The sequence below is a fragment of the Paenibacillus sp. NPDC057886 genome (assembly GCF_042796655.1).
Taxonomy (GTDB): domain Bacteria; phylum Bacillota; class Bacilli; order Paenibacillales; family Paenibacillaceae; genus Paenibacillus.
The window spans coordinates 57,672-115,342 of sequence record NZ_JBHVMZ010000013.1 but is presented as its reverse complement, the minus strand read 5'-3'; the positions used below and the strand labels follow the sequence as shown (position 1 = coordinate 115,342).

The 57,671-nt window shown below is 46.0% G+C and carries 46 protein-coding genes and 1 other RNA gene (2 of these 47 cut by a window edge); 40 read left to right on the top strand and 7 right to left on the bottom strand.

Features of this window, described 5'->3' with window-relative positions; translation table 11 throughout:
- The 14 genes from ACFVQB_RS31320 to ACFVQB_RS31255 form a co-directional block, all read left to right on the top strand.
- Window positions 1–1,164, top strand: the 3' portion of a protein-coding gene (locus tag ACFVQB_RS31320; RefSeq protein ID WP_024629502.1) for a phosphoglycerate kinase. 18 nt of this gene lie to the left of the window's left edge; only the last 1,164 of its 1,182 coding nucleotides appear in the window; the start codon falls outside the window, past its left edge; the stop codon is at window positions 1,162–1,164.
- Between the two features lie 33 nt (window positions 1,165–1,197).
- On the top strand, window positions 1,198–1,950 hold the full coding sequence (tpiA, locus tag ACFVQB_RS31315; RefSeq protein ID WP_379448703.1) for a triose-phosphate isomerase: 753 nt from the start codon (window positions 1,198–1,200) through the stop codon (window positions 1,948–1,950).
- On the top strand, window positions 1,950–3,494 hold the full coding sequence (gene gpmI, locus ACFVQB_RS31310) for a 2,3-bisphosphoglycerate-independent phosphoglycerate mutase (protein ID WP_379448701.1): 1,545 nt from the start codon (window positions 1,950–1,952) through the stop codon (window positions 3,492–3,494). The genes tpiA and gpmI overlap by 1 nt, the downstream gene beginning before the upstream one ends.
- 240 nt (window positions 3,495–3,734) lie before the next feature.
- Window positions 3,735–5,021, top strand: coding sequence for a phosphopyruvate hydratase (eno, locus tag ACFVQB_RS31305; protein ID WP_076291983.1), 1,287 nt, complete (start codon window positions 3,735–3,737; stop codon window positions 5,019–5,021).
- A gap of 217 nt (window positions 5,022–5,238) precedes the next feature.
- Entirely contained in the window at window positions 5,239–5,472 is a 234-nt protein-coding gene (gene secG / locus ACFVQB_RS31300) for a preprotein translocase subunit SecG (RefSeq protein WP_024629498.1), read from the top strand.
- 452 nt (window positions 5,473–5,924) lie between these two features.
- Window positions 5,925–8,705 carry a ribonuclease R gene (gene rnr / locus ACFVQB_RS31295; RefSeq protein WP_379448699.1) on the top strand — a complete coding sequence of 927 codons (2,781 nt, stop codon included), beginning with the start codon at window positions 5,925–5,927 and terminating at the stop codon, window positions 8,703–8,705.
- 180 nt (window positions 8,706–8,885) lie between these two features.
- Window positions 8,886–9,368: an SsrA-binding protein SmpB gene (smpB, locus tag ACFVQB_RS31290; RefSeq protein WP_024629496.1), complete on the top strand. Its 483-nt coding sequence runs from the start codon at window positions 8,886–8,888 to the stop codon at window positions 9,366–9,368.
- Between the two features lie 488 nt (window positions 9,369–9,856).
- Window positions 9,857–10,221, top strand: a transfer-messenger RNA (tmRNA) gene (gene ssrA, locus ACFVQB_RS31285).
- An 89-nt stretch (window positions 10,222–10,310) separates the two neighbouring features.
- Window positions 10,311–10,508, top strand: a complete 198-nt coding sequence (locus ACFVQB_RS31280; RefSeq protein ID WP_099859441.1) for a hypothetical protein — start codon at window positions 10,311–10,313, stop codon at window positions 10,506–10,508.
- Complete coding sequence (locus ACFVQB_RS31275; protein ID WP_379448696.1) at window positions 10,501–11,076, top strand: ATPase; 576 nt, start codon at window positions 10,501–10,503, stop codon at window positions 11,074–11,076. Before ACFVQB_RS31280 ends, ACFVQB_RS31275 begins: the two co-directional genes overlap by 8 nt.
- Before the next feature lie 481 nt (window positions 11,077–11,557).
- Complete coding sequence (locus ACFVQB_RS31270) at window positions 11,558–12,877, top strand: hypothetical protein (protein WP_379448694.1); 1,320 nt, start codon at window positions 11,558–11,560, stop codon at window positions 12,875–12,877.
- 36 nt (window positions 12,878–12,913) lie between these two features.
- On the top strand, window positions 12,914–13,558 hold the full coding sequence (locus ACFVQB_RS31265) for a hypothetical protein (protein WP_379448692.1): 645 nt from the start codon (window positions 12,914–12,916) through the stop codon (window positions 13,556–13,558).
- The gene (locus ACFVQB_RS31260; RefSeq protein ID WP_379448690.1) at window positions 13,551–14,621 is read left to right on the top strand and encodes a hypothetical protein; all 1,071 of its coding nucleotides are present in this window, start codon (window positions 13,551–13,553) and stop codon (window positions 14,619–14,621) included. The genes ACFVQB_RS31265 and ACFVQB_RS31260 overlap by 8 nt, the downstream gene beginning before the upstream one ends.
- Before the next feature lie 200 nt (window positions 14,622–14,821).
- On the top strand, window positions 14,822–15,442 hold the full coding sequence (locus tag ACFVQB_RS31255) for a polysaccharide deacetylase family protein (protein ID WP_379448688.1): 621 nt from the start codon (window positions 14,822–14,824) through the stop codon (window positions 15,440–15,442).
- Between the two features lie 89 nt (window positions 15,443–15,531).
- On the opposite strand, the gene ACFVQB_RS31250 is transcribed toward ACFVQB_RS31255, so the two are convergent.
- Window positions 15,532–16,254 (bottom strand): hypothetical protein, encoded by a 723-nt coding sequence (locus ACFVQB_RS31250; protein WP_379448686.1) that lies wholly within the window; start codon window positions 16,252–16,254, stop codon window positions 15,532–15,534.
- A gap of 199 nt (window positions 16,255–16,453) precedes the next feature.
- On the opposite strand from ACFVQB_RS31250, the gene ACFVQB_RS31245 reads away from it, so the two are divergent.
- The 3 genes from ACFVQB_RS31245 (at window position 16,454) to ACFVQB_RS31235 (ending at window position 20,197) form a co-directional block, all read left to right on the top strand.
- Window positions 16,454–17,707, top strand: coding sequence for a mechanosensitive ion channel family protein (locus ACFVQB_RS31245; protein WP_379448679.1), 1,254 nt, complete (start codon window positions 16,454–16,456; stop codon window positions 17,705–17,707).
- A 223-nt stretch (window positions 17,708–17,930) separates the two neighbouring features.
- Entirely contained in the window at window positions 17,931–19,175 is a 1,245-nt protein-coding gene (locus ACFVQB_RS31240) for a macrolide family glycosyltransferase (protein WP_379448675.1), read from the top strand.
- 167 nt (window positions 19,176–19,342) lie between these two features.
- Window positions 19,343–20,197: an aldo/keto reductase gene (locus tag ACFVQB_RS31235; protein ID WP_379448673.1), complete on the top strand. Its 855-nt coding sequence runs from the start codon at window positions 19,343–19,345 to the stop codon at window positions 20,195–20,197.
- A 119-nt stretch (window positions 20,198–20,316) separates the two neighbouring features.
- Here the strand turns inward: ACFVQB_RS31235 and ACFVQB_RS31230 are convergent, their stop codons facing one another.
- Complete coding sequence (locus ACFVQB_RS31230) at window positions 20,317–21,468, bottom strand: glycosyltransferase family 2 protein (RefSeq protein WP_379448793.1); 1,152 nt, start codon at window positions 21,466–21,468, stop codon at window positions 20,317–20,319.
- A 240-nt stretch (window positions 21,469–21,708) separates the two neighbouring features.
- Here ACFVQB_RS31230 and ACFVQB_RS31225 point away from each other — a divergent pair, with 240 nt between their 5' ends.
- The 5 genes from ACFVQB_RS31225 to ACFVQB_RS31205 all read left to right on the top strand — a co-directional run bounded on the left by ACFVQB_RS31225 (window position 21,709) and on the right by ACFVQB_RS31205 (window position 28,866).
- Window positions 21,709–23,397 carry an extracellular solute-binding protein gene (locus ACFVQB_RS31225; protein ID WP_379448790.1) on the top strand — a complete coding sequence of 563 codons (1,689 nt, stop codon included), beginning with the start codon at window positions 21,709–21,711 and terminating at the stop codon, window positions 23,395–23,397.
- An 81-nt stretch (window positions 23,398–23,478) separates the two neighbouring features.
- A complete protein-coding gene (locus ACFVQB_RS31220; protein WP_379448670.1) occupies window positions 23,479–24,405 on the top strand; it encodes an ABC transporter permease in 927 nt (308 codons plus the stop codon).
- A gap of 29 nt (window positions 24,406–24,434) precedes the next feature.
- Window positions 24,435–25,319 (top strand): carbohydrate ABC transporter permease, encoded by an 885-nt coding sequence (locus ACFVQB_RS31215; RefSeq protein WP_379448667.1) that lies wholly within the window; start codon window positions 24,435–24,437, stop codon window positions 25,317–25,319.
- 52 nt (window positions 25,320–25,371) lie between these two features.
- A complete protein-coding gene (locus tag ACFVQB_RS31210) occupies window positions 25,372–27,705 on the top strand; it encodes a helix-turn-helix domain-containing protein (RefSeq protein ID WP_379448665.1) in 2,334 nt (777 codons plus the stop codon).
- A gap of 33 nt (window positions 27,706–27,738) precedes the next feature.
- Entirely contained in the window at window positions 27,739–28,866 is a 1,128-nt protein-coding gene (locus tag ACFVQB_RS31205) for a glycoside hydrolase family 88 protein (RefSeq protein ID WP_379448663.1), read from the top strand.
- A 197-nt stretch (window positions 28,867–29,063) separates the two neighbouring features.
- On the opposite strand, the gene ACFVQB_RS31200 is transcribed toward ACFVQB_RS31205, so the two are convergent.
- The 5 genes from ACFVQB_RS31200 to ACFVQB_RS31180 form a co-directional block, all read right to left on the bottom strand.
- On the bottom strand, window positions 29,064–30,707 hold the full coding sequence (locus ACFVQB_RS31200) for a sulfatase family protein (protein WP_379448787.1): 1,644 nt from the start codon (window positions 30,705–30,707) through the stop codon (window positions 29,064–29,066).
- Between the two features lie 183 nt (window positions 30,708–30,890).
- Window positions 30,891–31,892 (bottom strand): 4-hydroxythreonine-4-phosphate dehydrogenase PdxA, encoded by a 1,002-nt coding sequence (gene pdxA / locus ACFVQB_RS31195; protein ID WP_379448660.1) that lies wholly within the window; start codon window positions 31,890–31,892, stop codon window positions 30,891–30,893.
- Window positions 31,889–33,184: a four-carbon acid sugar kinase family protein gene (locus ACFVQB_RS31190; protein WP_379448657.1), complete on the bottom strand. Its 1,296-nt coding sequence runs from the start codon at window positions 33,182–33,184 to the stop codon at window positions 31,889–31,891. The genes pdxA and ACFVQB_RS31190 overlap by 4 nt, the downstream gene beginning before the upstream one ends.
- 62 nt (window positions 33,185–33,246) lie before the next feature.
- Window positions 33,247–34,233, bottom strand: a complete 987-nt coding sequence (locus ACFVQB_RS31185) for a 2-keto-3-deoxygluconate permease (protein WP_062326625.1) — start codon at window positions 34,231–34,233, stop codon at window positions 33,247–33,249.
- Between the two features lie 168 nt (window positions 34,234–34,401).
- Window positions 34,402–36,084 (bottom strand): sigma-54-dependent transcriptional regulator, encoded by a 1,683-nt coding sequence (locus ACFVQB_RS31180; RefSeq protein ID WP_379448654.1) that lies wholly within the window; start codon window positions 36,082–36,084, stop codon window positions 34,402–34,404.
- A 366-nt stretch (window positions 36,085–36,450) separates the two neighbouring features.
- Between ACFVQB_RS31180 and ACFVQB_RS31175 the strand changes: the two genes are divergently transcribed.
- From ACFVQB_RS31175 to ACFVQB_RS31090, 18 genes are all read left to right on the top strand, one after another.
- On the top strand, window positions 36,451–37,404 hold the full coding sequence (locus tag ACFVQB_RS31175; protein ID WP_379448652.1) for an alpha/beta fold hydrolase: 954 nt from the start codon (window positions 36,451–36,453) through the stop codon (window positions 37,402–37,404).
- Between the two features lie 192 nt (window positions 37,405–37,596).
- Window positions 37,597–38,301 (top strand): PspA/IM30 family protein, encoded by a 705-nt coding sequence (locus ACFVQB_RS31170; RefSeq protein ID WP_379448784.1) that lies wholly within the window; start codon window positions 37,597–37,599, stop codon window positions 38,299–38,301.
- A gap of 46 nt (window positions 38,302–38,347) precedes the next feature.
- Window positions 38,348–39,379 carry a TFIIB-type zinc ribbon-containing protein gene (locus tag ACFVQB_RS31165; protein WP_379448649.1) on the top strand — a complete coding sequence of 344 codons (1,032 nt, stop codon included), beginning with the start codon at window positions 38,348–38,350 and terminating at the stop codon, window positions 39,377–39,379.
- Between the two features lie 23 nt (window positions 39,380–39,402).
- A complete protein-coding gene (locus ACFVQB_RS31160) occupies window positions 39,403–40,179 on the top strand; it encodes a TPM domain-containing protein (protein ID WP_379448781.1) in 777 nt (258 codons plus the stop codon).
- Between the two features lie 71 nt (window positions 40,180–40,250).
- Complete coding sequence (locus tag ACFVQB_RS31155) at window positions 40,251–41,267, top strand: SPFH domain-containing protein (RefSeq protein WP_379448647.1); 1,017 nt, start codon at window positions 40,251–40,253, stop codon at window positions 41,265–41,267.
- A gap of 202 nt (window positions 41,268–41,469) precedes the next feature.
- Window positions 41,470–41,697, top strand: coding sequence for a DUF896 domain-containing protein (locus ACFVQB_RS31150; RefSeq protein WP_379448776.1), 228 nt, complete (start codon window positions 41,470–41,472; stop codon window positions 41,695–41,697).
- Window positions 41,698–41,825: 128 nt separating this feature from the next.
- Window positions 41,826–42,788, top strand: a complete 963-nt coding sequence (locus ACFVQB_RS31145; RefSeq protein ID WP_379448645.1) for a ring-cleaving dioxygenase — start codon at window positions 41,826–41,828, stop codon at window positions 42,786–42,788.
- Window positions 42,789–42,902: 114 nt separating this feature from the next.
- Window positions 42,903–43,991, top strand: a complete 1,089-nt coding sequence (locus tag ACFVQB_RS31140; protein WP_379448643.1) for a low temperature requirement protein A — start codon at window positions 42,903–42,905, stop codon at window positions 43,989–43,991.
- A 222-nt stretch (window positions 43,992–44,213) separates the two neighbouring features.
- Complete coding sequence (locus ACFVQB_RS31135; RefSeq protein ID WP_379448641.1) at window positions 44,214–47,000, top strand: glycoside hydrolase family 3 C-terminal domain-containing protein; 2,787 nt, start codon at window positions 44,214–44,216, stop codon at window positions 46,998–47,000.
- 102 nt (window positions 47,001–47,102) lie between these two features.
- Window positions 47,103–47,291 (top strand): hypothetical protein, encoded by a 189-nt coding sequence (locus tag ACFVQB_RS31130; protein WP_024629467.1) that lies wholly within the window; start codon window positions 47,103–47,105, stop codon window positions 47,289–47,291.
- Between the two features lie 182 nt (window positions 47,292–47,473).
- The gene (locus ACFVQB_RS31125; RefSeq protein ID WP_379448639.1) at window positions 47,474–48,487 is read left to right on the top strand and encodes a sialidase family protein; all 1,014 of its coding nucleotides are present in this window, start codon (window positions 47,474–47,476) and stop codon (window positions 48,485–48,487) included.
- 168 nt (window positions 48,488–48,655) lie between these two features.
- Complete coding sequence (locus ACFVQB_RS31120) at window positions 48,656–50,053, top strand: alpha-L-fucosidase (RefSeq protein ID WP_379448774.1); 1,398 nt, start codon at window positions 48,656–48,658, stop codon at window positions 50,051–50,053.
- Window positions 50,034–51,803, top strand: a complete 1,770-nt coding sequence (locus tag ACFVQB_RS31115; protein ID WP_379448636.1) for a glycoside hydrolase family 35 protein — start codon at window positions 50,034–50,036, stop codon at window positions 51,801–51,803. The genes ACFVQB_RS31120 and ACFVQB_RS31115 overlap by 20 nt, the downstream gene beginning before the upstream one ends.
- Window positions 51,804–51,894: 91 nt before the next feature.
- Window positions 51,895–52,761 (top strand): sugar phosphate isomerase/epimerase family protein, encoded by an 867-nt coding sequence (locus tag ACFVQB_RS31110; RefSeq protein WP_379448633.1) that lies wholly within the window; start codon window positions 51,895–51,897, stop codon window positions 52,759–52,761.
- Between the two features lie 260 nt (window positions 52,762–53,021).
- Window positions 53,022–54,080 (top strand): Gfo/Idh/MocA family protein, encoded by a 1,059-nt coding sequence (locus ACFVQB_RS31105; protein ID WP_379448630.1) that lies wholly within the window; start codon window positions 53,022–53,024, stop codon window positions 54,078–54,080.
- Between the two features lie 224 nt (window positions 54,081–54,304).
- Window positions 54,305–55,717: an alpha-L-fucosidase gene (locus ACFVQB_RS31100; RefSeq protein ID WP_379448627.1), complete on the top strand. Its 1,413-nt coding sequence runs from the start codon at window positions 54,305–54,307 to the stop codon at window positions 55,715–55,717.
- 314 nt (window positions 55,718–56,031) lie between these two features.
- On the top strand, window positions 56,032–57,012 hold the full coding sequence (locus tag ACFVQB_RS31095; protein WP_379448625.1) for an ABC transporter permease: 981 nt from the start codon (window positions 56,032–56,034) through the stop codon (window positions 57,010–57,012).
- A 24-nt stretch (window positions 57,013–57,036) separates the two neighbouring features.
- Window positions 57,037–57,671: the 5' portion of a carbohydrate ABC transporter permease gene (locus ACFVQB_RS31090; RefSeq protein WP_379448772.1), read on the top strand. Its footprint extends 265 nt past the window's final position; only the first 635 of its 900 coding nucleotides appear in the window; its start codon is at window positions 57,037–57,039; the stop codon falls past the right edge of the window.

Genomic DNA, 57,671 nt, shown 5'->3' with positions numbered 1-57,671 from the left:
CGCGATATCGAATTGACAGGAAAACGGGCTTTTGTCCGTGTAGATTTTAATGTGCCGCTCGAAGATGGTAAAATTACTGATGACAAACGTATTCGTGCCACGCTTCCTACGATCAACTACTTGATCGAAAAAGGCGCTAAAGTTATTTTGGCAAGCCACATGGGTCGTCCAAAAGGCGAAGTAGTTGAATCCATGCGTTTGACTCCAGCTGCTGAGCGTTTGTCCGAATTGCTCGGTAAAAAAGTCGTCAAAGCGGATGATTCCGTTGGCGAAACAGTAAAAGCTCAAATCGCTGAACTGAACAATGGCGACGTATTGTTGCTTGAGAACGTTCGTTTCCACGCAGGCGAAGAGAAAAACGATCCGGAACTAGCAAAACAATTTGCTGAACTGGCTGACGTATTCGTTAACGATGCATTCGGCGCAGCTCACAGAGCACACGCTTCGACAGAAGGTATCGCTCACCTGTTGCCAGCAGTATCCGGTCTGTTGATGGAGAAAGAACTTGAAGTGTTGGGCAAAGCAATCTCCAACCCTGAGCGTCCTTTCACAGCAATCATCGGTGGTTCCAAAGTTAAAGACAAAATCGATGTGATCGACAACCTGTTGAACATTGCAGACAACGTAATCATCGGTGGCGGCCTGACTTACACGTTCTTCAAAGCACAAGGACATGAAATCGGACAATCCCTGTTGGATGATTCCAAACTGGACGTTGCTCTTGGTTTCATTGAAAAAGCGAAAAAATTGGGCAAAAACTTCTACCTGCCGGTAGATATCGTTGTATCTGACGATTTCAGTGCAAGTGCAAACACACAAATCGTTGGCATCGACGGCATCCCTGCAGACTGGGAAGGCGTGGACATCGGACCGAAAACGCGTGCAATCTATGCTGAAGTGATCAAAAACTCCAAGCTGGTTGTATGGAACGGACCAATGGGCGTATTCGAAATTGAACCTTTCTCTAACGGTACACGTGAGGTTGCTGAAGCTTGTGCAGAGACAGAAGCATACACCATCATTGGTGGTGGTGACTCCGCAGCAGCAGCAGAGAAGTTCAAATTGGCTGACAAAATGGACCACATCTCTACAGGTGGCGGTGCATCGCTCGAGTTCATGGAAGGCAAAGTGCTTCCTGGCGTAGTTGCATTGAACGACAAGTAAGCTTTAAGCTATAGCATGAAGGAGTTGAAAACCATGAGAACACCGATTATCGCAGGTAACTGGAAAATGTTCAAAACGGTTTCCGAATCCAATGACTTCATTCAGGAAGTTAAAGGAAAAGCGGAAGTTGAAGGCGTAGAGACCGTTATTTGCGCACCGTTTACGAATCTGCCATCCCTGGTAGAAGCCGTTAAAGGCACAAATATCAAAATTGGTGCACAAAATCTTCATTTTGAAGACAACGGTGCATTCACAGGTGAAATCAGCGGCGTTATGCTGAAAGACCTGGGTGTAGATTATGTCATTATTGGTCACTCGGAGCGCCGTCAATATTTTGCGGAAACCGATGAGACTGTTAATAAAAAGACGCATGCAGCATTCCGTCATGGATTGACTCCAATCGTTTGTGTAGGCGAGAAGCTCGAAGAGCGTGAAGCTGATCAAACGAAAGACGTGTGCAAAGTGCAAACGGAAGCTGCTTTTGCAGGTCTGTCCGCAGATCAGGCAGCACAAGTGGTTATCGCTTACGAGCCAATCTGGGCGATTGGTACAGGCAAATCCTCCACTTCCCAAGACGCGAATGAAGTTATTGCTTACATTCGTACGCTGGTGAAGGATCTGTACGACCAGAAGGTAGCAGATGCAGTTCGTATTCAATACGGCGGCAGTGTTAAACCTGAGAACGTAACAGAATACCTCGGACAAAGCGACATCGACGGCGCGCTTGTTGGCGGTGCCAGCTTGCAGCCGGCTTCGTTCATCGCGCTTGTTGAGGGGGCGAAGTAATGACAGCTCCAAAACCTGTAGCACTGATCATCATGGACGGCTTTGGTCTTCGTAACACGGTGGAAGGCAACGCGGTAGCGCAAGCCAAGAAACCGAACTATGACCGTTTTATGAGCCAATTCCCACATACAACACTCACTGCTTGCGGTGAGGCTGTTGGTTTGCCAGAAGGGCAAATGGGGAACTCCGAGGTAGGTCACCTGAACATTGGTGCCGGCCGGATCGTATACCAGGATTTGACTCGAATCTCCAAATCGATTCGTGACGGTGAGTTCTATGACAATGAAACACTCGTCAAAGCCGTTCGTGAGGCGAAACAAAGCGGTAAAAAGCTTCATTTGTATGGTTTGTTGTCCGATGGCGGCGTACATAGTCACATCGACCACTTGTTCGCTATGCTGGATCTCGCCAAAAAAGAAGAAATGAATGACGTATACATTCATGCCTTCATGGATGGCCGTGATGTTATGCCGGATAGCGGTAAAGAGTTCATGCAGAAGCTGATTGCCAAAATCGAGGAAGTCGGTGTAGGACAAATCGCAACGGTTCAAGGTCGCTACTATGCGATGGACCGTGACAAACGTTGGGAACGTGTTGAGAAATCATATCGTGCCATCGTTTATGGTGATGGACCCAAATACACTGATCCACTTAAAGCGGTTGAAGAATCGTATGAAAAATCCGTATTTGACGAATTCGTTGAACCAACGGTTATCGTTAAAGCGGATGGCCAGCCGGTAGGTTTGGTGGAGAGCGGCGATTCCGTCATTTTCCTTAACTTCCGTCCTGACCGTGCAATCCAACTGTCGCAAGTATTCACGAACCAGGATTTCCGTGGTTTCGACCGTGGTCCGAAGTTCCCTGTGGGCTTGCATTTCGTGTGCCTGACCTTGTTCAGCGAGACCGTTGAGGGTTATGTGGCTTACTCGCCTAAAAACCTCGACAACACGCTGGGTGAAGTTCTGGTACAGAACAACAAGAAACAGTTGCGTATTGCAGAAACTGAGAAATACCCGCACGTAACCTTCTTCTTCAGCGGCGGCCGTGATGTTGAGCTTCCGGGCGAAACACGCGTGCTGATCAACTCACCTAAAGTAGCAACGTACGACTTGCAACCGGAGATGAGCGCGTATGAAGTAGCTGACGCATGTGTTCGCGAGATTGAAGCAGACAAACATGATGCCATCATTCTGAACTTCGCTAACCCTGATATGGTTGGACACTCCGGCATGCTGGAGCCGACTATTAAGGCAGTAGAAGTAACAGACGAATGCATGGGTCGCGTTGTGGATGCAGTTCTCGCTAAAGGCGGCGTTGTGCTGATTACTGCGGATCATGGTAACGCGGATATGGTGTTCGATGAGCAAGGACGTCCGTTCACGGCTCACACAACGAACCCGGTTCCATTCATCGTTACAGATGCTAATGTTACCCTGCGTGAAGGCGGAATCCTCGCGGATATCGCTCCAACGATTCTTGACTTGATGCAATTGCCTAAACCGGCTGAAATGACAGGTACATCTGTCATTGCTACCCGTAAATAATATAATTTTAATAGGTTATTGAATAAGGCCTAAGTTGAACCTTAACGAAGCGGGCAGAACCGATCTGTAGAAGCGAAGCGTTCGCCTTTATCACATGATTTCAACTTATAAAAATAAGTTCAAAGAAATCAGGGGATAACAGCGATCGGAAGACGGTACTGCATGCGGAGTGGCCTGGTGAAACTCAACTATTCTGAACGTATTAAAATAAAATTCCAAATTAAAAGGAGATTATCACTCATGACTATTATTTCTGACGTGTACGCTCGCGAAGTCCTCGACTCCCGCGGTAACCCTACAGTTGAAGTTGAAGTATACCTGGAGTCCGGCGCAATCGGACGCGCTATCGTTCCATCCGGTGCATCTACTGGTGCCCACGAAGCTGTTGAGCTTCGTGATGGCGACAAATCCCGTTACCTGGGTAAAGGTGTTCTGCAAGCTGTTAAAAACGTAAACGAAACAATCGCTCCAGAAGTAATCGGTATGGATGCATTGGATCAACTGGGTATCGACAAATTGATGATTACTTTGGATGGTACGCCAAACAAAGGTAAACTGGGTGCTAACGCAATCCTGGCTGTATCCATGGCTGTAGCTCGCGCAGCTGCTGACGCTCTGGACCTGCCATTGTACGTTTACCTGGGCGGATTCAACGCTAAAGCACTGCCAGTACCAATGATGAACATCATCAACGGTGGTGAGCATGCTGACAACAACATCGACGTTCAAGAGTTCATGGTTCTTCCAGTTGGAGCACCAAGCTTCAAAGAAGCTCTTCGCGTAGGCGCAGAAATCTTCCACAACCTGAAATCCGTACTGAGCTCCAAAGGCCTGAACACAGCTGTAGGTGACGAAGGCGGCTTCGCACCGAACCTTGGTTCGAACGAAGAAGCAATCACTACAATTATCGAAGCGATTGAAAAAGCAGGTTACAAACCAGGCGTTGACGTATTCCTGGGTATGGACGTAGCTTCCACCGAGTTCTACAAAGATGGTAAGTACACACTTGCTGGCGAAGGTAAATCTTACACTTCCGCTGAGTATGTTGACCTTCTGGCTTCATGGGTTGAGAAATACCCAATCATCACAATTGAAGACGGTATGTCCGAAGACGACTGGGATGGTTGGAAATTGCTCACAGAAAAATTGGGAGACAAAGTACAACTCGTTGGTGATGACCTGTTCGTAACGAACACAGAGCGCCTGGGTAGAGGTATCGAAGAAGGTATCGGTAACTCCATTTTGATTAAAGTTAACCAAATCGGTACATTGACTGAAACATTCGATGCAATCGAAATGGCTAAACGTGCAGGATACACAGCTGTAATCTCCCACCGTTCCGGTGAGTCCGAAGACAGCACAATCGCTGACATCGCTGTTGCAACAAATGCGGGTCAAATCAAAACGGGTGCTCCTTCCCGTACAGACCGTATCGCGAAGTACAACCAATTGCTCCGCATCGAGGATCAACTGGGTGAACTGGCTCAATACAATGGTCTTAAAGGTTTCTACAACCTCAAAAAATAAGTTGTCTTACGACAACTCACGGGCAAGCCGGGTAACCGGCTTGTCTTTTTTATTAAGTTGATTTTAATTGCTTAAGATTAAAAGGGTTGAAAATGTTGGCAGTATCTCAGTAATTGAGGAAATGCCACTACTTGTATCACGTTAATAGCTGTGTTACAATTAAAGTAACTGTTTTTATGGTGAGATGTTATGCCCACATGGGTAGGAGGTGGAAAGAATGGATATTGCTTTGAAATTGCTGCTCGTGGTGTTTTCGATCGGTCTAATCACTGTAGTATTGCTGCAGCACGGGAAAAGCGCTGGTTTGGCGGGTGCCATCTCCGGTGGTGCGGAACATCTTTTCGGTAAAACGAAAGCGCGCGGACTGGATCTTTTCCTGCAACGTGCAACGGTTGTACTGGGTGCAGGATTCTTCATTTTGTCTATCATCGTTACGGTTGTCTCCAAGTAAGAGCTGGAGTGCCTTATGTAACGCGATAGTTTCGAGCATGAACGCTTGAATGATTAACCTTCGTTTCGAGAAGAAACGGAGGTTTTTTAATAAATTCATCCATGACCAGTCTTTTCCAATGAACCACACGATTCCGATCTTCGATTTCTTCTCACTTCCGTTCGGTTACCTTCCTACATATTCGCCCTGTTCTGGGCCGTTTCTTTTCTGTCTATTCGAGAGCAAAACACATGTAGCATAAATGCTGTTATGATACATGAAAGCGCCGTTATGCAATGGGCCCGTGCATGCTTGGTTTATTTTGCAGGGTACGGATGCGCCGGATTGAATTCGTGTATACTAGGGTATGAGATAGTGAGGCCTGTGTTAAACGGGTTTTCTATTTGTAAGGTTTCTGATACATAGAGAGATGAGACAAGATTACACTTTTATGTTTCCCGAGGTGAATATTAATGATAACAGAACAACAATTGCTCGACTTCATGCGGGAAACCGCTTATAAACCGATGACTTATCAGGAACTGGAACAGCACTTCGAGATTGAAGACGCGGCTGATTTCAAAGCCTTTTTAATTATGCTTAATACGCTGGAGGAATCCGGCAAAGTCCTGCTGACCCGCAATAACCGCTACGGTATGCCAGAACGTATGGATTTGGTGCGCGGACGTTTGCAGGCTCATGCGAAGGGGTTTGCTTTCCTCATTCCTGAAGATCGGGAACACCCGGATGTGTACATCCACGCCAATGATATGAAAAGCGCGATGAACGGAGATACGGTGTTTGTTAAAGTGACTTCTCAAGGTCCTTCCGGTGGGCGTTTGGAGGGTGAGATTGTCCGTATTGTTACCCGTGCGGTCACGCAGGTGGTCGGTGTATTCCAAAGTCACGAGGTATATGGCTTCGTCATTCCGGACGACAAGCGGATTAACCGGGATATCTTCATCCCGCGTACGAATTTTCATGGGGCTGTTGATGGACAAAAGGTTGTTGCAAAAATCGTCAGCTATCCAGAGGGCCGGGCAGCAGCAGAAGGTGAAGTGATCGAGATCCTCGGTCATAAGGATGAACCGGGTATTGATATTTTGTCCGTGATCCGTAAACATCAACTGCCTGAAGCCTTCCCGGATGAAGTGGTGGAAGAAGCCGAAAAAGCACCGGATGCCATTACGGAAGAAGAAATTATCCAGCAGGGTCGACGTGATCTGCGTGGGTTGAATATCGTTACGATTGATGGCGAAGATGCGAAGGATCTCGATGACGCTGTCAATGTGGAGAAGCTGCCAAACGGTAACTATCGTCTGGGCGTTCATATTGCCGATGTTGGCTATTATGTGCAGGAGAACTCCAAGCTCGACCAGGAAGCGTACAACCGCGGATGCAGCGTATATCTGGTGGACCGTGTTATTCCGATGCTGCCGCAACGTTTGTCCAACGGGATCTGTAGTTTGAACCCACAGGTAGACCGCTTGACGTTATCTTGTGAGATGGAGTTCAACGACCAAATGAAGGTTGTGAAACATGACATTTTCACAAGTGTTATCAAGACCAAAGAGCGGATGACGTATTCCAACGTTCGTAAAATTCTTGAAGGTGAAGAGCCTGAATTGTTGGAGCGTTACAAGGATCTGGTGGATGATTTCCACTTAATGAAAGAGATTGCCTTGAAGCTTCGTGCGATGCGTATGCGCCGCGGTGCGGTTGACTTTGATTTTGAAGAATCCAAAATCATCGTGGATGCAGAATGCAAACCAGTGGATATCGTGAAACGGGAGCGTTCGATTGCGGAGCAAATCATTGAGGAATTCATGCTGGCAGCCAATGAAACGGTAGCAGAGCATTTCCACTGGTTGAAGGTTCCGTTTATCTATCGTGTGCATGAAGATCCAGATCAGGAAAAACTGCAAAATTTTCTCGCCTTTGCGGCGAATTTCGGACACCATGTCAAAGGACGTGGCAACGCGATTCATCCACGGGCGCTTCAATCCCTTCTTGAGGATATTAACGGAACGAAGGAACAGACGGTTATCAGTACAATGATGCTGCGTTCCATGAAACAGGCGAAGTATGATTCTGAGATGTCAGGTCACTTTGGTCTGGCGGCAGAGTTCTACAGTCACTTCACGTCTCCGATCCGTCGTTATCCCGATCTCGTCATTCACCGTGTTATTCGGGAAGTAATTGAGAACAAGGGGGCTTTGCCTGAGAACCGTCAGGAGTATTTGGCTGGACGTATGGCCGATATTGCGCAACAGTCTTCGGAACGTGAGCGTGTGGCGGTTGAAGCTGAGCGGGATACGGAGAAAATGAAGAAAGCTGAGTACATGCTCGATAAGGTCGGCGAAGAGTTCGAAGGCATGATCAGCAGTGTAACCAGCTTCGGTATGTTCATTGAACTGGAGAATACGGTAGAAGGTCTGATTCGCCTGAGTGCGCTCACGGACGACTATTACCATTTTGACGATCAACATATGGCTCTGATTGGCGAACGTACCTCCAAAGTCTTCCGCATTGGTGATGAGGTGAAGATTCGTGTGGCGCGTGTGAGCATGGAAGAGTACACGATTGACTTTGAAATGGTCGACATGAAACCTCGCGGCGAACGTCCTGGTGGCTTCGGTGGCGGCCGTGGCGGTAAAGGTGGACGTCCTGCTGGTGGCGGTGGGCGCGGTGGCGCGAAGAGTGGTTCCGGTGGATTCAGTGGATCGCGTGGTGGTAAAGGCGGTCCTGCTGGTGCTGGAGGCAACCGTGGTGGCAGATCAGCCGATGAGAGCAGCAAAGGTGGTCGTAGCGGTCGTAGTGGTGCTTCGAACACAGCAGGAAGCGCAGATGGCAAAGGTGGCGGTAAACCGAGAGGTGAGCGTCGTGCTGGAGATGCTGGCGGATCAGCCGGTCGGAGCAAGGGAGCGGTAAGCTTTGGTTTTGGCTCTGGCAAAGGCGGCTACAGCTCTAACGCTGGTAACCAGGATGGCGGTTCCACTGTTGTTGGCCAAGGAAGTGGCTTAAATGGCGGCAGTGGCCGCGGCGAAGGAAGCTTCAAGTCCGGTAAGGGCGGCGGCAAAGGTGGTAAAGGCAGTGGTGGACGCAAAAACACGTCACCTAGTGGTGTGTTTATCGGAGAAGCTGCTACCCCGGGTGGTGCTCAGGAAGGCGGAGCGCCACGCCGCAAGCGCAAAAAGAATAAAGGTGCATCTGCCAACGGAACGGCGGCATTTGTGCGGAAGAAGAAAAAGTAATCGCGTTTCGCAGAGTGTGAAACGAGTGTAATGAAAAGGGGCGGCGCAAACCGCCTCTTTCTTGATTTTAACAGCGGTCCTTGCTACAATTAAGTTCTGGCATGTGGTGCCCCTGGTGCAACATGGGTGCGCTGCTGTAGAGCATGGTATCGGCTTATTTTACGGAGAAGGAGTGAGGACATGGGCAAGAATGATGGACAGAGTAAAGTGCTTGCACAGAACAAAAAAGCTTCCCATGACTACTTCATTGAAGATACGTATGAAGCGGGCATGGTGCTTACCGGAACGGAGATTAAATCTCTTCGTAACGGCCGTGCGAATATTGGCGATGCTTTTGCCACGATTCGGAACGGTGAGATTCATATTCACAATATGCATATTAGTCCTTTTGAACAAGGAAACCGTCATAATCCAATTGATCCAACCCGTACACGCAAACTGCTGATGCATAAAGTACAGATTCACAAACTGCTTGGGCTGTCGAAGCAGGACGGATACAGCATTGTACCGCTGAAGATCTATATTCGTAACGGGTACGCGAAGCTTTTGCTTGGACTGGGTAAAGGTAAGAAGCAGTATGATAAACGGGAGTCTGCTGCAAAACGCGATGCACAACGTGATATTCAACGGGTACTGCGCGAGAAGCAGAAGGTTGCTCGTTGATTGGGATTTGCCTTAGTGTCGTAGGATGAACATTAAGTTAGAAGTAATTGAGAAGTAAGATATGAGATCTCAAGTTTTACCCGTCATAGGGTGAAGCTTGGGATTTTTTTAGTAAGTTCTTTTGATTGCGTGGTGGTCTGTCACAATATTTTTATCGCTGTTGCTTAGTTCAGTCAGACAGTGGGTAAAATAGATGTACGATTGTTCGTTACCCCAAGTTGGTAAACTTTACTTCGCTTAAGGGACGCGGTATAATATGTAGACGATTGAGACATCTGTAATATTGGTTAAACTTGCACAGTTGCTCAGCCTGCTGGAACGTCTTCCAGCAATCTGTACTATATCGGTGATTGGTCCTGTGTTATGATGTTCTTGTAGCAAGTAGGAATGCCGAGTTTGAAAGAAGCATCTTTTTACCTTAGAGGAAAAAGATGTGCAGCACCTTTGCTCCGTATTCACGGATTAATCCTGGAGCCCTTCTTATATGAGGGGGCGTTTATGGATTCGACGGGGATAGTTCGAGCATGGGTAGCGGGTAGTGGGGACGCGTCCACTTCATCAACGCTAAAGCCTATTAAACGGCAAACAACAAACAAACTACGCTTTCGCAGCCTAAGAAACTGTGTGCGTGCTTCTAACCTGCATCGCCCATGTGACAGGATTAGGGGCTAACAAGTAGTGGGATACGCTGTCACATCTCCGCCTGGGGTGTGCTGAAGAAGACAATCAGGCTGACCCAACGTATAGCCGGTTACAGGGCGATACTCGGGTGACATCAAAACTGTGACTACACCCGTAGAAGCTTATGTGTCGTTATCTTCGGACAGGGGTTCGACTCCCCTCGCCTCCATTAGAGTAAGCAAAAGCCACCACCCAGTGATCTGGATGGTGGCTTTTTATTTTATGATATAATAAACATAAATTTAGATTGGGGGACTCAAGATGTTTGAAAATCGTGAACAGCTCCAAGAAATTTTAAAAAAAGCTAATCAATACGCACGGAAACAAGCCAAAGAATCAGGTGCTTCTATTTATTATATAAAGAATAACAAACGCGTTCGTGAGGATGCCAAAGGCAATAAATTTGAAATCATATATGATGCTGCTGGGAAACGCCAGGAGTTTGAGTATCATGAGTGATACAAAACCAACTATGACGGTCTTTGCTGGGACGAATGGGGCTGGAAAGAGCACGCTCAGTATGCAAATGAGAGAGTGGCTTGGTGAGTTGGTTGATCCAGATCAGATTGCAAGAGAGTTGAAACCAGAAGATCCGCGTAGTGCTGACCTGTCTGCTGGAAGGGAAGCTGTGAAAAGAATCCGATCACTGATAAAAAGTGGCGAAAACTTTGCTATTGAAACGACATTATCTGGATCATTTGTTCTGAAACATATGCAGATTGCTAAAGAATACGGCTATGAGATTGTGGTGTACTATATAGGTCTTAAAGATGTTCAAATGCATATAGACCGCGTAGCATCTCGTGTGGAACAGGGTGGACACTGGATTGCAGAAGAAGATATTCGTTACCGATATGGTCAGTCACTACAGAATCTTAAACCAGCTCTAGCCATCGCAGATCAGGTGATCATCATTGATAATACATACGAGCCTTTAATTGTTGCGGAAATTGTGCAGGGTCATTTAATTTTCACTGTTGAATCAATACCTACGTGGTCTAATCCTGTTCTTATTGGATATTTATGACTCTATGACATCAAAATTGTGGCTACACCCGTAGAAGCTTATGTGTCGTTATCTTTGGACAGGGGTTCGACTCTCCTCGCCTCATATCAAAAAAACTCGCTGAAATAGCGGTTTTTTTGCTTTTTACAAGCCTAGCCAAGCTAAGTACAGTTCAATCGAGGTAAGAGCCAAGTCGTCTCGTAGCTGACAGACAACAGTGGAGAGATCCTAAGGTTGAAGCCCTGCGATAAATTAGCCCTGAGAGGGGAGCGAGAAAACAGAAGGCCGTAACATGAAGTGAATCCTGCCGCACCGTCAAAAAGTCCCAGCGTTAGTTCATATTTACTATAACGCACTCATCAAGTATAATTAATGAGAAATTGTTTGATACTTATAAATTTGTATTTTAAACAAATATATAATCAGTTTAGCTCTTTACGATTTCTAACAAGCCCAATAAACATTGTGTTTATGCAGTTTTAATCCATTGAGGAGTGAAGATATGGTTAATTTAACAGGAGTCTTACTACGAGTCTTTAATAGGATTCCTAAACAAGACGCTTTGGCAATTATTGAAGAAAAAACAGGCTGGGTTCCTGAGAAAAAATTAAAGAAGAAAGAAGACATAAAGGATAAATTTCTTGAGTTAGAAAGAATAATAAAAGAAGAGGAAATTGAAGATTTCGTACAGATGGCAGTTATGAGGAAAAGCATTGGCTTACCAGCATATACATACAAAGTGACTAATTTAACCTTTCTTGATGGGTTCTCTCAAGAAAAAATTATTGAAAATTTCACTGTTGATGAACATACGTTTAAAGATGTCTATATAATTTCTACAAAGACCGAACGCGTGGGGGATTTACTTGAATTTCACTTTCGACTAAAGGAATTTGAGAGTCAGTGGTTAACAGGTGTAAATAATTTAACAAGTTTATCTGCAGTTTTCACCGCAAACGTTACTTTAAATACATCTAATAGGGTATTGACAGTCTACACGGGTAACCACCAAGTTCAAGATGTGTTGATTGCATTTATGAGTAGTATCTTCAAAATGCCGATAATTTCATATAGTTTAAAAGATTTTCATAATCAAATCAATGAACTTGGTAGTGTGAGTTTTAAAACAGCATTATTGTTAGATTTTGTTTCTCACAGGCTAAAACAAAAAGGAATAGATGCTACTTTTAAAGAAATAAAATTTTATACAGGTTCAAAAAATAAGAAAGATGGAATTAAAGATGTAGCAATAGGAGGAAAAGCGTTACTCTCATCTCAACTTGCATGTGAGTATATTACTATTGGAAGTGATATTGTTTTCTTTTCTACGGATATGATTTATAACGGAGTTGAGTTTTCAACAAAGGTGTATCTTAAGGGTTCGAAGTTGGATATACTTAAAATAGTGATTTTAGATACGGATGATGAGGATATTAAGTCTGAAGTGGTTGAAATTATACAAAGTGAATATATTGATATGTGTAATAATGGAATAAAGGATATAGCTCAAACTAAAGTGCTCTTAAATACGATTGCAAATAAATATTTAAATAAAGATCAATTAATTATCCGTGTTATTGAAGAAAATACTTTGCGATCGATATCAATAGTTACTAATTTAATCTCATTTCTAAATGATCAAGATGTAGATTTAAATAATAGCATGCGTGAATTTATACAGTCTAACAGAACAGTTCTTGATTCAATTGGATATAATAACGCCGATTTGGATCTTAAATCATTAAATGCTTTTGTAGGCGATGAGAGTCCAAATGTATTAGATGAAGAAGATTATTCTGCCGAGGAAGAGGGAGAGGAATAAGGTCTTCACATTAATCACAAAGGGGGAGGTAATCCATTGTTAACTTGGACAACTGATAGTATTCTTTTTCATTTTGTAAGTGAAATTAAAATTCAAGATCTCAATGGATTAGCCACCTCTCCATTTGAAGATTTATCTATTTCAAAAAAAAATGATGATGTGATTGAATTAGTATATACATGGCTAGATCCGGTTCGAGTGAGAGAAAAGATCCTCTCTAGAGAACAAAGAAGCGTAAGTTGTTGGGTATTTAAATCTGAAAAATTCATATGTGCGTTTTCAAATTCTGAAAGCTCTATTGCTTATTTTATGAGTAAACTCTCTACTATTATCCCTACACAGTTTGAAAGAGTGTTTCCCTATGATTACTGGAAGAAATTTTACTATTCTAAAAATTTAAACTGGTTTGCAAAACTAACTAGTATACATATTGAAAAAAAACCAACTTCACATGATGCAACTGAAATAAAGAAGATTAGTATAAAAAATATAACTGAATTTGAGCTAGAAAGTCTCTTTGACAATAATTCTGTAACAAACTTAACTTTTCATATGGAAGGAAACTCAATATTTTATATCGATATAAATTCTGTTGTTTCCTTTCCGGATACGGCTATTGAAAACGATGTATTTTATACTCTATCTGCCTTAATAAAGGAGATGTCCCGAAAGTATGCGTAAATGGATGTCTTTTTTAATTATATTTATTCCTTTTTTTCTGCTTTTTTTAACTGATTTTAATGCATCTATATCGGAAAATCAGTCTGACTTATTGAAAGATCAAATTGAGCTTATCAGTTGGATATTTTCTGGTATAATGGCGCTGGTTTCCTTTTTTGCTCTCTTTATCGGATATATGTATGAAAATAAATTAATAGCATCCTCAAATGATTTGAAACTTTTGTATCGTCCTTACACATTGTCAATTTCAGATATTCGACAAAATCTTCTCAGTTATGAAAGCAATATTTCTGGAAATAAATTGATCAATTATATGTATTGGACTTATTTAATAGTCTCATCTTTTACTATTTATGTATGGGGCATAACTGTAGGCTTTTATACTCAATTTAGATTTGGAACTAAACTAGATTTTTCGTTGCCTTCTACGATAAATTTTGGTGTTTATTTATTTTACTTTTTGTTAAGTGGATTATTGATTATCTTAACCTTTATTTTGAATCAAGTGAAAAATCTAAAAGATCCTTTTAGAAAGGGCTATCTACCACTAGCTGAAGAGATCTGTGATCTCAAATATTTGGAGGAACAGCAAGATAGTGATGTGAGTGAGATAATTTTTAAAAATGCTCCTTCATTAACTTTTTACAAAAATCCACCAAGTGGGTCCCCTAGATATGAAGTGGTATTTTTTATGCCAATAAAAATGAAAAATTTCAAATTTGTAATAAAGCTCTATGATAAAGATAAGATAATTATTTTTAAATGTTTTGGTTTATTAAATAAACTAACGCATGTTGGTGATCAATTTTTTGTAAGGTTAGAAGACAATTTGCCTGAACAAATTTATCAAAGACTTAAACTTGACTCAACTGGAGAAATGAAAGTATATAATGAAACTAATGATGTAATATCACGGTTTTCATTAAAGGCATTAACTGAGGATGACAATTCCTTCGAAATTGTACCCAAAAATATCGTTTTCGAAAGAGAGACAATCGAAAGAGATGGCAACTTAGTAAGTGGCATGAATTGTGAAACTATAAGTTTTCAAAATGAAATATAACACTGGCATGCAAGTCTTTTGCTGATAAATGAGCAGAAGATTTTTTTATTCGTAAGCGTTTTAAACTGGACATTTTGTTTCTATCATGACCAGTCCGACCGGATCTAGCGAGCGGAATATCGTGGTTGACCGGACTAGACCGAAGGCTCTAGAGGTGAAGGGTTAATATACCAAGTGTAATGGAGGGGGAACGTTGTTTCATGGTCAACATATCGTTGGTAGAGCAGGAATCTGTTCGGGAAAAGGTTGTGGCGTTCACGTTTGATGATGGGCCTCATCCGGTATATACACGTCAAGTGCTTGAGATATTCCGCAGTGCGAGTGGGCGGGCGACGTTTTTCATGATTGGCAAAGAGATGGAGGCTCACCCGGAGATTGCGGCGGAGGTGCACCGTGAAGGGCATGAGATCGGAAACCATACGTACACGCATCCGGACCTGACAAAGCTGACGCTGAAGGAAGCCGGAGAGGAACTGCAACGTGCAGAAAGTCTTGTTCAAGAAATTACGGGGCAACCTACCCGCTGCTTCCGCCCGCCGTATTTTGCTGTAAACGATGACATTCTGTCTCTGGCGGCGGAGCGCGGATATCAAACGATTGGTGCGGTAAACGGTGATGCGAAGGATTGGGACAATCCCGGAGTTGAGCACATTCTGGAGCATACCCGGTCTGCGGTGAAACCCGGTAGCGTGTTAATATTCCATGACGGGTACGGGGATCGTTCCGAGACAGTGGAGGCGGTTCGAGTGCTGGTGGATGAACTTGTCGCGGAAGGGTACCGATTGGTCACGGTAAGTGAATTGTTGAGATTTTCTTCGTAATCGATAAACAGAGTATTGTAGATTGGGCCCATCATTCATTGGAATGATAGGGTCCTCTTTCTTGTCTAGTATCCACCAGCCCCAGAAGTTTAATTATTGAAAAGTGGTTCCGTACGAAGCAAATAGTTACCCCTTACCTCCGCCGTCCAATTGGCAAAGACCTCTCTCCATTGAACACTGTTAAAGAAATCGTCTACCGAATGGTTGTCGGAATCCCAGTCTACAAATATGTTAAGAGGTGTGATTCCTCCTGCCCAAATTCCATTACTGACGTCAGTTCCCTTCTCTCTCACTAATAAAATTGGAATGCCGAATTGAAAAGCCATAGCTGGCTCGATTTGAGAAAAGGTCGATCCTTCCCAGAACGGAGTGGTCGTTGGAGGGTCCCCTACATTGGATTCAAGAATTTGAACAAAAAATCGTTGGAAGTTGATCGCGAGCAAACCATAGCTTGAAAAAACCAGACGTCGTATATTCGTCAGAATATTCTCCGGGTATTGTTCACTAACGGGCAATGTGCGGGGAAAGAGCAATGCATCCTCAATTTCCGCAATGAGACGGTTTAAAAATTGTTCTTGCAGGTCATTTACCGTGTTGGTTGTACTCAAAAATATAGGAATACGAAAAGCGCGATCCACACAGGTATCGATAGCCGATGATGTGCCCTTTTCATTACGGATGGGCTTATTCGGATTTGAGGCGGAGGTTCTCAAATGGCCGCGGACGGGTGGAAGCTCGGTTACCATGCTTACGGGAGCGAGCTTTTTCATGGTAATTTGCTGAGTCTTCGCCTTATTTTTTGGATTACTCAATATTCACATCTCCAATGCAAGGATCTGGTTTTTATTTAGCCCCAGTCTATGCACATTAGCCCATTTATGTGACGTGATACTCATGAGAGGGGCGTACCCTTTACCCATCAACCGATAGCTGTATTATTTTGAAATTTTACTTCGTACTAGAATGTAATTTATAATAATAAGTTAATATAAACTGCGTCAGGAGGATACAATGGACTTTATCAAAAATCAACTAGACGGAACTGGCATGAGTGAACAAACCATTGGATATCTTTCGAATTTGATCATGGTGGTATTTATAGCTGTGGTCTCCATACTGGCCAATTTTATAGCCAAAAAAATCGTACTGAAGATTATTATCCAAATCATCAACAACAATCGGTACACGTGGGATAAAATCATTGTGGAGAAAAAAGTGTTCCACAACCTCTCGCATCTGGTACCGGCGATTATCATTTATTATTCGGCGTATGTCTTCCCGTCCTATCAATCTTTGATTGAAAAGGCAGCTCTAACGTATATGATCGTCATCACCATCACGGTATTAAATGCACTGCTTAATGCCTTTGATACCATATATCGTTCCTATGAAGTCTCCAAGATCAGACCGATTAAGGGATACATTCAGGTGGCCAAAATCATTCTTTTTATCATTGGAGGCATTATCGTCATCTCGAGCCTGATTGGTCAGAATCCGTTGATTATTCTCAGTGGACTTGGCGCTTTATCAGCCGTTCTGATGCTCGTCTTCAAGGATTCCATATTGGGACTGGTGGCAGGTGTGCAATTATCATCGAATGACATGGTGCGTGTTGGTGACTGGATTGAAATGCCCAAATATAATGCCGACGGCGACGTCATCGATATTACATTAAACACGGTAAAGGTTATGAATTTCGATAAAACGATCACGATGATTCCAAGCTACGCGCTCATCTCGGATTCATTCAAAAATTGGAGAGGTATGCAGGTATCCGGTGGCAGAAGGATTAAGCGAAGCGTCTATATCGATACAAGCAGCATAAGCTTCTGTACCAAGGAAATGATTGGGGAATTTCAGAAGATCCACTATCTTACGGACTATCTCGAGACAAAATTAAATGAAATTAACGAATACAACATGGAACACCACATTAATACGGAAAGCATTGTGAACGGTAGACAGCTTACGAATGTGGGTGTATTCAGGGAATACATCCATCAATATCTGAGGAATCATCCGAAAATTCATAAGGATATGACGTTGATCGTGAGACAGTTAGCGCCGGGGGATAACGGATTACCGCTTGAAATCTATGCATTCAGCAATGATATCACATGGGGTGTGTATGAATCAGTTCAAGCGGATATTTTTGATCACATCTTCGCCGTTGCGCCGACATTTGGCCTTCGTGCTTTCCAAAATCCAACAGGTCATGATATCGTGCAGCTAAAAGAAAGCCCCCAATATTCGAGAGGATATTGAGATATGTTAGTTACCTGATCCAATATGAATATGAACAGAGGAAGCACCGTAAAGGTGCTTTTTTTGTTTAAAAAGTGACATATATACTATTTACAAAAATGGAAATAATTAATAGTATATTCATATGGGCATGATTTCCAGATTTTATTTTACCCTTACTTTTTGAAGCTAGAAATACAATATCCCGCTTGGAAGATTGGAAAATTTAATGGAGGTGAATCTCGTGGCACGTGTATTAGTTGTAATGATGCCTGCAGAAGGGCATATCAATCCGACGCTCGGAATAATCAAGGAACTGATAGAGAACGGCGATGAAGTCGTCTACTGTTGTACGGAAAAATACCGGACGAAGATTGAAGCGTTAGGTGCACAATTTAAAGCATACTCCTTCAACGAAGCAACCCTGCTCAACAACCCAGATATGAAGCCATTTGAAATCAAGCACCCTTACCAATTTTTATATATGGTTTTGAAAAAAATTATTCAACGGTTTATTCCGGATGTTCTGAATCTGATCGAAAATGAAACCTACGATTATTTAATTTTTGACTCCTTAATAGGCTGGGGAGGACAAATTTTAGGCGAAAAGCTGGGTATCCCAGCAGTATGCTCAACCACCACTTTTGTTTTTGTGGAGCCTCTCGGATTCGGTAATCAACTGAAGGATGACGATGAGGAGGTCAAGGAGCTATATAACGACATCATCGAGATGTCCAAGCAATTAGCTTCTCAGTTCAATGTGGCTGTGCCTTCTCTGGCGGATCTTTCAGGGCATTCAGGACAACTAAAGGTTGTATATACGAGCCGTTATTTTCAACCCATGGGGGACAAGCTGGACGACAGCTTTGTATTCACCGGCCCATCTATAACCCCCCGTAAGGATGCACCATCCTTTGCAAAAGAATCTCTTCATGCCCTTTATAAACAGGCAGTTTATATTTCGATGGGAACCATTTTAAATAAGGATCTTGATTTTTATAAGCTGTGCTTTACGGCTTTCGGTGATTTGCCTGTGCAGTTTATACTGTCTTCAGGGAAGGATACCGATTTGGAGCCCATTGCTGATCTCATTCCTGACAATTTCATCATCAGACCCTATCTCCCGCAACTGGAGGTGTTGCAGGGTGTAGATGCTTTCCTGACACATGCAGGCATGAACAGTACAAGTGAAGCTTTGTATTACAATGTACCGTTGGTCATGCTCCCGTTAACCTCGGATCAGCCGCGTGTAGCAGGCCGGGTGCAGGAGCTGGGAGCAGGGGTCATCGTGGACAAAAATAACCTTACACCCGACGTTCTGAGAACCGCGGTATTAGAGGTGCTCGGCAATGCCTCCTACAAGGAACATGCTGAGGTTATTGGGAAAACGTTACGCGATGCTGGCGGGTACAAGCAGGCTGCTATGGCCATTAAGAACTTTATGGGCAAGCGGTCGTTATCGGCGACTCCCATTTCTTCGCTTGAATGAAGAGGGGACTGGCCTCCAATAGAACTAGCGAGAAAGCCACTACCTCAATAATTGGGGTGGTGGCTCTTCCATTTGATTCAACGGCGTATGGAGGGGTAGAATAAACGAGAGGGCATATCACTTTTTCCATATCGTTTAGCAACCCTTTCGCAAAGGAGAGTTTACAGATGAATCATACCATCCCGGAATATACGTTGAATGATGGCTTAAAAGTACCTGCCATTGGCTTTGGTACCTATAGCTTAAAAGGAGAAAAAGGTGTCAAATCCATAGCATCCGCGATGGATGCAGGTTACCGCTTGATTGACACCGCGTATAACTATGAGAATGAGGCCACTGTCGGAAAGGCAATCAAGCAGAGCTCCGTTTCCAGAGAAGACCTGCTCATTTCATCTAAACTGCCAGGGCGTTACCATGCCTTTGAGAAGGCGATTGTAGCCATCCAAGAATCCCTATACAGAGCAGATCTGGATTATTATGATCTATATCTGATTCACTGGCCGAACCCTAAGCAGGATATGTATGTGGAAGCGTGGCAGGCACTCATTGAGGCCAAAAAACGTGGATATATCCGTTCCATCGGAGTTAGTAATTTCCTTCCGGAACATAACGAACGCTTGATTAAAGAGACGGGAGTGGCGCCAAGTCTGAATCAGATTGAGCTGCATCCATTCTTTGATCAAGCCGATCAGCGGAAGAAGGACTCGCAGCATGGTATTGTTAACGAATCCTGGAGTCCGATTGGGCGTGGTAATGATGCTGTACAGGATATCGTAAAAGATGAAAAAATCCTTCGTATTGCCGAAGCTCATGGAAAAACGGGTACTCAGATTATTTTGCGCTGGCATATCCAGCTTGGCTCGATTCCTATTCCTAAAGCAGGCTCTCTTCAACACCAGCAAGAAAATATCGATATTTTCGATTTCGAGCTGAGCGAGAAGGAGATGGAGGACATTTCTTCTTATAATCGTGAGGGTGGACGGTTGTGGAATCAGGACCCGAGCGAATACGAAGAATCTTAAATCGCTAAATTTGAAAACGTGCGATTCACCGTAAGGTGAGGAAAACGAGTATAAAGGAAACATAGCCTCCTATTCTACAAAGATGTAGATAGGGGGCTTTTTGTTGTATTAAAAGAAAGCTACTCGACCAATTTCTTAGACCTCTGCGCCATATCCTGTAAAACGCGAGCCACCCGACTTTTTCTGCCTTTTGCTTTTCTCTGTATTCTTGCGAGAGATTTTTTATACGCTTCCACATCTGTTTGAAGCGTGAAGTGTTTGGCGGCAATCCGTAATGTTTTCTTTAACAATCGTGCGGAAGAACGTGTTGTTCTGGACCGGAAGCCTCTGCGCAAGATTCGCAGCGTTTTTTTGTAGGTTTCGAGGTCAGCTGATGGTGGTACAACGCAGAATAAATTGAGTGCGGAATCATTGAATCCATAGGTTTCGAGCATGATTTTCAGATTCTCTGTATTGAGCACTTCTCCTCGGAAATGAGTGGGATGTTCCTGGTGATAACCTACGACCTCTTTCATACAGTAGAAGGACACTTTCAAACGATGCAGCCTGTAGCCCAGATCCCAGTCTTCAAGCCCATAAAGTACAAACCGTTCATTAAAACCACCGACCCGATTCAATAGACTACGCCGGATGGATACACACCGAGTAACAAGCAACATCCAGGGAGCCACATCGGTGCTGGCAAATTGCTTGATGACACCAGGCGGTATTTTGGTTGGGAAAATCACTTTGGACAATGCATCTGTCTGATGAATGATATCTTCCGGTGTGACCAGTGGGATAATTTCATTCGCTGCATCAAATTCAGGACGCCATAAGTTTGAAGGGGTAAGGATCGAACAGCAATGTTCTTTTTCTGATGGCGAGAAGTCTGGATAGTAGTGGGTATAAGCATCGGCAAAAGAATGCGGAAAACCCGAAACGACGGCTCTGGGGTTTTTACGATGATATTGACGCACTGTTCGGATAAATTCGGGTAATGCCAGAAAGTCAGCATCACAGAAGATAACATACAGACCTTTGGCATGCTGAAGCCCCAAATTCCGAATCGCTGACCTGCCACGTTGCTCCGTTTGGGATACGTAGGTCAAAGAATATGAAGACTGGAATGCCTGGACCTGCTCTTTCGTTCCATCAGTGGAACCGTCATCAGCTACGATGACTTCAAAAAGGTGCTTCGGATAGGTTTGTGTCTCAAGGGCTGCCAGTGTAAGCAATAACTGATGTGCCCGATTATAGGTTGGGATAATGACGCTGTAGCGGATCGCCATACCTGTTTCCTCCTTCACGTTGTTGGACGCTCCTTATGAAAAAATCGAACACGTTCAAGTAAGAAGTGATATTAGTTTATTCCATATATGTGGCAGCGACTGGTCAAACACCCTATGATTTTGGAAACGGGCTTGATCAATCTACTTCTTTTGCTCACCGTTCAATCTGGAAATATGATCTTGATCTCTTGCATTCATGTGCAAATCCTGCGCTGCACAAGGAAATATCAAATTTTGGATATGTCGGCAAGAATGGAGGATAGCCATTATAGCGGGCAAGCGGTAACTTTATGGGGAGCGATGACAGGGCTGCTTATCAACGATATGAATTCAATGGGGGGACGTGAAGCGATGAAACGGTCATGGAGAAAACGACTGGTAATCGGATTCTGCCTGATGATGAGCATTACTGCTCTTGCAGGCTGCTCGGGAGACAACGGAAGTGCAGGTGAAGCAGGAGGAGATGGACCAACACCCATTTCAATCTGGATGTCGATGAATACCAATGCGTCCATCACACTCAAGAGCATGAATGAAATCACGGCGATTAAGGAATGGGAGAAGAAAACCAATACCAAAATCGAATTCCAGCATCCCGCGGTGGGTGCCGAGACCGAACAGTTCAATGTCATGATTGCATCGAATCAGCTGCCTGATGCCATGTTTGTCAATGGAGATTACGCCAAGCTGTTCAATGATGGCATCATCATTCGACTTAACGAACTCATTGATGAATACGCTCCCAATTTGAAAAAGATCCTGGAGGAGAATCCCGAGGTTGCCAAACAGTTGAAAGCCGACAACGGGGATATCTATGCGATACCGCATCTGCGTCTGGGGGAATACAAAACCTTCGGTGGTACGTTCATCCGTCAGGATTGGTTGGATGAGCTGAAGCTGGAGAAACCGGAAACGATTGAGGAATGGGAGACGGTACTCAAGGCCTTCAAGGAGAAAAAAGGAGTAGCAGCGCCCCTGTTGTTTGGTGCACCACCCAAAATGACCACGATGGGACCAGCCGCACCGACGTATCTGGAGGCTTACGGCATCACTAATAATACGTTTATGAAAGATGGCAAGGTGGTCTATGGACCAATCGAGCCAGAATATAAGGGATTTTTAACGATGTTCCATCGCTGGTATCAGGAGGGATTGATTGATCCCGATTTTGCTACCAATGACCAGAAAACATACGACGCCAAAATTTTGAACAGTCAAGCTGGTGCATTTTTCACCTTCATCGGTGGAGGTGTAGGCCGCTACCTGCCCGCTCTGCAGGAAACCGATCCGAACGCCAACCTGACAGCCACTCAATATCCGGTACTGAATAAGGGTGATGAACCACTGTTTACCGGACGTTCCTGGGAATGGAGCAGTAGCGGCGTTGTGCTCACCAATAGCAACAAACATCCGGAGGAAACGGTGAAAGCACTCGATTATTTCTTCAGTGAAGAAGGACATATGCTCAAAAATTTCGGTGTGGAGGGCCTCACCTACACGATGAAGGACGGTTACCCGACCTATACTGATGAGATTTTGAAAAATCCGGACGGCCTGTCGGTTGCTCAAGCCATGGCCAAACATTTTATTGCGAACTATCCCTTCGTGGGGGAGGATGACGATCGGTACAACGAGCAATATTATCAGCTCCAACAGCAGAAGGATGCGGCGGTTTTGTTCTCCAAATACAGCGAGAATACGCTGAAGGTGGGCCTTCCTCCGACCAGTCTGACAACAGAAGAATCCACGGAGTACAGCAAGATCATGAGTGATATTGGAACCTACCGGGACGAGATGTTCGTCAAATTTGTCATTGGGGTTGAGCCGATTGAGAACTTTGACAAGTTTGTGGATCAGATCAACAAGTTTAACGTGAATCGGGCTATTAAAATTCAGCAAGCGGCCCTGGACCGTTATAACGCCAGATAAGGAAGAGATGTCCACGGGTGGTGAAGCCTTTTTACCGCTTCACCGCCCTGGACGCCCTCTTTGGAATGAAAAAGGAAGGGGATGAAGGAGTTGTCGCACAAGCTTTCCTTGTTATGGCTCAATTACAAAAAGAATAAAGCCATCTATTGGATGGCTCTTCCCGTCGTTTTATATTTTCTCGTCTTCAAATACCTGCCGATGTACGGAGCCATCATTGCGTTCAAAGATTACACAGTGGGCAAAGGTATATGGGGCAGTGATTGGGTCGGATTGCAGCATTTTCGTGATTTCTTTCAGAGCTATTATTTCTGGCGAATTCTGAAGAATACTCTTTTGCTAAGCTTTTATCAACTGTTGTTCGGTTTCCCGGCTCCCATTCTTCTTGCCCTTCTGCTTAATGAGCTCCGACATGAAATCTTCAAACGCACGGTGCAGACGATCTCATACATTCCGCACTTTATTTCCATTGTCGTCATCTGCGGTATGATTGTTGATTTCTCATCCCGGGATGGACTGTTTAACACCATCATTGGTTATTTTGGCGGTCAGAGCAGCGCGCTTCTCAGCGATCCGGCCAATTTCCGTACCATATATACCGCCTCATCGATCTGGCAGGAGCTTGGCTTCTCCAGCATTATTTATTTGGCTGCACTTAGCGGCATTAACCCCGAGCTCTATGATGCTGCCAATGTGGACGGAGCGAGTCGGCTTCGCCAGGTATGGCATATCACGCTTCCCGGCATCATTCCGATGATTATGATTCTCCTCATACTCCGCATTGGTGGACTGATGGAGATTGGGTTCGAGAAAATTATTCTGCTCTATAATCCGAATGTGTATGATACGGCAGATGTGATCTCGACGTTTGTTTACCGCAAAGGGATTAGTGAAAGTGCCGAGTTCAGCTATACGACCGCGGTGGGTCTCTTCCAGTCAGTCATTAACTTTACGCTGCTAATCGGTGCCAATCGCCTGTCCAAGGTGATATCCAATACCAAGCTGTTCTAGCCAAGAACGAGGTGAAGGGATGGATTTCTTTGCGAATGAAAAGATCAATTGGAGAGCGGCTGTTTGGCGGTGCGAACGCGATTTTGATGACAGTGCTGATTATCGTAACCTTGTATCCACTGCTGCATGTGCTAAATGCGTCGCTTAGCGACTCGAGTCAGCTCATGGCCCACAGAGGTTTGTTGCTTTTCCCCAAGGGGATTACCATGGAGAGCTACAAGCTGGTGCTAAGCAATCCCAACATTCTTTCCGGATACCGGAACACGATATTCATTGTAGTGGTGGGTACGGCGCTTAATCTGCTGTTCACCATTCTGGGGGCGTACACGTTGTCCCGCAAAAGCTTTATGCTCCGCAATCCGATTATGCTGGCGATTGTATTTACGATGTTTTTTAACGGCGGAATTATACCGTCTTATCTTTTGATCAATAACACGCTTCATATGGGCAACAGCCTCTGGGCTCTGATTGTACCGGGTTTGATCAGCAGCTATAATCTGATTATTATGCGGACTTCCTTTGCGGAAATCTCGGAAAGTCTGCTAGAATCGGCCCGTATAGACGGGGCTGGAGAGATGCTCATTCTCTGGCGCATCGTCGTACCATTGTCCATGCCCGTCATTGCGGTGATGATTCTCTTTTACGGCGTCGGTCATTGGAATTCATGGTTCAGCGCGATCCTGTATATTCGGGACCGGAACCTGTTTCCACTTCAACTGGTGCTGCGAGAGATTCTGATTCAGAACAGTACGGACTCGATGACAACAGGAGCGACGGCTATGGACAAAGAGGCTATTGGGGAAAGTGTAAAATACGCAACGGTCATGGTAGCCACCCTGCCTATATTGTTCATCTATCCGTTTCTGCAGAAATACTTTGTTAAAGGTGTTATGATCGGAGCAATCAAAGAATAGAGTTGCCTTATGTCAAGCCATGCCCAAATATCACAATGTGAGGAGGAGACGCATGAAGAGAAAAAGCATCCTGTTATCCTGGGGCATTTCTTACATGGTCATTCTGCTCATACCGATTGTGATCGGTGCTGCTGTTTTTGCCGAGTCTCGCATGTTGCTCGAGGAAGAAGTGAATCGTTCCAACATGGTGCTGTTATCTCAGGTGCAGGAAACCATTGATAACCAGATTGGCGATATTGGCAGCATTAGCAATCAATTAATGGCTGACTCCCAACTCATGAGCTTCATTAATCATGCGTCTGAACAGGATGCCCGCTGGAGGTTCATGGGGATTGATCTGATCAAAAACCTGAAATCCACACGCGTCGGAAACGGCTTGATTAGTGAACTGTATATTTATATCAAACCATCCGATATCGCGTTGTCCTCTTCTTCACTCATTCAAAAAAATTATCTGTATGACATGTTCTATCAGGGCACCAATGTAACCGAGGAAGCGTGGACCCGGCTTATGCATGATTCCGGTAAGAGCATGTACCGAAAGATGGAGGTTCGGAGTGAAGACCGACGGATCGAAGACGCGCTTGTCTATATTCAGCCGTTCCCTATTCAGAATGGCGCTGACAGCCCTGCGACCTTCGTCGTTAACCTGGACCCCAATCGATTCCAGCAAGCCATTGATAATGTACGTTTGGAAAAAGAGAGCACCGTGTTCATTCTGGATCACGACGGTCAAACGTTATTTTCTACCGGATCCCTTGAAACCCCTTACATGAAGGGGGAGGACCTTAACCTTTTCGATGATGCTGGGAAAAGAACGGAAACGATCGATTGGAACGGAGAATCCGTGACCATATCGCAGATTTCTTCCAAGATCCAGGACTGGAAGTATGTATCCATCATACCTACCCGAATCTATGCCAAGAAGCTGACTGTTATCCGCGATATTACACTTGGAGGCGTTGCCGCAGGACTTATCCTTGGCGGGGTGGCAGCCTGGTGGTTCACCAGACGGAATTACCGTCCGCTGGGACGGATCATGAACATTATCTCGGATAAGGTCAAGTGGAAACTGGAGCAGCCGGACGATGAATATGGCATCTTGCAGTCTGTCCTAATGCATGCCTGGGAGGAGCAGGATCAATTTGCGAACAGGCTTAAGGATCAGCAGAGCGTTATACGGAGCAGTCTGCTCTCCAAGCTGATGAAGGGAAGGGTACAGGCGGGTGAGGATTTTGCTTCAACGCTGGAACATTCGGGCATTCGGTTTGAGACGAGATCGTTTGCCGTATTGCTCCTGCATATTGAGGACGTTGAAGGACTATTCCGTTCCAGAGTACGTGAGCAGGACGAAGAGGAAAAGCATCAGTTTGTGCATCTAATTCTGACCAATGTGCTGGAGGAGATGATCGGCTCAATCGGTCAGGTATACTCTGCCGACATTGATGGAAGAATTGCGTTCCTAATTAATATTCGGGAGTGTGAGGAGGATACCAGTCATCGGTTAATTCGTGCAGTCGAAGAAGCCCAGCGTTTCATCGGCTCCCGATTCTGCGTGTACTTTTCTGTAGGCGTTAGCCATATTCATCACCGTATGGCGGAGATCGCGGATTGTTTCCGGGAATCGGAAGAAGCGCTGGAATACAGGTTGATTCTGGGGATCGGTCAAATTATTGATCCGAACAGAATTCGTCGGCCCAAGGAGGAGCTGTATTACCCTCTTGATCTGGAGAGACAGCTCATCAATTATATCGCTACTGGGAATTATGCTCGTTCCACGGAAGTGATGAACGAAATTCTCATGACCAATTTTGCAGGAGAGCCCTTGTCTGTTGAACTGGCTCGCTGTCTGATGTTTGAGTTGATTGGTACCTTTCTGAAAGCGACCGAACAGATCAAGACGGACGACCAGAACGAGATGACGCAGCGCAACGATCTGATTCGGCAATTGTTTGCATGTGAGACCTTTGAGGAGATCGAGGCCGAGCTGCTGCGGATACTGGAGACGGTATGCCAGACGGTGCATGAGCGCAAGCGATCCCGCAGTGAAGAATTGAAGGATCAACTGGTGGAATTTATTCATGAGAGTTATGCGGATGTCAATCTGGGCTTGACCCATTTATCCGAGCGGTTTCGTTTCCATCCGACCTATGTCTCCAAGTACTTCAAGGAACAGACCGGAGTCAACGTGATCGATTACATCAACCATTTTCGAATTGAGCAATCCAAGAAAATTTTACAGGCAGAGGAACTGACGATCCAGGACGTATCCGAACGGGTGGGTTTCCTGAACAGCAATTCGTTCATTCGTGTCTTCAAAAAATATGAGGGAATTACACCCGGCCAGTATAAGCAAAACAGCAGACTTGTCCAGCAAGAGAGTTGAAGAATATGACTTGCCTAGAGGAGGAACTGTTCCATGTGGAAAAAAGCTATTGAAGATGCATTAAATGTCACCCGGCGTAACATAGATCGATTCGAGGGACGCTTTCCTCACGTTAGTAATGGAGATGAGCATTATGAGCTTAACGATAATACGGAGTGGACGGCAGGGTTCTGGTCAGGCATCTTGTGGTTATGCACGGAGTACACTCAGGACTCGAGGTTTCGTGAGGCAGCGGTAAATAGCGTCGATAACTTCCGTCGGCGAATGGAACAGAAAAGCATTTTCGATCATCATGATATTGGCTTCCTTTATTCGTTGTCTTCTAAGGCACAATGGATTGTGGAGCATGACGCCGCCGCAAAGAAACTTACGATCGAAGCTGCCGATATGCTGATGAAACGCTGGCGGGAGGAAGCTGGACTGATTCAGGCTTGGGGACGTAAAGGCGATGTGAATAACGGAGGGCGAATTATTATCGATTGCCTGCTCAATCTTCCGCTGCTGTTCTGGGCGTATGAACACACCAATAACGAGGAGTATCGCCGCGTTGCCGAGCTGCATGCGCTGAAAAGTCGCCGTTTCCTCGTTCGTGGGGATGACTCAAGCTATCATACCTTTTATTTTGATCAGGCTACCGGAGAGGCTATTCGAGGGGGTACGCATCAGGGCTACCATGACGGATCTACCTGGACACGCGGACAGGCATGGGGGATTTACGGTTTTGCATTGTGCAGCCGCTATCTGCAAAGTGCAGAGATGCTGGAGACAGCCAAGCGTCTCGCCCGTTACTTCATTGCCCACCTTCCGGAGGATGAAGTAGCGTATTGGGATTTTGATGCCCCGCAGACGCCTGAACCGAAACGGGACAGCTCTGCATCGGCCATTGTTGCCTGTGGTCTGCTGGAAATTGCCGGACAGCTTGATGAAGCCGATCCTGAGCGGGAGGCATTTCAGAACGCAGCGGAGTCGTCCATGAAATCCTTAATTACTCATTATTCCACGCTGGGCTCCGATACAGCGGAGGGGCTGCTGAAGCATGGTTCCTACTCTGTAAGAGGTGGAGATTCACCTGACGATTACACGATCTGGGGCGATTATTTTTATCTTGAAGCGTTAATGCGTCTTGAACGAGGTATTCCTGGCTATTGGTACGATCGATAAGGTGAGGATTGCTGAGTTATATTTAAAATAATCAAAGTTTATATACAAAAAGGGGATGCCTCATGGTCATGAACATGACGAGGACATCCTTTTTAGCGTTACACTATTTAACGAACTGAGCACATGTTATTAGCTGCAATTTCCATAAGTCTACGATTTGGTTTAACGAATCATAGAGATGTTATTTCCCCGATCCTTTATATCGTAGGTTGATGAGGATACAAACGTTTTTGTTTCCGTTGTTCCTCCAGAAGTTGCATCATCCATTGCTGAATGTTCATCGTCTGCGGAGTGGCATAGGCAGAATGGGCGAAATTGCAGGTCTCCAGCGGATCGTCCGTCAAGTTGTACAATTCATATTCATCATGTACCGGCTGACTCCAGAATTGAGTATTGTCAAAGTACCGGGAAAACTTCCAGATTTCCGGTTTGTTGTTTTTATAAAGGGTGGTAATTACGGTTTCGATGTGGTTGGGTTGTACAACAGACGAATAGGGTACGCCTAATGGATTGGTTTGGTGCTGACCGCGCGTGACATCGTCGTCCGTCATAAAATAGACCGGTTGCTGGGTCAGCGCCGGATTATCGTCTCCATAAACAAGAGGCGTGAGATCCCGTCCTACCAAATGGCGGGCTTCACTGAATTCCTTTTGCAATCGTCCATGGATTTCGGAAACGTTAATATTGGCCAGACCCAGCATGGTTGGCAGCAGATCGACATGACTTGTCAGGCTATGCACATGTTGTTGCTTGGGAAACAGATGTTTATTGTGAATCAGAAAAGGAACATGAAGGTATTCCTCATAGGCACAGTACCATTTTTGATGAAGATTGCCGTGAGCGCCGAGCAGATCGCCATGATCCGATGTGAAAATCACAATGGTATTGTCATAGAAGGAGGAGCGCGTAAGAGCTTCATACACTTTGAACATTTGGCGATCCGCATTTTTTTGCAATTGGTAATATAGCTGGCGGTAGAAGCTCTGATCGGTGATAGGCTGCAAAGCTCTGGGATATAAATCTCTGTAACTCATCTGACAACGTGGTTTGGTACCCAGCCACTCGTGTATTGTCGGGGGAGCGTCAACGGGTGGCATGGGATCTACCTGGAATTTGAAATTGGGCAGGCGCGCGGAGAGATCACCATATAACGTAATATCATGCGGGTTCACAAAGGAAGAGACAATGAGCCAGGGCTCAACATGTTGATGTTCATTCTTCCTGCGATCAAGGGACTCAATGAGATGAACCGTTTCTGCGGCGTATACCTCGTCCCGTCCACTTAAACCAAAGGCGGCGGAGGAAGCGGAGTTGCGAGGATTTCTGCCTATGGGATCAGGGCCGATCCAATCGGAGAATCCGAATTCCTCCAAACGACTCGCGTGAAGGTACAGGCTTTCCAACTGGGGCTCAGGCACTCCGGTCAAGGGATGATAACTGGGAACACTTTGGTGGGTGCCGGGAGAGATGATATCCGCATTGGATATATGCCATTTCCCCTTATAGTACGTCTGGTATCCTGCTGCTCGAAAGTAATTGCCCATCGTAGGCACCGTATTGGGATTCAGCCAGAACATGTCAGAGTCATACGATTCCTTGGCAATGCCGACAGTTTGACTGACACCAAGCAGCGATGGATACTGACCTGTGAACATGGTAGCCCGGCTGGGACAGCAGGCGGTTGTTCCGATATAATGCCGATGGAATTCCATACTGTGAGACTTTAAACGTTCCTGGGTAATCAGATTTTCTCTGCGCCATGTCTGTATTTCTTTGCTTTCATATACAGGAGGATAACGCTCTTCATCCACAAGAATGACAAGGAAGTTGGGTTTCTCCATAGTAGAAGATGGCAGGGGAGTATTGTTCACGGAGTTCACACACCCTCAATCGTTTTTTCTTTAAGGTATGTGATGAAGATTACGAAAAGTCCATATCCACTGACCACGCTTGTACACAAAACGACCGTTTCCCAGTAGTAGTATGGGAAACGGTCGTTACTGTAACATATCTCTTATATTTCTTTAAATTTGCGTTTTTGGCGCAAGCTCAATAGCGGAACGGATGGCGGCCAGCATGCTTTTATCATCAGCGATATTTTTGCCTGCAATATCAAAGGCTGTTCCATGGTCTACAGAAGTACGGATAATGCCGCCTTTAAGACCCACCGTAATGTTCACGCCTTCTTCAATGCCCATGACTTTGATTGGGGCATGTCCCTGATCGTGATAACAAGCAACAACGATATCAAAATCGCCACGGCCAGCGCGGAAGAATAACGTGTCCGCCGGAAGTGGACCAACCACGTTAATGCCTTCCTTTTGCGCACGTTCGATGCCGGGCTGAAGTTTTTCTTCCTCTTCACCGTTACCGAACAAGCCGTTCTCACCTGCATGCGGGTTAATACCGCATACAGCCACACGCGGATTTTCGAAGCCAGCTTTTTTCAATGTATCATGAGCCAGTTTAACGACAGTGTAAGTTCTTTCCGGGTTGATGCTCGCAATGGCATCAATCAGGCCCATATGTGTCGTAAGGTGAATCACTCGCAGATTGGGTGTAGTCAGCATCATGGAGAAATCCTCTGTATCGGTCAGATCGGCCAAAATCTCGGTGTGACCTGGATACAAGTGCCCACCTAGGTGTAGGGCTTCTTTGTTCAGAGGCGCCGTGCAGATGGAATGAATTTGCTGTTTTTTGGCTAGATCAATGGCTTTGGCCAGAAACTGAAATGCTGCATCTCCCGCAACGGCAGATACTTTTCCATATTCCAGATCTGCAGGAATGAGATCCAGATCAATAACGTCCACAGTACCGAATTCATACTTGGCTTCGGATGGCTCATGAATAGCATTTACTTTCAGGCTCGATCCGATGATAGGCAGGACACGCTCCAATATTTTTGCATCGCCAATGACGAGTGGATTGCAATTGTTGTAGACCTCCTGATGGCCCAATGCTTTCATAATGATCTCGGGTCCAATGCCTGCGGCATCGCCCATTGTAATTCCAACGGTTGGTTTCATACGGTAACTCCTCCTTTTAATTTTTCAATTGCATGGATAAAGACGTCGGGCTTGCCGAATCCGCCTGCTTTGGTAATTACGTGCAGATCGTCAATTCCAATAAATTTCGATATCGGTACACCAATTTCAAGCTCATCAAGCAGTTCGAAACCGCTGATGTTCCACTTCATACAGATTTGTTTAGCCGTATCTCCGCCCGTCATGGATACACCTTTGAAATACCCATTCTCCAGCAGCTTGGCGCAGATTTCACCTATGGCTCGTACAATCTCATTGCTGACCTCGGTGTGATTAAGCCCTCGGACTTCACCCGTAGCACGTGCTAGTTCAATATCTACCTGTTCCGCGGTCGAGTAGAGGACAACGTCATTGCCTTCCAAGGCTTTGGCCTTCACTTCCTCATACACACGATCGATTTCTTGCTCACGATCTGCCGATCCCGATACGGCTTTGAAGGAGTGGAACGGGATGGATGATACGTTGGTTTTCTGTAGCAATTGCTTGAGCTGCTCACGGGAGTTTTTGTTCACACTCCCTACCACGGTGAGGATCGGACCCGGATTCGCCGGAATGGTCATTTCCGAAGACGTGGCTCCCAAGCCGTAATGAGTGGGAAGATAGTTCGCGATACCCGCTGATCCTGCCCAAGTAAATGAATAATCCAGCTTGCTGGTGATGCTTAGAATCTGCTCCAAATGTTGCTCATCGGTCGAGTCGACGAGGATATAGGGAATGCCGTTTGCCTTAAAGGTTTCCAGCTGCGTCTTCACCTGATCTGTACCCGATTCAAGATCACTCACCTTAATCTCGCCCACTTCATACTTGGTCTGAAGCTTGAGCAAATCCGGAAGATACGAAAGGGTCACAGGTGTCTTTGGATCATTCGCAATCTCTGTATCGGCCAGTGGAATGCCGTTCAGATAATGTGTGCCATTAAGAATGGTGCGATTGTTCTTGGGATAGCCTGGGGCGATCATCATGAAGTCAGGTTTGACCACATCGTACAAAGCGTCAATCTCAATCCCGATGTTTCCGCGCATGGTCGAGTCCATTTTTTTGAAAATGGTGCCAAATCCGTTTCTCAACAGCAGTTCGGCTGCTCGGCTAACCCGCTGATATGCATCCTCCGGTGTGATGGAACGGCTATCGGTATCAAACACGACCGCATCGTAATGACGAATGTTATCTTCGTCCATGTTGAAAAGTACGCTTGTCTTTAGTCCATGACGGGCAAGCTGCACCCCGCTGTCATTGGCGCCGGTCAAATCATCTGCAATAATGGCTAATTTCATGCAGTCATCCCTCCTTGAAAATCAAAATTAAATATAAGTCCGGTCAGCTAAATTCAGTGCATTTATGTGGATGGTCTTTGATTGTATTTCTCGACGCCGCCTGATTTCTCCAGCCTTTTGGAAAGGAAGCCGATGAAGATCGGCAGCAGGATGGCAGTCGTCACAACACTTGCAGCAATCTGTACCGTAGCGATCTCGGCAATTGGGGCAAAAGAAGCGTTTGCAGCCACGATGGCAGCAGGCGTACCTACAGCGTTACCAGCTGTGGAACCTTCGGAAGCACCAACAATCGGGTTCCAGCCAATGGCTCTGAACAGCAGGAATCCAACGCCACCAGTGATCAGTACAGTCAGGACACCCAACAAGATACCGCTTAATCCACCTTGAATGATCGACGAGAAGTTGATTCCCATACCGAGTGAAAAGGCGAAGAATGGAACGAGCTTGTCACTGCCTTTATGCAGCCAATCAGCCATGTTGCGATCCAGATTACCAATAACAACACCGACGATAAGCGGAAGCAATACGGCTACAAAGGACATCGGAGAGAACATGCCGTTGGCAAAGCCCATCGCACCGAAAATGGAAAGAGCAACCATGGTGAGGAACGGTCCGTCGCTGAGCGCGAGGAACGGATAAGCCGCCTTGTCATCTTCTTTGCCGTATTGTCCGGCCAGCGCGATGTACAGTCCACCATTGGAATTCGTCATAGCAGCGATAATGGCAAGCGGTGCCAAACCAAGGAATAAACCATTGGAATCCGCAAAATAGATGGCGATTAAACCTAATATTGCACCAACTGCCCACTTGAACACAAGCAATGTAACGCCTTTACCAACCGAAGAACCGGCCGTCTTGAACGTGATTTGCGTACCAGCAATCAACAGGAACAGGGCGATCAATGTGCTTGAGCTATTTACGAACAGGGCTTCCGTGAAACCCCCGATTCGCAAAGCATTCGGAAAGAATGTGTTAATGGTTGCACCGAGCAACAGGGGAACAACCATCATACCGCCAGGAATACGATCTAATGTTGCTTTAATGTTCATAGTAGTGGCTCCTTATGAAGTAATCGTTTTTATAAAGCGTTTGCAGGGATTATGTTATCCCATATTGTTTATTTTAGCAACACTTAATTATTGTAAATTTTAAGAAATAGCTATGAGTGTTTAATTATGCAACACATATAATCATAAAAAAAGCGTAAACCTAAAGAGTTACTCTTTAAGTTTACGCCATAACGTGGCACGGTTAATCCCCAAGCGGTCGGCCGCCTTGGATTGATTATTGTTTTCCTCATGTAGAACGAATTGAATAATCTCTTTTTCGATTTCTTTCAGCGTACCACTTAGCTTCATCGTATTGGATGAGGGTTGTTCACCAAGCAGATGTGACAAGGTCTCGGCTGAGATCACGTAGTCCTGTTCATTCAGTGCAGCTTGTTTGATCAGATGCCTCAACTGGTTCACTGTCATATGCGGAACTTGATCTCTGATTAGCTGCAACGCGTCCTCTTTCATCTTCACCGCAACCGTCCCATACTTCTGGTAGTAATCGCTGAGGAAATGCTGGATCAGTGGAGCAAGATCCTCCTGCCTGTCCACAAGGCTCGGCATAATGATCGTATTAAGCTCGACATCAAGGGTTCTATTTGGGTTCAATCCCTGTTCCCCCAGGATGAATACTCCGATCCGCCTTTGTAGACAGGTCTGAATGAATGAGATCAATTCCTCATCCTTCGTGCCATTTTCCAAATGATTAATCTCAACGTTGCGCACTTTGGAGAGTGGGATTTTGTGCAAATGGCCTGGAGGAACCTGGGCAAGATCGATTTGGAGCATCAGCCCACCGCTGGAGTACATCTGATGAATATGTTTTACCAGAAAAGACTTGCCCGAATCCGCTTCGCCTAGCAGATAAATGGGTTCATGGTTCTCGTAAAGCGCCCGGATGTTCTTCAATACGGCCTGCATGGCAGGCGATTCGGCAACGATCGGCTCCATGGATATATCGGTATATGCCGTTATGCCAAATTGTGCAAAAGCATAGGGCTGTCCTTTTTCAAGAGAGTATACTTTATAGGTTTTGTTACTTAACGTCGTTTCATAGGCCGTTACCGTAAGCTGGTAATCATCCACGATGAACACATTTTGAACTTGGGATTGATGGAAATCCAGGTTGGTATTGGTGAGATAAATGTGATTATTGGTTAACGGATTCTGCTCAAAATCAGTCCAATTCTCGAATACAACCTCGTTCTGGTCGTCCAAGATCATGAGATTTGGATGCTCCTTGGTAACCAGGTTGTTTAAAATAATCGATATCGCGTGATTTTTGCTCAAGTACCGATATACCAACTGTGCATCTTCAAGCGCTCTAAGGATGGATTCCTTGCCGGATTGGATCAGCAAGCCTTCCAAACCATACGTTTTGGCCGTATTGACGGTGATGACATCACCAACAATCTGGCGGTACCCTGACGCTTTCAGTTCCAGCAGCAGCCTTGCCACATCCTCGGAGCTGCGTATGGTATACACCTTTAAAGGCAATTCCATTAGATCGATAATCGACTGTGCCCCTGAAGTAATGTTGGCAAAGCCAACGATAGCGGTTTGGCCGTTGAACTGGCTTGCCAGCGTTAGCGAACGAATCATGTCATATCCGGACAACTGCACATCAATGACGGGAATGGTTACGGCTTCCTTGATTAGCTGAGCGGTACCGCCACGGCTAATCATAATCTCCGCCCCGTTTCGTTCAGCCTGGGTCGCCAATTCGGCGCCTTTCATCAGATCGCCCACCTCATATTGAATGGCTAACTGGGGAAATAGCGGAATACATTCTTCTATAATAGTAGTCATGGATTCGTAAGGAGCGATAATATGAACTCGTGTACGCATAATTTTCCTGCCTTTTATAAAAATCATTCATGGTTCCTGCGGGTACATCAGACCAGAGGGCTTTCCTTATTATAGCCAACTTGCAGAGGAATGGCATCCCTGGCTCCTACGGATTCGTTTTGCTGACGTGTTATTAGTGAATTCTCCTGCAGAGTTTTGTGGAGTGAAGGGCGTCCATGTCTGGAGTATCAACGGGAATAACAACTGGGGCAGATTGCCGAATACGTTCATATGAATTTTGGCGTCGAACTGCTGGATGTCTTTTTCACAACGGTGGAGAGTCTTCCTATTGAATTCTAGTAGGGTATGCATCTATGAACACATGCTATAATAATTGGAAATGGAACAGAATGTTGGGGGAATGTAATGAAAGTTGTACTTAAACGAATGGGTTATGGTGTCTTAGCTTTACTGATTATCATGTTTTTGTTCATAGCGATTAGTTTAACGAATCATACAATTAAATTAAAGAAAGAATCAGCTATACTAACACCCCCAGGTGTAATGGTTGATGTTAATAATCACCAAATGCATGTCTATACAGAAGGTTCCGGAAAACATACTCTGGTCTTTATGTCAGGTGGAGGCACATCTTCGCCTGTATTGGATTTTAAGGCGCTCTATTCCAGATTGTCGGATCAATACAAGATTGCTGTTGTTGAGAAGGCAGGCTACGGATTCAGTGAAACGGCAAAGGTCTCACGTGATATCGATACGATGTTGGAAGAAACCAGAACAGCTCTGACATTAGCGGGAGAAACACCGCCCTATGTGTTATTTCCGCATTCTATGTCGGGTATAGAAGCACTATATTGGGCACAAATGTATCCAAACGAAGTTGAGGCTATCATTGGTCTTGATCCTGCTGTTCCAAAAGTTTATGAGAAGTATCCTCTACCTACAGTTGGTATGATGAGTCTTACAGGCTTGGGGGCTCGTGTCGGAATTACTCGTTTTTTCCCTGCCATCGTTAATTCGTCCGCCGCAATTGAAGAGAAGCGGTTGTCCTCCCAAGAGGAGGCAATCTATCGGGCATTATTTTATAAGAAAACGCAGACCCTGAACATGAATGAAGAAGTTAAAATGATTAGGATAAATGCAGCCCGAGTTCTAGAACGAGGTATTCCGGATGTGCCCATGTATTTTTTTATATCTAATGGAGAGGAATTACCTGTTGAGAACTGGAAAAATTACTTAGTGAATTATGCTGAGTCGGTGAAGAATGGGCGCTATATGTTATTACATAACGGTCATTACGTTCATGATGCTGATCCTGATCTAATTGCAGAGGAAAGTATCAAATTTATAGAAGAACTGTGAATGACGAAAAGGAACACAATGAAATTTGAAGAGTATTTAGTTAAGAGGCGATGCCATATGTGCTCGTCTTTTCTTTTATTGCTCGACTTTTAATGATAATGACTTAAACTGACAATCGTTAAAAGTGAAACGTACCTTGCAAATTTCATGTATTATAGGGTAAATGTAAACTATTCGAAGGAGGAACGAATGATGGGAATCTTATCGAGGTTTAGGGACGTGATGAAAGCGAATGTCAACCATGTGCTGGCTCGGGCGCAAGATCCGGAGAAGACCGTGAGTGAATATATGCGGAGCTTGAGCAGTGATCTGGGTCAGGTGAAGGCAGAGGCGGCTGCGGTTCTCTCGGATGAGAGCCGGGCGAAGAGAGCTTTGGACGAATGTAGCGCAGAGATAAAGAAATTACAGCGGTATGCAGAGAAATCTGCGGAGTCTGGTGATGAAGACAGGGCACGTAGTTTTTTGGAAAAGAAGGCAGAGCAGACTGAGAAACTGAATGAATTACAAGCTGCCTATGATCGGGCTTCTGCCAAAGCCAAAATGATGAAGCATATGCACGAGAAGCTGGTTGCGGATATGGGGCAATTGGAAGCTCGGCATGCGGAGCTGAAGGGCAGAATGGCGGCTGCCAATGCGCAACAACAGACCAATGAACGGAACGCCTCCGCTGCCAATGCGAATGCTGCTTTGAAGGCGATGGAAGACAAAGCGAATCAGGCGCTTAACGAAGCTGAGGCTTTGGCTGAACTCCGTGCTGGGGCACAGGAAGATGATCTGGATGTGTTAATTGCGCAGTTGGAGCAACAAATGAATGCCGAAGCGGGTAATAATGGACAGGTGACGCCGAGTCCAGAGGAAGAGCTTGCAGCAATACAGAAGAAATTGGAAGATAAATAACGATATATAAAATGTCATACATTTCGTTAAACATTGAGGTGAGCAAATGCCGGTAATCGAGTACAAGTGTCCCAACTGCGGCAGTGGAATGCTTTTTGATAGTGCAACTGGAGCGTTATCCTGCCCCAGCTGCGGACGACAGGATAATATCGAACAGATCCCCGATCCGCTCAAGAAACAGGTGTTCACGGAGAATGAGGTCAAGGAGTATCACTGTAACAGTTGCGGCGCGGATATTGTGACTGAGCCGGAGACAAGTGCAACGACATGCAGCTTCTGTGGAGCTGCCGTTGTTCTGAGTGATCGACTGACGGGAGATCTGGCACCGGCCATGGTCTTACCCTTTTCGATCAGTAAGGATGAGGCCAAGCAGGCGTTCAAAAAGTGGTGCAGAAACGGTCTGCTGACACCTAGCGGATTCATGACGGCTGACCGGGTCAAGAGCATCACCGGGATGTACGTGCCCTTCTGGTTATATGAGTTACATAACAAAATCGAAGTTCATGGCCGTGGCACGAAGATCAGGACCTACACGCAGGGTGATTACCATTACACGGAGACGCAGCATTTCGATATTTACCGGAGAATCCGGCTGAATTACGTGAATCTGCCCATTGATGCTTCGGAGAAAATGAAAGATGAGCTGATGGATAAGCTGGAACCTTTTCCTTATAACCAGTTAAAGCTTTTCAAAACCCCGTATCTCGCCGGGTACATTGCGGAAAAATATAGTTATACCGATGAGGAACTATACCCGCGCGCCAAGGAAAAAACGAGCTCTTATATCGATTCTTATATTGCATCAACGGTTTCAGGCTATAACAGTGTCAGTTACACAGACAAACAGATTGATACTACGTTAAAAAATGCAGACTATGTGTTGCTCCCGGTATGGATGGTTTACTATGATTACAATCGTTCGCAGTATACCTTTGCCATGAATGGCCAGACAGGTAAAGTGGTGGGTAAGCCGCCTATTAGCAAAGCTAAAGTTGCCGGATGGTTCGCAGGAATTTCAGCCGTTTCATTGTTGTCATTGAAACTGGTCTCCTGGATGATGGGAGGTGGATTCCTGTGAGGAAAAGAAAACATCTGGCATGGATGGCAACGCTCATTTTATTTGTAATCACCCTCGTTTCTCCATTGATTCCAATGTCAGTGGCATCGGCAGCCGACAGCAAAAACCTGATTTATGATGAAGCTAATCTGCTGAACGAGCAGGAGAAAAGTGAACTGAACGCATTGGCGAATGAGTATGGTGCTGAAAGGCAGACGGACTTCGTTATTCTGACAACGAATAATACGGAGAATCAGGATGTACAGTTGATGACCGAGGATTTCTATGATGAGCACGCTCTTGGGTATGACAAAGCGCATGGTAATGCGGTCATTCTGACGTTGGATATGTATAATCGGGATATTTATCTGGCTGGATTCTATAAAGCCGAAGATTATCTGGACAGTGGAAGGCTGGATAAAATCAGAAACAAAATTACTCCCGATTTGACAGAGGGGAATTACAAGCTTGCTTTTGAAAAATATATCAATCTCTCCTACAAATATATGGGATATAAGCCGGGTGTGAATCCTGATAATATTTTGTTCAATATCTGGTTCCAACTTGTGGCGGCGCTTGCTGTAGGTGGTGTTGTGGTTGGTGTAATGACTTACCGTTCTGGCGGACGTGTGACAGTCAACCGGGCGACCTACGAGGATTCAAGTACTTCAAGCGTAATCGATCGTCAGGATCGGTATATTCGTACAACTGTAACCAAACGTAAAATTGAGAAGAACAACAATAATGGTGGCGGAGGTGGCGGGGGCGGAGGTACCAGCCGAGACGGTCATTCGCACAGTGGTAGTAGAGGATCTTTCTAGCAGGAAAAATAACAATTCAGCTTATGTCATGGTGATGCAAAATACTTACTATAGAAGGGATGGGAACGAGTATGGGATTTTTCAAAAATCAATTTTCGAATGTGGTGGAATGGGAAGAGTTCAGAGATGATATGATTTTCTGGAAGTGGAGTAACCGTGAGATCAAGAAGGGAAGCAAATTGATTATCCGTTCGGGACAGGATGCGATCTTCCTGAATAACGGCAAGGTGGAAGGGATTTTCGAGGACGAAGGATCGTTTAATATCGATTCCGAAATCATTCCGTTTCTGTCTACTTTAAAAGGATTCAAGTTCGGATTCAACAGCGGCATGCGGGTCGAAGTGCTGTTTGTGAATACGAAGGAGTTTACTGTTCGCTGGGGCACGCAAAGTCCAGTACTGATTCCGACTCCTCAACTTCCAGGCGGGATGCCGATTCGTGCGAATGGTACGTTTAATTTTAAAGTGAGTGACTATGTTACACTGATCGACAAAATCGCTGGAATTAAACAAAGTTATTTGGTCGAGGATGTCAAAATCCGGATTACGTCTGTGCTCGATCAGCTGCTGATGAAGTGGATTAGCCGTGAGGGCAAGGACATGTTCAACCTGCAGGCGAATGCTTCAGATATTGCGAAAGGCATTCAGGAAGATCTGGATATGCAAATGATGGACATCGGCATCGGAATCACGGGTTTCCAGGTGATGAGCTTCAACTATCCGCAGGAGATCCAGGATATGATTACGAAGACTGCTTCACATGAAATGATCGGCAATTTGCAAAAGTATCAGCAGGTCAGCATGACTGACGGCATCTCATCTGGTAAAGTTAAGGGTGGCGGCGCTGCTTCGGATATGGCGGGCATGATGATGGGCATGAACATGGCGAATGAAATGATGAAGAACATGAATCAGAACCAGAACAACCAGAATCAGAATTCGGATCAAAAGTCTGCGGCAAATCAAAACAGTGATGCAGGTGCATCTTCTTCGTCTGGAGACAATAAAAAGCCGAACTTCTGTCCGAACTGCGGAGCCAAGAATGAAGGAGCCAACTTCTGTCCAAACTGTGGTCAAAAATTAGCTTAATGCACTGAAATATAGGAAGGCTCGCTCAGAAGTGCAATACTTTTGAGTGAGTCTTTTTTGTATTTCATTTTTTTATTGAATAAAGGGTTGACAACCGATCACAAATCATTTATCTTTAAATTAAGATATTTAATTTGAATATAAATTACACCCAAGAAAAAATAAATATCTTAAATTCGATTTATGAGGAGAGATCAAGATGATGATCCCAACATTGACCAGAATAAATGAACTTTCAAGAAAAGCCAAAGCTGCAGGGTTGACGGAGATGGAGAAAGCGGAACAAATTCGTCTGCGTCAGGAATATCTGCAAACCTTTCGCGGTTCGATCAATGATATTCTGCTGAATGTAACCATCTATGATCCGAACGGCGACGACGTCACTCCAGATAAACTCAAACAGGAGCAATCTCAACAGAACAACAGCTAACTTAGCTAGGTTAAATATCTTAATATTAAGACAATCACATTTACTATAAATATATATAAGAACTTATCAGATGATCGCCAAAGAATGAACTTTTCAAAAATGATCTATAAACCTAGGAGGAAATTATTATGACAATTCAAACTGCAGGTATTCACCATATTACAGCTTTTGCGGGAGATCCGCAGGCCAATGTCGACTTTTATGCTGGGGTCCTGGGACTCCGTCTTGTGAAAAAAACAATCAACTTCGATGCTCCTGATGTGTACCATCTGTATTTTGGGGATGAGAACGGAAGCCCGGGCACCATCATTACATTCTTCCCATCAGCCGGATCACCACGAGGCAAAATTGGCGGCGGTCAGGTCGGCATTACCTCATATGTGATTCCACCTGGGACTATTGGCTTCTGGCAGGATCGGTTGGAACAGTATAACATTGAGGTAACCAAAACGAGCCGTTTTAACGAAGAGCTGCTGCAATTCGAAGACAGCGAGGGCTTGCGTCTTGAACTGGTTGAACGTGAAGAGGGTGCAGCCAGCACCTGGGTACATGAAGGCATTCCCGCGGACAAAGCCATCAAAGGATTTGGAGGTGCCGTGTTGTTCAGCGTCAATCCGCAGAGAACGATGGATGCGCTGGATAAAATACTCGGATTCATCAAAGTAGATCAAGACGAGGAATATGTACGGTTCCGGTCCAACGGGGATATCGGTAATGTGGTGGATGTTCCGATTGCCCGTATGGCTCTGGGCGTTGGCGGAGCAGGGACGGTCCATCATATCGCGTGGCGTGCCAAAGATTTTGCAGAGCATGAACAATGGAGAGAGGCTGTACAACAGTATGGTTATCAGCCGACCCCAGTTCGGGACCGTCAATATTTTAACGCAATCTATTTCAGAGAAGCTGGCGGTATCCTGTTCGAAATTGCTACCGATCCTCCTGGATTCGCGAAAGATGAGCCTGCGGAATCGCTTGGACAAAAACTCATGCTGCCTGAATGGTTTGAACCATATCGTGCCCAAATTGAAGACAATTTGCAGCCAATCCAGGTAAGAACGCTGGAACCTGTGCCATTTGTTATGGAGCGGTGATAACAGTGATCGTTAAGTTGTCTCGGCTGTGAAGTGATCGATGTAAATCAAGTGTTCCATCTGTATAGAATTCATAATTTTTGATAAGAGTTTAACCAAAAGGAGCATTGAAGGATGATGGAGAAAAAGGTTACCTGGCTGGAGCTGTTCTATGATTTACTTTTTGTAGCGGCAGTCTCCAAAGCGGGTCATGTCCTGTTACATGCCGAACACGGCGTGATTACGTTTGAATATCTGATGAAATTTGTGTTGATTTTCATTCCTGTCTGGTGGGCGTGGGTCGGTCAAACCTTATTCATTAACCGTTATGGTCAGGATATCCTGAGCCATCGAATATTCCTTATCCTTCAGCTCCTGTCTGTTCTGGTGATGACAGCAAGCCTCTCGACTCATTTTGATCAATACTATCTGTCATTCTTCATCGGGTATATCGGGTCGAGGGCGTTTACGGCAATTCAGTACCTGACAGTTCACAAATCCAAAAGCACACATCAACAGCATGCTGCCCGTTACTTGGGCACCTGTTTTATCCTTGGCATATTGATTTCATCAGGTTCTCTGTTTTTCGATTCCTGGCTGCGCTACGTGATTTTGTATGCGGGGATTGCCGTGGATATCGTACTTCCGTTGATTGGACGCAAGAATCTGGTGAAAGTACCAGTTCAGACACACCATTTGCTGGAGCGTTTCGCGCTCTTTACACTCATCCTGCTGGGTGAATCGGTGATTAGTATTATCGCTGTGTTGCAAGCAGACCATTGGGATGTGAAGTCGATCCTGTTTGCCGTGTTTACTTCTATATTTGTCATTGCTATGTGGTGGCAGTACTTTGAGAATGTAGAGAAAAAGGTAAGCAAAGAGATTCAGACTGCCGGGCAAGCGATTATTTATGGCCATCTGTTTATATACATTTCCATGAGCATGATCGCCGCTTCGATCCAACTGCTGTATCAGAATCAACTGAACTATGTGTTCATGATCGGGTTTATGTTTGGATCAGTGCTGCTGTATTTCTTGTCGACCTCACTTGTGTTCCATCGCTACAGGCATGCCCATCTCCGGCTTCGTCCACGTCACTTGGCGATTATGCTAGGACTGATGGCAGCGTTTGTCCTTGTGGATCTGATCTATCGGGTTCCGGGCTATGTTATCGTGGGAGAGAACATGGTGTTCTTCCTTGTTTATGCCAAATTAACGACCTAATGCGCAGGTCGTACAAGAATAAAAGTCACGGACGAATGACGTTCGTGGCTTTTTAAGTTGGATAATTACAAAATCATGTCTACTGTGAGAAAAAACGTTTAACCTGATTTATTTTCTACTATAGAATCTGTTAATATGAGACTAGATACAAGTGAATCTACCAGATTAACGAATATACATAATGATTCGTGGAGATGGAGATGACAAACAGGAGGGAAATCATTGAGCACACATCAAATCGGAGTTCCATTGGAAGGGTTTGCAGAGTTTAGCCGTACGGTTGCCGCTGAAGGCGCAGTGCTTTTGAAAAACGAAGGACAGGCTCTTCCGATTCGAAAAGACGAAAACGTTTCAGTGTTTGGACGGATTCAAGTCAACTATTATCGCAGTGGTACAGGCTCAGGCGGCAGCGTTCATGTGGCGTATACAACCAATTTGCTGGATGGTCTGCGCAGCAAAAAAGGACTTACGGTCAATGAAGAATTGGTAGCTGTCTATGAAAAATGGATTGAGGAAAACCCGTTCGATGACGGTGGAAAAGTATGGGCGGCAGAGCCTTGGAACCAGAAAGAAATGCCTTTAACGGACGAAGTGGTATCCCAAGCCAGAAGTAAATCCAGCAAAGCGATCGTGGTGATTGGACGTACAGCAGGCGAAGATCAGGATAACGTCGATGCACCAGGCAGCTACCGGTTGACTGAAGATGAGAAAGCGATGCTGAAGCAGGTCACGAATCATTTTGAACAAACGATCGTCGTGTTGAATGTATCGAACATCATGGACATGAGCTGGTTGAATGATGAAAGTTACGTTCATCCGATCCAAAGTGTCATTTACTCGTGGCATGGCGGTATGGAGGGTGGTAATGCGATCGCCGATGTACTGGCCGGAGACGTTACACCAAGTGGTAAATTAACCGATACGATTGCGTATTCCATTGAAGATTATCCTTCCACAAGCAATTACGGGAATGAGTTTAAGAACCTTTATCAAGAAGATATCTACGTAGGCTATCGTTATTTCGAAACGTTTCGACCTGAAAAAGTGCAATTTGAATTCGGATACGGTCTGTCCTATACCACATTCACAACCAAGGCTGAAGATGCAAAATTGATCTCCCAAGACGGAGATAATAGCATTAAGGTGAATGTAACCGTAACCAATACGGGCACAACCTATGCAGGTAAGGAAGTAGTGCAGATCTATTATGAAGCGCCACAAGGTCAATTAGGGAAACCTGCAAAAGCTCTGGTAGCATTCGGCAAAACCAATCTGCTTCAGCCGGGTGAGTCTCAGCGTCTGACCGTGAGCTTCCCTGTGGATTCCATGGCTTCCTATGATGATGCTGGCGTAACAGGACATGTATCGGCGTATGTACTTGAGGCAGGAACGTATCGTTTGTACGTGGGAACCAGTGTCAAAAATGTGGAACATGTCCGCATTGATGGCCAAGATGGATATGTTGTAGAAACGATTCAACTTGTGGAACAGCTCCAGGAGGCAATGGCACCGACCGAGAGCTTTACGAGAATGAAGCCGGGTACTCGCAAAGATGATGGGTCTTACGAGCTGATCTTTGCAGATGTACCGACGCGCCAAGTATCCATGGCTGAACGGATTGAACAATGCTTGCCGCAAACGCTGGAGCAAACTGGCAACCAGGGCTACAAGCTGAGAGATGTGAAGGACGGCAAAGTCAGCCTGGAAGCTTTTATTGCCCAATTGAGTGATCAGGATCTGGCAGCTATCGTGAGAGGCGAGGGCATGAGCAGCCCACTCGTTACATCGGGTACAGCTTCGGCATTTGGCGGCGTGAGTGACAGTCTGTTTAATTACGGAATCCCTGTTGCATGTACTGCAGATGGCCCATCCGGTATTCGTATGGATAGCGGGGAGAAGGCTACACAAGTTTCTATAGGGACTTTGCTGGCGGCAACATGGAATGCAGAACTTGTCGAAGAGCTGTATGTGATGGAAGGCCAGGAATTGCTGAGAAATCAGGTGGATGCACTGCTCGGGCCTGGATTGAATATTCGCCGGAGTCCGATGAACGGTCGTAACTTTGAGTATTTCTCAGAAGATCCACTGATTTCCGGTGTATTTGCTGCTGCATGTACGAAAGGAATCATGAAGGGTGGCTCTAATGCCACGCTGAAACATTTCGCCTGCAACAACCAGGAGAAACATCGCAGTAAAGTGGATGCCGTAGTATCCGAGCGTGCATTGCGTGAGATCTATCTGAAAGGGTTCGAGATTGCCGTGAAAGAAGGCGGTGCGAATTCGATCATGACCTCCTACAATCCGATTAATGGACATTGGGCGGCTTCCAACTACGATCTGAACACGACCATTCTTCGTGGCGAGTGGGGCTTCCAAGGTATCGTGATGACCGACTGGTGGGCGATTATGAACGACGGCGTTGAAGGTGGACCAGCAGATCGGAAAAACACCAACTGGATGGTTCGCGCTCAAAACGATCTGTACATGGTTGTACCTAACTATGGCGCAGAAATTAACGGCTGGGATGACAACACGATCGAATCTCTGGAAAATGGGACGTTGACCCGTGGAGAGCTTCAGCGCTCGGCCATGAATATTTGTGAGTTCATCATGAATGCACCTGTCTTCTCCAGAAAACATGAGATTGTAGAGAATGTCGCTTCATTCCAAGCGAATGCTTCACTTTCCTCAGAGCAGGCACAAGTGCTGGCTGATAATGCACAGGTCAAACCCGTTGTGGGCGAACCTGTCTACATGAAAGTAGATGAAGCAGGTCAATATCGGATTATTGTACAGATCATGTCTCCTGAGCCGGAACTGGCTCAAAGTGCATGTAATGTCATTCTTAATGATCAATTGATGACGACCATTCAAACCAACGGAACCGAAGGTAAATGGATCAGACAGAAACTTGTCAAAGTGGAGTTGGAAGCAGGCGTGTACGAATTGAGGCTGGACTTCACCAAACCGGGTCTGCAGATCGACTGGATCGAATTTAAACAAGTGTAACGCAGGATCGTCTCGATCTGTTGTAACTGAACATGACGACTGTTATGATTGTGTTATGAGATCCGGAATTTCTGAACAATCTGGTCAGGAGTGTTGCGAAGGATGAGAAGGTATAATTTTTGGAGCCCCATTCTGCTGATTGCGGTTGCGTTGATTGTCAGAGGCCTGGTTACCAATCTGGGCGTTCTGTTCGGCATGTCGCATGATGCAGCAAGTAATATCGCAATTGTTGCCATGTTGATTGCTGCACTGATTATGTTTAACCGAATGACAAAGGCAAAGCGAAAATGAACTTATAATATTCAATATGGATCAAGAGAGAGGCACCCTTAGGGGTGTCTTTTTTGTGTATTGACGTTTCATTCCCGACGACTTAGACTGTTTATGAATAATAAAATAACATTTTATAAATAACGAAAATAACAAAAAAAGACGACCAGATGCCCATTCATTTTTCGAGAGGAGCCCTACTCATGAAGATTATGGCGGATAAACAGTATGTCTTTCAGGAAGATCAGCCGTTTCAGAGCAGTCATGCTTCCACGGTTGTCGTGTTGCCAGGTGGCGAGGTTTTGGCGGCGTGGTTTGCGGGCAAGCATGAAAAGGCAAGTGATGTGGCGATCTGGCTGTCGCGACAGCAGGAAGGTCATTGGAGCATCCCATTAAAAGTAGCCAATGAAGAAGGCATTGCCCACTGGAACCCCGTGCTGTACGCACAGGGTCATTCGCTGATGCTTTTTTACAAGGTGGGCCATGAAATTACGGACTGGCATACCCGACTGATGCGTTCGGAGGATGGCGGGTACACGTGGACAACTCCTCAAGAGTTGGTGCAAGGAGATGTTGGCGGTCGCGGACCGGTTCGCAACAAGCCGATTACTTTGGAGGATGGAACGATTCTGGCCCCTGCTTCCATTGAGCGGTTGGACCCCGATGCAAAGGGCAAACAAATCTGGGAGGCCTTCGTCGACATATCAGCAGACCAGGGAGAAACCTGGACGAAGAGCGCACATGTACCGATGGATCTGTCCACCTATGTGGGGGCGGAGCATTGGTTTGCCAAAGGGCTTATTCAGCCTGCACTGTGGTCTTCCGGAGCGGGGCATGTGCATATGCTTCTGCGCAGTACGGAAGGGTTTATTTATCGAAGTGATTCAGATGATGCCGGACGGACATGGTGTGAAGCGTACCCTACGATCCTCCCGAACAACAACAGCGGGATCGATGTAACATGCATGGAGAACGGGCTGCTTGCGCTAATTTGTAATCCGGTGAGTGGTTATGACACGGAAAGCCCCCGTACCCCACTGGTGATTGTCTTTTCGACAGATCATGGCCTGTCCTGGGGGAACGAATATGTGTTGGAGAATGAACCGGGGGAATATTCATATCCCGCCATCGTTTCGCAAGCCCAAGATCTGTATGTAACGTATACGTGGAAAAGAGATCGTATTGCATTCTGGAAGCTGACTGTCCATGACAGCTAGCTAATGAAGGACCGTTGGAGGCGCTATGCTCTGTCGGTCCTTTGTGGCATATGTCGGATAGGGGGCAGAGAAACGGTGTGAGGGGAGGAGAATCCAGTGAATACAAGCAATTGGTTGAAGGTGGTAGCGCAGGTTGCGCCAACGGAGCGCCAGTGGAAATGGCAGAAGATGGAGTTCTATGCATTTATTCATTTCACGGTGAATACGTATACAGATCAGGAATGGGGAATGGGTGATGAAGATCCGGCGATCTTCAACCCTTCTGATCTGAGTGCCCGTCAATGGGTTCAGGCGTGCAGGTCTGCCGGTATGACAGGACTAATTCTTACGTGCAAGCACCATGATGGATTCTGTTTATGGCCAAGTCAGTACACAAATCATACGGTAGCCGCCAGCCCTTGGCGAAACGGTGCGGGTGATCTGGTGAAAGAGGTTGCCGATGCCTGCCGGGAAGGCGGATTGAAATTTGGCGTCTATCTGTCGCCGTGGGACCGTCATGAAGCATCCTACGGGGATTCGGAGCGATATAATGAGTTTTTCAAAAATCAGCTGCGTGAACTGCTAACTCATTATGGCGATGTGTTCTGTGTATGGTTCGATGGGGCATGTGGAGAGGGGAAGAATGGGAAAAGGCAGATCTATGATTGGGATGCCTATTATGCACTCATTCGGGAGCTGCAGCCAGAGGCTGTGATCTCGGTATGTGGTCCGGATGTTCGCTGGTGCGGCAATGAGGCAGGACATACGCGGGCATCCGAATGGAGTGTTGTGCCTGCCTACTTGCAGGATAACGAGAAGATCCAGGAGCAATCCCAGCAGGTGGATGATGGTGAGTTTGCCAGCAGAATTAATACGCAGGATGCAGATCTAGGCAGCCGGGAAGTGATTCGTCAGTATGAGGACAAGCTCATCTGGTATCCCGCAGAAGTGAACACCTCCATTCGCCCGGGCTGGTTCTATCATGCAAGCGAGGACGATCAGGTCAAATCGCTGGAGGAACTGCTTGGCATCTATGATGGAGCGGTTGGGGGCAACGCCAATTTTCTACTTAACCTTCCACCAGATCGACGCGGCCTTATTCACGAACAGGATGCTGAGCGGTTGCAGCAGCTCGGAGATGTTTTGCGAGACACGTATCAGCAAAGTCTGACTGAAGGTGCTCGCATTCGGGCATCAGAGACGATGAATGAGGAACATGCAGCGATGCAGATATTGCGTGAAGAACCGGATACGTTCTGGTGCCCGGCAGAAGGGACGGAACAGGCCTGGCTGGAGGTGGAACTGCCGGAGGAAAAGCTGTTTGATCGAGTGGTTCTCATGGAGCATATCCGTTCAGGTCAGCGTATCGAGCGTTTTACACTGGAGGCCAAGAGGGAGAACGGTGATTGGCAGGAGCTGTATCACGGCACGGTTGTTGGACACAAACGAATCTGTAGGTTTGATTCCTTCGCCGCCAAAACTATTCGTCTGACCATTCATGAATCCAGATGGTATCCCACGTTGTCCTGGCTGGGTGTATATCTGAGCAAACAGGAGGTGGCGGATAATGGCAGTTCTGACATATGAAGAATCCCAATTTTTCTATGAGGGAAAACCTGTTCAGCTTCTGTCGGGTGCGATGCATTATTTCCGGATTGTTCCCGATTATTGGGCAGATCGATTACTGAAATTAAAGGCATGTGGTTTCAATACAGTCGAAACCTATGTGCCCTGGAACTTTCATGAGCCGAAGCCGGGGCAGTTTCGTTTTGAAGGAATGGCAGATCTGGAGCATTTCGTCCGGCTCGCCGGGGAAATCGGGCTTTTTGTAACCATTCGTCCAAGCCCGTATATCTGTGCGGAATGGGAATTCGGAGGTCTTCCTGCATGGCTGCTTGCAGATGATGAGCTCGGGCTTCGTTGTTATGACGAGAAGTTTCTGGACCGGGTAGATCAGTACTACGACATTCTTTTGCCAAAGCTTCAACCACTCCTGAGCACTAATGGCGGGCCTATCATAGCCATGCAGATCGAGAACGAATACGGCAGCTTCGGGAATGATGCGAGGTATCTGGAATATCTGCGTGCAGGCATGGTGCGCCGCGGTATCGATGTCATGCTCTTCACCTCGGATGGACCAACAGACCCGATGCTCCAGGCCGGATCAGTACCCGGACAACTGGCAACAGTGAATTTTGGATCGGGAACACGCGAGGCCTTCTCGAAATTGCGACAATATCAGCAAGATCGACCGCTGATGTGTATGGAGTACTGGAACGGCTGGTTTGACCATTGGGGCGAAGCGCATCATACGAGGGATGCTGCCGACGTGGCACAGGTATTTGAAGAAATGCTTGAGGCGCATGCGTCTGTCAATTTCTATATGTTCCATGGGGGGACGAACTTTGGATTCTATAACGGGGCCAACTGCCAACAGAAGGACCAGTACGAACCAACAATCACCAGCTATGATTACGATTCGCTTCTCAGTGAATCAGGAGAGCCGACAGCCAAATTTTATGCGGTACGTGAAGTCATCGCTCGGTACAGGGATATCGGTGAACTTGTTCTGCCTGAACCCGTTGGCCGATTCGCTTATGGTCGGGTGGAATTGACTGAGCATGCAGCATTGCTGCCCCAGGTGGGCAGACTGGCGGCACCAGTACAACGAACCAGACCACAAACGATGGAGAAGCTTGGTCAGGATTACGGCTTTATTTTATACCGTACCCACATTACCGGACCGAGGGAGAAGCAGGAGCTTGTTGTGCAGGACGTAAGAGACCGCGCACTTATCTATGTGGATGGAGAGTTTCTGGGTGTGTTGGAACGTGGCAACACCGAATTGTCTGTCTCTTTTGAAGTACCTGAGAAGGGCGCTGAGCTATGCATTCTTGTTGAAAATATGGGTCGGGTCAACTATGGACCGTATTTACGGGACTCAAAGGGGATCACAGAGGGCGTGCGGCACGGATTTCAGTTCCTCTTTGATTGGACCATTCATTGTCTGCCGCTGGAGGACCTGTCTTCGTTGCAATTCGAAACGGGGATTCAGAATGGACCGGAAGTGCCCGCATTCTATCGTGGAACGCTTCATGTAAAGGAGGTGAAGGACACCTTCCTGCAGCCCGATGGATGGACGAAGGGAGTTGCCTTCGTGAACGGTTTTAATATAGGTCGTTATTGGAATAAGGGTCCTCAGGGTACGTTGTATGTACCTGCGCCGCTTCTTTGCCAAGGTGAGAATGAGATTATTGTATTTGAGCTGCATGAAGCTGTCGATCAAGCCGTAACATTTGTAGATAAGCCGATTTTGGATTCATCCCATGGAAAATAGAGTAGCAAACGATTATTGGCAATTGTATGATCTTATGGAAAAAGGTATACGTAAGGTAGAGCCACACACCAGCAGGAGAGGATGAGAGGATATGAAAGTAGGACTCAGCACATACAGTTTGCAACAGGCACTGGATGCCAAAGAATTGACTGTACCCGACGCCATCCGTTACATCGCCGAGCAGGGCGGAGAACATGTGGAGATTGTTCCGATAGGGTACAGCCTGATCGACCAACCGGAATTAATTGACCAGATTCGAGAGGCTGCGCAAGACGTGGGAATCGATATTTCCAATTACGCAATAGGTGCCAATTTCGTTACAGGAGAAGGCCTGGATGCACTTGAAAATGAGATTGCTACTGTCATGAAGCATGTGGATGTCGCTGCCGCACTTGGTGTTACGAGAATGCGCCATGATGTTGCATTTCGTCCTGCACAGGAAGGCACTGTCGCCCAGTTTGAGGCGGATCTGCCTGTTCTGGTGAAGGCTTGTCAGCGAATTGCCGACTACGCAGCGAGTCACGGTATTACGACAAGTGTGGAGAATCATGGTTACTATGTGCAGTCCAGTGAGCGAGTCCGGCGACTGGTGCATGAGACAGCACGAGAAAACTTTAAGACAACGCTGGATATCGGCAACTTCCTGTGTGTGGATGAAGACCCAGTTAGCGCTGTGAAAAACAACATTCCTTATGCATCCATGGTGCACGCCAAAGATTTCTATCGGAGACCTTCTTACCGTAATCCCGGAGAGGGTTGGTTCCAGACCGCACACGGCAATTACCTGCGCGGAGCGATTGTGGGGCACGGGGATATCGACATGCCGGAAGTATTCCGTGTGTTGAAGCAATCCGGTTATGACGGATATATCTCTGTAGAATTCGAGGGTATGGAAAATTGCAAAACAGCATCCCGAATCGCGATGGATAACGTCCGCCGCTTCTGGGAGGAAGCATAAGCAGCTACTGTACTACTATATAAGTGGAATCAATTTTTATATGTAAGGCTGAAGTAACAGAGGGGAAGTTTTGAATTGTAGGAGCGGTAGCGCCCGCCTTTGTCTGTGGATTTCAACCGATGAGAGCGGTTGATACAAGAAATCTGTAGACAACAGCGGCCGAAAGTCCAAACATTCACCGTAGTTACGTTAAGCCGATTATCATATGTTTTGAATCAACTGATATGACCATCATTCAACTTATTATGGAGGGGAAAATCATGTCCAAACTTAAAATTGCCGTTATCGGTGCAGGATCAATTTCCGATTTTCATTTACAAGCGTATGACAGCAATCCCGAAGTTGAAATATACGCCATATGCGACCTTAACGAAGCACGTGCCCAGGAAGCGGCGAAAAAATATAAAGCTACCCATGTATTCACGGATTATAAGGAGCTCCTGGCACTGCCTGAAGTTCATTCGGTTAGCATCTGTACCTGGAATGACACACATGCCGAGATCAGCATTGCCGCTCTGGATGCGGGTAAAAACGTACTTTGTGAAAAGCCGCTCTGTCAGACGGTAGAAGATGCGTTAGAGGTGGAGAAGGCTGTTCACCGCAGTGGAAAGCTGCTTCAAGTAGGCTTTGTACGCCGTTATAGCGACAATGCGCAGATCCTGAAGAAGTTCATTGATGAAGGCGAGCTCGGAGAGATCTATTATGCCAAGGCATCCTGTCTGCGGCGTTTGGGCAATCCGGGTGGATGGTTTGCAGATGTGGAGCGTTCCGGTGGCGGGCCGTTGATCGATATTGGCGTACACATTATTGATATCTCCTGGTACCTGATGGGCAAACCGAAGGTGAAAACCGTGTCTGCGAATGTCTCCAATCGATTGGGTAACCGTGCCAATATCCGTAATCTGTCGTTCTACCAGGCAGCGGACTATGATGCGAACAAAAACACCGTAGAGGATATGGCTAATGCGTTGATTCGTTTCGAGAACGGGGCAAGCCTGCTGGTGGATGTAAGCTTCACACTGCACGCGAAGCAGGATGAAACTTCGGTCAGACTCTATGGAGATAAAGGTGGAGCCGAACTGGAACCGGAAATTTCACTGATTGGTGAGAAATTCGATACCATTTTGAACATGACACCACAGGTGGATTTCAAATCCCTTGATTTCGCAGGTTCTTTCCGTAATGAAGTCAATCATTTTATCGACAGTACCCAAGGGCGCAAAGAGACGCTTAGTCCCGTTGAGGATGGCGTTGAAATCATGAAAATCCTCTGTGCCATCTACGAGTCCGCACGTGAAGGACGCGAGATTTCACTATAAGTCGGTATATAAGTTGAAACTAAACGTTTAAGCCAAAACGGAGATTGCAGAACCAATCTGAAGAAGCGGAGCGCTCGCCTTTATCCCCGGATTACGACCATTATAAAATTAAATTAAAGAAAATCCGGGGATAACAGCGATCGGAAGATTGTTCTGACCGCGTAGTGACCTGTGTAAAGCTACCTTTTCAACGTGTGACATTTGATCCAAAGGAGATGAACGGGATGAGCGAAACCAAAGATACGGTTCTGGAACAGGAAGAACAGGTCGTCGAAGCCGGGGTGCACAACTTTAGCAAAGAAGAGGAATGGGTGAAGCCTGAAGACCCGTTGCTGAATGAACGCCTGGAGTGGTTCAAGGATCAGAAGCTGGGGCTGATGATGCATTGGGGACCCTATTCCCAGCTTGGCCTTGTGGAGTCCTGGGCGCTAAGTGACGAAGATGGCGATTGGTCACGCAATGATATCGACTGGACTGACGACATGGAGCATTTCAAGCAGGAATACTTTGATCTCAACAAAACCTTCAATCCGATTCGCTTTCAGCCTGAGGAATGGGCACAGATGGCCGCTGATAACGGGTTCAAATATTTCCTGTTCACCACCAAACATCATGATGGCTTCTGCATGTGGGATACACATACAACCGATTATCGCATCACGGGCAAGGATACCCCTTTTCACACCCATAAATATGCGGATATTTGCCGCGCGCTTTTTGACGCTTTTCGTGCCAAGGGACTCGGTATCTCGGCTTACTTCTCCAAAGCGGACTGGCATACGCCGTATTACTGGACACCTGGCATGGAGCGGGGAAGCCATATGTGGCGTGGACCATCCTATGATCCGAAAGCGTATCCATGGCTGTGGGAGAAATTCGTGGAGTTCACGCACGAGCAGATCATGGAACTGCTGACCAACTACGGACGAATCGAATGTCTGTGGCTGGATGCGGGCTGGGTGCGTGAAGGACGCCATGGTCAGGATATCCGACTGGGCGAGGTGGTGGAGCGGGCACGTCAGACAACACAGCCGTGGCTCCTGGCAGCAGATCGCACGGTAGGTGGACCGTATGAGAATATCGTGACTCCGGAACAGACCATACCGGAGCATCCAATGAATATTCCTTGGGAAAGCTGTATCACGGTGGGCAATTCCTTTGCGTTTGGATATGATGATCAGTATAAGTCAGCAAGACAACTGGCGCATATTCTGCTTGAGGTAGTATCCAAGGGCGGTAATTTGGCACTGAATGTAGGGCCGCAACCGGACGGACGTCTTCCGAAAGGGGCAGTCCGAAGCATTAAAGCTCTTGGTGAATGGATCGGCACTCACGGGGAGGGCATCTATGGCACGCGGATTTGCGGACCATACTTCACAGGAGAGTGGGCCTTTACGCGTAAGGAAGATCTCAATGTTTCGTATGCCTTCCGTCTGTACAGAAACGAGAACGAGGCAGTACAATCACAGGTGGTCATTCCATATGTGGAAAAGGTGGAGCGAATAGAGCTCGCCGGCACAGATGATGTGCTGTCTTTCCAACGGACGGAAGATGGACTTGTTGTAGAGTTGCCAAATGCAGCAGTTACGGAAGTAGCACCTATCACGTTGACGTTCAGATTGTTCACAAACCAATAAAATCTACACTTCGAATCCCGGTGGACTTTTACAGTCCTTCGGGATTTTTTGAGTTGTTGATTTTTGCAATAGACATGTGCTAAAGAGCGATTTTCCCTTGTCCGGCAAGGGTTTTGGGAATAAAGAGAGGTGGGAGAAAATTGCAAATTGATAAAAGAACACCGCTCAAGGTACTATCGATTCAAGAAAGCGTTACCTGACATTATTCTTCACACGGATGGCGCTAATACAGAAAAACGAGTCAAAGAAAAGGATGTTTAAGGGATGTAAATGTAATGTATTATTACACTTAAGGTGTAGAAGGAGTGACGCGAATGAGTCGAGCTACGGAAAGCATACCTGCACCGGTGGAGCTCCAGCAAGGAAGGAAGTATGTAGAACCCAAGCGACAGCATCCGTTTATCAGAAGCCTCAAGAAGCATTGGGAGCTCTATCTATTGGTGCTGCCTCCCGTATTGTATCTGTTGATCTTCAAGTACATTCCGATGGTTGGTGTACAGATTGCCTTCAAAGACTTCAGTGTCGTCAAAGGAATCTGGGGCAGCCCATGGGTTGGACTGAAACACTTTGAAGCCTTTTTTGAATCCCCGAACTTCTGGCTGCTGATCAAAAATACGATTGGTATCAGTTTCTACTCATTACTCGCCGGATTTCCCATTCCGATCCTGCTGGCGCTCGCGCTGAATGAGATCCGAACAGGTTATTTTAAAAAGACCGTCCAGATGGTCACGTACGCTCCACATTTTATCTCCACAGTCGTCATGGTATCCATTATCATTCTGATGCTGTCACCGCATGTGGGGGTTGTAGACAAGCTATTTACCTTCCTGGGTTTCCCGATGACCAACTTTATGGGCATTCCCGAATACTTCAAATCCATCTATGTGTGGTCGGGCGTATGGCAGGGCATGGGTTATTCATCGATCATTTATATCGCGGCTCTCGCTGGCGTTGATCCATCCCTCTATGAGGCAGCAAAGATGGACGGGGCTTCAAGGCTTCGGAAAATCTGGCATATCGACCTGCCAACGCTCGTACCGGTCACCGTCATCATGCTGATTCTGAGTTTGGGCAGCATTATGGGCGTCGGCTTTGAGAAAATATATCTGATGCAGAATCCGCTTAACACGAGCGCTTCGGAGGTCATCTCCACGTATGTGTACAAGGTGGGTCTGATCGGGGCCAACTTCAGCTTCTCCTCGGCGGTAGGATTGTTCAACTCCGTTATCAACCTGATCCTGCTGGTTATCGTCAATGGCATTTCCCGCAAAGTATCCCAGAACAGCTTGTGGTAAAGGAGGAGCTCATCCATGTTCAACATGATTAATCGTAACCGGATTAAGGACCCGCTCGGTGACCGTATCTTCATGACATTCAACTATATCTTTCTGTTCGCCATACTTCTAACGGTATTTTACCCGCTCTTGTATATCATCAGTTCTTCATTCAGCTCCTCCCGTGCCGTTACATCCGGTCAGGTGTGGCTGTTCCCGGTAGACTTTAACATCAAGGCCTACATCTCCATTTTCAAAAGCCAGCAGCTCATGCTCGGGTTCTACAACACGATCATCTATACCGTTGTAGGCACATTTATCAATGTGGCGCTTACGGTCATGCTCGCGTATCCGTTATCGCGCAAGTCGTTTTATGGACGGGGGGCCATCATTATTTTCATGATGATCACGATGTTCTTTGATGGCGGTCTGATTCCAACCTATCTCTTAATGAAAGACCTTCATCTATTGGATACACGCTGGGCGATGTGGCTGCCAGGGGCGCTCGCGGTGTTCCAGGTTATTGTGGCGAGAACCTTCTTCCAGTCTTCCATCCCGGAAGAGCTGGGGGAGGCGGCGGAAATGGACGGATGCCGGGATATCCGGTATTTGATCAGCGTGGTTCTTCCGTTATCGAAGCCGATTCTGGCGGTCATGACCCTGATGTATGCAGTAGGCCA

Excerpts from the sequence above, each read along its gene's own strand:
- ACFVQB_RS31210 (WP_379448665.1), top strand. The coding sequence starts at position 25,372 with ATGAAGAGAAAAAGCATCCTGTTATCCTGGGGCATTTCTTACATGGTC.
- ACFVQB_RS31105 (WP_379448630.1), top strand. The coding sequence starts at position 53,022 with ATGTCCAAACTTAAAATTGCCGTTATCGGTGCAGGATCAATTTCCGAT.
- ACFVQB_RS31160 (WP_379448781.1), top strand. The coding sequence starts at position 39,403 with ATGGCAACGCTCATTTTATTTGTAATCACCCTCGTTTCTCCATTGATT.
- tpiA (WP_379448703.1), top strand. The coding sequence starts at position 1,198 with ATGAGAACACCGATTATCGCAGGTAACTGGAAAATGTTCAAAACGGTT.
- ACFVQB_RS31125 (WP_379448639.1), top strand. The coding sequence starts at position 47,474 with ATGAAGATTATGGCGGATAAACAGTATGTCTTTCAGGAAGATCAGCCG.
- ACFVQB_RS31280 (WP_099859441.1), top strand. The coding sequence starts at position 10,311 with ATGTTTGAAAATCGTGAACAGCTCCAAGAAATTTTAAAAAAAGCTAAT.
- ACFVQB_RS31180 (WP_379448654.1), bottom strand. The coding sequence starts at position 36,084 with ATGCGTACACGAGTTCATATTATCGCTCCTTACGAATCCATGACTACT.
- pdxA (WP_379448660.1), bottom strand. The coding sequence starts at position 31,892 with ATGAAACCAACCGTTGGAATTACAATGGGCGATGCCGCAGGCATTGGA.
- ACFVQB_RS31230 (WP_379448793.1), bottom strand. The coding sequence starts at position 21,468 with ATGGCGATCCGCTACAGCGTCATTATCCCAACCTATAATCGGGCACAT.
- ACFVQB_RS31205 (WP_379448663.1), top strand. The coding sequence starts at position 27,739 with ATGTGGAAAAAAGCTATTGAAGATGCATTAAATGTCACCCGGCGTAAC.
- ACFVQB_RS31100 (WP_379448627.1), top strand. The coding sequence starts at position 54,305 with ATGAGCGAAACCAAAGATACGGTTCTGGAACAGGAAGAACAGGTCGTC.
- ACFVQB_RS31145 (WP_379448645.1), top strand. The coding sequence starts at position 41,826 with ATGACAATTCAAACTGCAGGTATTCACCATATTACAGCTTTTGCGGGA.
- ACFVQB_RS31170 (WP_379448784.1), top strand. The coding sequence starts at position 37,597 with ATGGGAATCTTATCGAGGTTTAGGGACGTGATGAAAGCGAATGTCAAC.
- ACFVQB_RS31255 (WP_379448688.1), top strand. The coding sequence starts at position 14,822 with ATGGTCAACATATCGTTGGTAGAGCAGGAATCTGTTCGGGAAAAGGTT.
- ACFVQB_RS31150 (WP_379448776.1), top strand. The coding sequence starts at position 41,470 with ATGATCCCAACATTGACCAGAATAAATGAACTTTCAAGAAAAGCCAAA.
- ACFVQB_RS31190 (WP_379448657.1), bottom strand. The coding sequence starts at position 33,184 with ATGAAATTAGCCATTATTGCAGATGATTTGACCGGCGCCAATGACAGC.
- ACFVQB_RS31245 (WP_379448679.1), top strand. The coding sequence starts at position 16,454 with ATGGACTTTATCAAAAATCAACTAGACGGAACTGGCATGAGTGAACAA.
- ACFVQB_RS31260 (WP_379448690.1), top strand. The coding sequence starts at position 13,551 with ATGCGTAAATGGATGTCTTTTTTAATTATATTTATTCCTTTTTTTCTG.
- ACFVQB_RS31095 (WP_379448625.1), top strand. The coding sequence starts at position 56,032 with ATGAGTCGAGCTACGGAAAGCATACCTGCACCGGTGGAGCTCCAGCAA.
- ACFVQB_RS31120 (WP_379448774.1), top strand. The coding sequence starts at position 48,656 with ATGGAGTTCTATGCATTTATTCATTTCACGGTGAATACGTATACAGAT.
- ACFVQB_RS31110 (WP_379448633.1), top strand. The coding sequence starts at position 51,895 with ATGAAAGTAGGACTCAGCACATACAGTTTGCAACAGGCACTGGATGCC.
- gpmI (WP_379448701.1), top strand. The coding sequence starts at position 1,950 with ATGACAGCTCCAAAACCTGTAGCACTGATCATCATGGACGGCTTTGGT.
- ACFVQB_RS31200 (WP_379448787.1), bottom strand. The coding sequence starts at position 30,707 with ATGGAGAAACCCAACTTCCTTGTCATTCTTGTGGATGAAGAGCGTTAT.
- ACFVQB_RS31185 (WP_062326625.1), bottom strand. The coding sequence starts at position 34,233 with ATGAACATTAAAGCAACATTAGATCGTATTCCTGGCGGTATGATGGTT.
- ACFVQB_RS31115 (WP_379448636.1), top strand. The coding sequence starts at position 50,034 with ATGGCAGTTCTGACATATGAAGAATCCCAATTTTTCTATGAGGGAAAA.
- ACFVQB_RS31130 (WP_024629467.1), top strand. The coding sequence starts at position 47,103 with ATGAGAAGGTATAATTTTTGGAGCCCCATTCTGCTGATTGCGGTTGCG.
- ACFVQB_RS31225 (WP_379448790.1), top strand. The coding sequence starts at position 21,709 with ATGTCGGCAAGAATGGAGGATAGCCATTATAGCGGGCAAGCGGTAACT.
- ACFVQB_RS31275 (WP_379448696.1), top strand. The coding sequence starts at position 10,501 with ATGAGTGATACAAAACCAACTATGACGGTCTTTGCTGGGACGAATGGG.
- ACFVQB_RS31220 (WP_379448670.1), top strand. The coding sequence starts at position 23,479 with ATGAAGGAGTTGTCGCACAAGCTTTCCTTGTTATGGCTCAATTACAAA.
- ACFVQB_RS31270 (WP_379448694.1), top strand. The coding sequence starts at position 11,558 with ATGGTTAATTTAACAGGAGTCTTACTACGAGTCTTTAATAGGATTCCT.
- secG (WP_024629498.1), top strand. The coding sequence starts at position 5,239 with ATGGATATTGCTTTGAAATTGCTGCTCGTGGTGTTTTCGATCGGTCTA.
- eno (WP_076291983.1), top strand. The coding sequence starts at position 3,735 with ATGACTATTATTTCTGACGTGTACGCTCGCGAAGTCCTCGACTCCCGC.
- rnr (WP_379448699.1), top strand. The coding sequence starts at position 5,925 with ATGATAACAGAACAACAATTGCTCGACTTCATGCGGGAAACCGCTTAT.
- ACFVQB_RS31235 (WP_379448673.1), top strand. The coding sequence starts at position 19,343 with ATGAATCATACCATCCCGGAATATACGTTGAATGATGGCTTAAAAGTA.
- ACFVQB_RS31165 (WP_379448649.1), top strand. The coding sequence starts at position 38,348 with ATGCCGGTAATCGAGTACAAGTGTCCCAACTGCGGCAGTGGAATGCTT.
- ACFVQB_RS31175 (WP_379448652.1), top strand. The coding sequence starts at position 36,451 with ATGAAAGTTGTACTTAAACGAATGGGTTATGGTGTCTTAGCTTTACTG.
- ACFVQB_RS31140 (WP_379448643.1), top strand. The coding sequence starts at position 42,903 with ATGATGGAGAAAAAGGTTACCTGGCTGGAGCTGTTCTATGATTTACTT.
- ACFVQB_RS31155 (WP_379448647.1), top strand. The coding sequence starts at position 40,251 with ATGGGATTTTTCAAAAATCAATTTTCGAATGTGGTGGAATGGGAAGAG.
- smpB (WP_024629496.1), top strand. The coding sequence starts at position 8,886 with ATGGGCAAGAATGATGGACAGAGTAAAGTGCTTGCACAGAACAAAAAA.